This is a genomic window from Vibrio sp. Vb0937 (assembly GCF_033338855.1).
This window is the reverse complement of the sequence record NZ_JAWOTK010000002.1, coordinates 692,059-749,729: the sequence shown is the minus strand read 5'-3', so window position 1 is coordinate 749,729 and position 57,671 is coordinate 692,059. Positions and strand designations below refer to the sequence as shown.

The window sequence follows — 57,671 nt, the reverse complement described above, 5'->3', positions numbered from 1 at the left end:
CCCGATCACGAATCGTTGTATCAGGCATTCATACGACACCCGCAATCATTAACTACGCGTACGCGACGGTAAAAGAGCTCGATTTGAGATTCTCTTACTACTACCAACCGCACGAGTTTGAGCAATGCCTACAAGCGATTGCCGAACACAAGTTGCCTTGGCAGAAAATGCTTACCGCCAAAGTGGGAATCGACGGTGTCGAAGACGCATTTACACAGTTAATGACGCCAAATGACCACATCAAAGTCGTTATTGAACCTTGGCGCTGCGGCGCGTTAGAAGTGATTTAACTCTTAGCCAGATTAAGCTAGCTAAAACCAATTTTAGTTTGGTGACAGCCCCAACCGTAGCAGCTAGGTTGGGGCTTTTTTTGTTAGGCCTGTTCTGCGCATTCCTGTTGCAGAGCAGGGTAATCGGTGTAGCCTCGTTCGTTTCCGCCAAACAACGTTGAGCCATCGAGTTCTGCCAACGGATGGTGATGTTGCAATCGAGAGACCAAGTCTGGGTTTGCTACGAATGGTCGTCCGAATGCGACAAGATCCGCGTAGCCTTTCTCTAACACTTCGTTTGCTCGTTGAGGATCGTAGCGACCTGCGACAATGATAGCGTTGCGAAAGCGCTTTCTAAGTTCGATTCGAAACGTCTCGGGAATCGTTGGTGCATCGGCCCAATCGGCCTCGGACAAGTGCAAGTAGGCAATGTCGCGCTCCTGTAGCTGTTTTGATGCTTCCAAGATCGTTGGCACGATATCTGGGCAGTCCATATCTTTAAACGTAATGAATGGTGCCAATCTCACCCCAACTCGATGCGCACCAACAGCGGCGATAACTGCATCCACCACTTCGATAAGAAAACGGATACGATTTTCTCGTGAACCGCCGTAGTTGTCTGTCCGATGGTTTGAATTGGTTCTTAAGAACTGATCGATCAGATACCCATTCCCGCCGTGGATTTCTACACCATCAAAACCCGATTCAATGGCGCGTTTGGCTGCGTTCGCGAAATCACCGACAACTCGGTTGATGTCCGCTTGTGTCATGGCGCGTGGCTCAACACAATCGACCATATTGCCGTTGCCTTGTTCATCTGCAATCCAAACTTGCGTCTCTACCGGAGCGAGCGCAGATGGCGCGATAGGCTGTTCACCATTTTGGAATGTTGGGTGAGACACTCTGCCCACATGCCATAGCTGACAAAACATCGCTGCGCCTTGTGACTTGACCGCTTGGGTCACACCCTGCCAGCCCGCCACTTGCGCATCGGTGTAAACGCCAGGGGTGAACGAGTAGCCTTGAGAATCGTCCGAAATTTGTGTGGCTTCGGAAATGATCAGCCCGGCAGAAGCGCGCTGTTGATAATACGTTGCCATCATCTCATTCGGGATGTTGCCCGGCTGAGTGGTGCGTGCGCGAGTCATTGGTGCCATGACAATACGGTTTTGTAGTGACAACGCTTTCAGTTGAGCTGGTTCAAACAGCTTATTTGTTCTTTGTTTCATGATGCGCTCCTTAGATAAGTACTGGCACGTTGGTCGCTTTACGAGCGGTTGCCATCCAGTGAAGTACGGCTGGATCCCATTGCACTTCGGGCGCACTGAAAAAGCCGCGTAGAATAGAAAACATAATGGCTTGATCAACCAGTGACGTTTGCTTTTCTGAACTTAGGTTGAGCAAGGGTTTAGTTTGTTCTATCAAGGCGGCGACTTCTTTCGCAATCGCAGGTGTATCGTTAATCAAAGCTTCAAAATTTAACGCTTCGGTTTCTTTTTTTGCACGCCATGCTTGTTTAGCGGTTTCTGTTGCAAATTCCGGTAACGTCATGTTTGACCAACGCGGATACCCGACTTTTTGTAGCGGTAAAAACGCTTGTTTTTGCCAGTCTAAAACCGGTGTTGAGGGTTGGCTTTTTTCGCTGGAAGATGCCAATTCAAGGAAGTAGTTGATGATGTCTAAGCTTTCCGCCATGGCTTCACCATCGTCTTTGATCAAAAGAGGAACTTGTTTTGCGCCGATAAGGTTTGTGGTGGTGCTCTCGTCGTCATAAGCAATGTTGATGACATCGAGCTGAATATTCAGCATGCCTGCAACAAAACGGACGCGGGCGCTAAAGGGGCAATGTTCATAAATGTACAGTTTCATTTTTTGTTTCCTATCTCTTGGCTGGGCAGGGCGTGTTGTTGTGCGTTGTACAGCGTTACGGCGTTTAACTTTGCCCTGTCACATAACGTTCTGGGTCTAAACAATGTCGATAGGGCCAGTATATGGATTCGACTTAATTTGATAATTGGGTAATATCTGAATTGATTATTCAGTTTTTCTAAACAATAAGGGCGCGAAGATGGATAAGTTTTCGGATATGACGTTGTTTGTCAGCATCGTTAAACATCAAGGTCTGGCAGCGGCGGGAAGGGAGCTAGGTTTATCTCCAGCGACGGTAACGGCAAGGCTGCAAGCGATAGAAGAACGCTATGGTGTAAAGCTGCTCAACCGAAGCACACGCCACGTATCACTCACGGACGCAGGGGCAATGTACCATCAAGCTTGTCTGAACATCATTGATAGCGTGAAAGAGACGGAAAACTTACTGCAAACGGGTATTTCGGAAGTGCGCGGAACGTTGAAAATTTCAGCTCCACGAGATATTGGCAAACAAATTATTTCGCCGATGGTGTCGGCTTTTTCTGAGCAATATCCGGATGTGACGCCTTATCTTTATCTTAATGACAATTTATCGAACTTGGCTGAATCGGGGCTCGATTTAGTGATTCGTTACGGTGAGTTAGCGGACAGTAATCTCATCTCGCGCAAGCTGGCGTCGAGTCAACGTGTGCTGTGTGTGTCACCTGATTATTTGTCGAAGCAAGGTGTCCCAAAATGCCCACAAGATCTCGCGGATCATCGCTGCTTAGCGATGGTGCGCAGCAATGAAGAATTAAAAACGTGGCACTTTAAAGATGAAGAGTCTCACCAAACGATCACGGTCACGCCAAAGCGATTTTCTGATGATGGTGAAGTAATTCGACAATGGGCGTTGGACGGTGCGGGGATTGCGTTGAAATCGATTTTAGATATTCAGCAAGACCTCAAACAACAACGTTTAGTAACGGTTTTGGATGGGTATATGAAAAACTTCAGCGCCTTCTCGCAAGGCGCTGAAGCGGATCTGCATGTCATTTATCAAAGCCGTCAATATCAACCGAAAAGAGTTCGCCTGTTTTTGGACTTTCTAGTTGAGCAATTTAGCGCGCTGAGTGATGCCAGCAATCAGATCTAGATGCGATTCAGAGGTTTCTCGGCGGTGGCGATAAATCCCGACGGTGCCAGGGTTTGGTTCGTTTTCCATAGTTAAGCATCGTAAGCCAAAGGATTCCAAATACGGTTGCAGATGGCGGGTATAAGACATCACCGCGACGCTTTCTTTCAGTACATCAATACTGGCGAGCAGAGAATCCACTTCGTAAGTCGGTCTGTCATCCAGTTGCTGCCTTTCGCGTTCATTTTGTTTTGGGATTGGGTTATCGATGACGTGAGCGAATTTCTTTGCGTCATAAGTGACCGAAAGAGCGGGGTATTCGTGCAGCATTTCTTCGGTGACGGTTTTCCCTAGAAGTGGGTGGTTTGGGGAAACAAAATAGGCATCAACCGTTTGAAATAGCGGAATAAACGTAACATCGCATTTAGACGACAAGCCGACAATCTCGTGGCCGATGAAGAATTCAATCTGTTCGTTGATTAATGAATCCATTAAGCCTAAGTGGTTGCCAAATTCGACGTGCGTAGATGCCGATGGCTGCTTGGTCAGATGGTCATTGAGTGCTTGTTTGACGAACAGCGGCCACCACGCATCGCCAGTACCCATTTTAATTTTTCCGACTTGGTACTGTTTCCGTTCATCAATGCTTTGCATCATTTGGTTGTATTCATGCTGCATCGCGTTGCTATGGCGATAGAGGATGCGTCCGTATTCGGTCAACACCATGCCATTAGGATGACGTTCAAACAGCGTCACGCCGAGATTCTCTTCCAGCTTCTTTAAATTGCTTGTTACCGTTGGCTGGCTTAACCCTGCCATTCTTGCCGCAGCGCTGATGCTTTGGCAGCGTGCAACCAGTAAAAATTGCTGCAGAGATTTGTCCATTTTCTTTCCCCTCTAAGAACGAGGGGTATTTTGCACAATTTCATTTATAAATCACAAATCTGTAATCTCATTTGATTGAAATTATGCGCATTTCATAGATCTACATCACTGTTGGGGTTTGACGTATAGACGTTATCTATAGCTCGCTCCTGACTTCCTATTTTCCCCTCAAAAGGGTGTTCTTTAGACTGTCGCCAAAACAACAATCTAAGGGATGAACATGAAACCGAGTTTTATTGCGCTTGCTGTCGCGTCTTGTATTGGTCTTGCTGGATGTGGGTCAGATTCCTCTGATGCGCCTGTGCCGGTCGACAAACCAATTATTTCAGCCGACTTATATTTACGTGGTTTAAATGGGGATTGGGGCACGGCAGAGCATGCCAAGCTAAACCATTTGGGTAATAACGAGTACGAAACCGTACTGCGCGTCGCCCGAGGTAGCAATCAGTTCAAGATTGCTGATCCGGGTTGGCAGATCCAATACACCTATTTTGAGGAGCCCGCGGCGTTCGATAAAGCTCAAGAGTACCTGCCAAAACCAGACACGAATGAAGCGTGTATGAACGATGATTGCAACTCTGAGATCACGTTTGAAGACAAAGGGTATTACAAGTTTTCTGTGAGCTTTGCCGATGAAAGTCGCGCGACAATGACTGTGACGAAAGCAACGCAAGAAGAAGCGGAAAAATACTACTCTGATGCGATTCTCGACCCTGCAATGGTGCATGAAGGGCATCAGAATAAAGAAGTGAAACTGTTCGCCAATTACGATGACTCGAGTGATACCGTGATTTTCTCGGTGAAAGATCCTAAAGCTGAGCTGCGTGAATTTGGTATTTCAACGACGACAGAATTGCGTGATGCGCTCGACCAAGGCTTAGTGATTAATGAACAAACAGGACCGCGAGTGGTGTCGGGTGATGTCGCGTTTGACGCGTTGTTTGCATTGACGATGAAAGAGCTAGACCAGCTTGCCGTTTCTGAAATCAAAGACGGCAATTACAACTACAACAACCCAATCAAAGCGGAAGTTTTTGAGACGGGCGCGAAGTGGCATTACGTATGGACGCGTGATTTGGCGTACGCAGCAGACCTTTCGCTTGCATTGATGAATCCAACTCGGGTGCAAAATGGTTTGAATTTCAAATTGTCCGCTTTCCGCGATACGACCGATCAGCAATACGATGGCGAGCAGATTGTGCAAGACACGGGCACTGGCGGTAGCTGGCCAATCAGTACCGACCGTACGACTTGGGCGCTTGGTGCAGAACGCTTACTTTCGGCATTGGATGGAGAAGAGTACAACCAGTTTGCTGAGCGCGCATATAACGCTATCAGTAATACACTTGAAGCCGATCGCCTGGCGGCTTTTGATGCGAAATCCGGTTTATACACTGGTGAGCAATCATTCCTCGATTGGCGTGAGCAAACGTATTCAACGTGGACGCCAAACGATGTCAATACGATTGGTAGCAGCAAAGCGTTATCGACAAACGTGGTTCACTACCGCGCGATTCAGCTCGCGGCTAAGTTGGCAGAGAAGTACGATTCAACCAACGCGGTCAAATACACCGATTGGGCTGCACAGCTAAAAACCGCTATCAACGAGCAGTTTTGGAATGCCGAACGCGGTATGTACGTAAGTTATTTGTTTGATAATGGCAAAGACATCGCGATCGACAAATATGACATGTTGGGCGAAGCACTTGCGATCATCAGTGGTGTGGCAAGTGATGCGCAGGCGAAACAAATCATGGCCAATTACCCACACAGTGAGTTTGGCGTGCCGGTTTACTTCCCTCAGCAACCGGACGTGCCTGTGTACCATAACCGCGCAATTTGGCCATTTGTTACCGCGTACAGCTTGCGCGCCGCGCATCAAACACAAAACGTGGCAGCAGTGAACAATGCCATTCAATCGTTGGTTCGTGGTACGGCAACTAATTTATCCAACATGGAAAACTTAGAGTGGCTTTCTGGTAAGTCATTCATCATCCATAGTGATCATGGCGAAGATCCGAGCTTGGATGGCCCAGTGATTAACTCTCAGCGTCAGCTTTGGTCTGTGGGTGGCTACTTGAACATGGTGGTAGAGACCCTATTCGGCATCCATACCGAAACAGGTAAGTTGGAAGTGAAGCCATTTATCACAAGTTGGGTGCGCAATAATTTGTTGGCTCAGTCTGAACAAATCACGTTGGAAAACTTTGCCTTCAAAGGAAAGAACTACTCGGTAACGATTGACTTGCCTGAAGTAAGCAAAGATGAAACAGGTTACTACCCAGTTGAAAATGTCACGATGGACGAAGAGGGGCATTTCCACGTGACACTGGGCGCGCTTGTGAATGTAGATAGTAGCATTACTTTAGTTTCTGGGGTGAAACCGTATGTGAGTGAAGATAGCCGCGTATATTCTCCGCAAGAGCCAACATTGGTGGTAAAAAGCGTTGATAATTCGGTTTCGATTGACGTGACGAGCAAGTACAACGTGAACTTGTATCGCAATGGCGAGCTGATTCAAAAGAACGTGATTGCTCAATCTTATTCCGATACGCCAACAGGTTTTGCTTGTTATTTGGCTGAAAGCATTAACGATAAAGACTTCCGTTCTAACCCAAGCCAACCAGTTTGTGTCGGTGAAGAGATCCGCATCAAACTTGATGGCGAATATCAGCCACTCAAAGACAATATCTCAGTGGTTACGGTGAGCAAAGAGAGTGGCGTTGTAAAAGGTTCAGAGTCGTTTACAGCCCCTGTAACGGGCACTTACCAGTTTGATGCTTGGTACAACAATAACCTAGGGCAACTTAATACTGGCATCACGAACACCGTGAAACTGTTAGAGGTATTGGATGATGCAGGTAAAGTGGTTGATCAAGGTTACTTGCAGATGGGCCATATTGGTGAAAACCAAGGTATGCGTTACTCAACGCCAATAGAAGTGACGTTGGAGCAGGGAAAAACCTATCAGATCGCGTTGAAGGACCACTTCAATATGAGTTACCTCAAATCGAATGAAACCTACATTTACGCTGGTGGTATTGAGGGTGAAAAAAACGAAGCGCAAATCGCAGATATTCGAATCACACCTTTAATGTAGGCTGTTTTAACAAAGCAGTGTTCTAGAAAACTGTGTTCTAAGAAAGACAAAGCCGCTGAGATTATCAGCGGCTTTGTTGTATTTGCTATCGGTGGCCGTTTACAGATTAGTTTGCAGCCTGCGGACGAGGTTTACGGCGCTGACCTGACGGTTTGTTTCCTGCAGGCTTAGCATTGTTTGGCTTGCGGTTACCAGACGGTTTACCAGCGTTGCCACTCTTATTACCGTTTGGTTTATTTCCACTCGGTTTATTGCTATTTGGTTTGTTGCCGTTAGGTTTACGGTCATCTGGTTTACTGTTTGCACGACCTTGGCCTTCACGGTTGCCTTTAGGCTTGCCCGCACCGCCCTGGTTGGTGCTGTTTTTGTTGCCGTTGTTACCACCGTTGAAGCGACGTTTAGGTTTGTTTGCACCATTGCCTGCTTTCTTTTCGGTTGCCGGAGCGTTTTCGCCCGCAGCATTTGGCGCTTTTGGTTTTTTCGGCTTCTTAGGTTTTTTCGGTTTGATTGGGCGCGTATCCAGTTTAGATTCTGGCACCACATTGGTTGGCGCAAAACCTTCCAACTCTTTACGTGGTAGTACTTCTTGAATCAAACGTTCAATCGCAAACAACTCAGATGCTTCTAGCGCACACACCAGTGAAATCGCTTTACCTACTTCGCCCGCGCGGCCAGTACGACCAATACGGTGAACGTAGTCTTCTGCCACTTTCGGTAGCTCAAAGTTCACCACTTGCGGTAATTGCGGAATATCGATACCGCGCGCAGCAATGTCCGTCGCGACCAACACACGAATTTCACCCGATTTAAAATCCGCCAGTGCTTTGGTACGCGCGCCTTGGCTCTTGTTGCCGTGGATGGCAGCAGCCGGTAGATTTTGTTCGATCAGGAACTTCGCCAGACGGTTTGCGCCGTGTTTCGTTTTCGTAAACACCAGCACTTGCTTCCAATCGCCGTCTTTGATCAATTTAACCAACATCGGTGCTTTCTTCTTCACGTCTGCTGGGTAGATGCTTTGCTTAACCGTTCTCGCCGTCGAGTTTGCCGGGTTAACGGAAATCTCAACCGGGTTGTTCACCAAGCCTTTCGCAAGGTCGCGGATTTCATCCGAGAAAGTTGCAGAGAAAAGTAGGTTCTGACGCTGTTTTGGTAGCAGAGCTAGGATCTTACGAATGTCACGGATAAAGCCCATATCTAGCATGCGGTCTGCTTCGTCCAGTACTAGCACTTCCAGTTGGTCGAACTTCACTGCATTTTGGTTGTACAAATCCATCAGGCGGCCTGGTGTCGCGACCAACACATCCGCACCTTTGCGAAGACGCTGCATTTGCGGGTTGATCTTCACACCACCAAAAACAACCGCACTGCTTAGTGGAAGATGACGGCCGTACATAAACACGTTTTCTTGCACCTGAGCTGCAAGCTCACGTGTTGGCGTCAGGATAAGTGCACGAACTTGGTTAGCACGAACGCGAGGGCCGTTCGATAAACGCTCAAGAATCGGTAGCGTAAAGCCTGCAGTTTTACCTGTACCAGTCTGCGCTGCTGCCATTACGTCTTTCCCTTCCAAAATAGCAGGAATTGCTTTTGCCTGAATTGGCGAAGGGGTGTCGTAGCCTTTCTCTTGAATAGCTTTAAGGATTGGAGCAGATAGACCTAACGAGGTAAAACCCATATGTATGATTCTCAATTGTAGAGTTAGATAACAACGCGCCGAAAACAAATCGGTACGAAAAGTGCGACATTCTGAGGCTTTTACGCGCAGGCTTCAACTAATTCCGTCATGGATAAATATTTGAACTGGATCTCATTTCTTTTTGGCAGGCAAAACTGATAACTGGTTTGATCGATCGATTGAATGGTTTTACGTTGGCGATGCCCATTCTTACATCGTTATCACGGCATGCAGTTTGAGTTTATCGAATGCTTTTCGGAGCAAGGGGGGCGCTTGATCCTTTCATTACTCCGCTTTTGCATGCATTAAAAACGCGCTAGTTAATTGCTGAAAGAGTGAATCTACCGACGGACGGTCGGATATATGATGGAAGAGCGGTGTGTGGACATCACCACGAATATCATCGCTGTGACCGCAAAGCTGATTACACATTCGTACTGGTTCGACAATCTTCTCGACGTCGGCATCAATCAGAATGCATGCTTGTGACAATACCACTTGTCCGCCGCCTTTTTTAAGTAAAACACGCTGCGCGGTTCCCACGACTTTTTGCCCGCCAATGTTGAGGTTGTACTCGCCATCGCAGTAGGAATAAGGCGTAGCATGAACATCCACTTTCACGCCGAGCTGTTTAAAGAAAACCGTTAATATCGCACATAAATCGAGATACGCTTTTTTGATGTTGTAAGGCTCGCCTTCTGGCCAGTGGTAAATGTGGGATAGATTGATAATACCTGGCACCTGAGGGACTGGGGCACCACCGGTTTTACGAGAAAAGAGCTTCCAGCCAGACGTATTTAACGCATGTTCTAACTCATTAGACACTGGCCATTTCTTACCCACGGGAAGCACGAGCGTTGGACTTTTTACTTGCCAAAGCAATAGCACTTGCGAGAGTTGGTTGGACTGAACTTGTTTAATGAGCTCATCTTCTTTGTCAAATGCATCAGCGACTTCCGTAGCTGTGTAGCGAATTAGCTTATTTTTAGCAACCAAACTCTATCCCTCGCGGCTATTTAATCATTACTGTTGTATCTCAGATACAGCTTTATTGCTAGGTTTGAGTGATTAGGTTTTTGCTCGCTAGTTGCATGATCACCTTTTGAGTCTTTTCCGTTGTCCATTAAGTTTGCTTGAACACGCGATAAAAAGTTTTTGCTAGTCATCACATCAGCCATTCATAAAATCTGCCATCTATGAAAATTTTTGGCGATATAAGTATGAAAAAGCGAGTGATGACTCTCGCGTTAGCGGCATCATTAACGGGATGTGTGACGTTCCCAACTCAAGAATCTGAGCAAGTACAGGTGCTTTGGGACAATGTGAATGCGATTGAAAACTGTGAACTAATGGGTACCGTGATCGGCTCAGAAGGACACTTTTACGACTATTGGCTTCACGCCGATAAAGACATGGTTTGGGGTACGTTAAACCAAATGCGCCTCAAGGCGGCAGATTTAGGCGCAGATACCTTGTACTTATATCAACCGTTGAGCTTTTCTACGTCAGTGACGATGTTTGCAAATGCTTACAAGTGCAAACAGTAGCTATTGGCTTGATCATAATTGTAAGACAGGCGCTGCTCGCCTGTCTTTGATGCGTTCTACAAATACTGACTACTTTACGTTAATTAACGTTTGCTGTCGCCACCGCTGATGTATCAGAAAACGACAATGTAAAGTCTCGCTCGGTATTAAGCACTTTGGCTGGAAACTCTAAGCTCAACTGCGTATGTGGCGCGACTTCTGAAGCAATGCTAGTAACGAATTTTCGGGTTTCTCCAGGAGAGATCGATATGTCACTTCCACCTTGTGATGAGAGCTCAGCGATACCCATTGTTTCAAGTGTGTTACCTGCAGTATCCGCCAGGTGTAGTAAAGATTCTGACTTGTAGATTAATTCTCCACTTTCTGTGCGATATGCATTAAACGTGTTGAAATTTGGTTGTAATGATCCTTGTGAACCAATGTTAGTAACGGAAAATGTCACATTAGCGCCATCAAAGTTCTCGACTCTTACGAGTACGTTACCGTCTTGGTAACGAGCGGCTGCTGCCGCGGTTGCTTGTTGTTTCTGCCGCTGTTTCTCTTTTTCAATGTCGCTTAACTGTTTCTGCTCATTAGCGATTCGATTCTTTGCCATGGAGTACGACTGATCGACCATTGCTATTAAAGCGGGGATTGAATACAAAGTGAGGCCTTCCAAATGGTCAAAGTCGATTTTGGCATGTTGAGTACGTTTATGATTAGAAAATTGGCAGTAACCATCAATCAAACTGATGAAAGCCACTTCAAAAGTGCCCTGTAATCGGCTTACTTCCTGTGCTGCTTTCTCTAGATTTGAGCGGACTTTCCGAATCTCTTCCAAACTCTTTTGTGAAAGACGACCGTTTGGCGATACGTCGTTAGAAACCGAAACCAGTTCTTCGGTCACAAATGGATTGTTTTCGGCTGGAATCACCGTAGTTATACGGTTGGATTTGGTGATGTCTTCGCCCAATAAAACCATCATTTTTTGCGATGCGGCGGTTGTGTTGCCCGCTAATACGTCACTACAGTTTGGCGACGTATTGGCATACACGGCGAATGCGGTAAAAAGTGAAAGTGTAACGGACCAGCCGATGGTGACGAGTCCTGTCGTGGTTCGAGTATTCATCCTGATAACCCCTCTGTCATTTGGTGCGATTCACTGACGTAATTGCCAATCAAAAGATTGGCTCGCGACATTCAGAATGGTTCTGGTCAACCCTTCGTAGTGGGTATGCCCACAGATGCTTTTTTAGTCGTTTATCAACCGCTAAGCCACGATTGATAAAGTGTCTGAAATTGAGAGCATTAACGCTGCGAAGTTGATGTCTTTGACTGAAAGATAGACGTAACTTTTCCAACCATCAAATACGTGATTGAGTTCTCATTTTTATATGAGTGAGAGGTTCAAGAGAAAACAGGCACTTACTGTAGAGAGTTGATTTGAAGGAAAAATATAAATTTTTTTGGGGAACTTTTTTGATGCTGCCTTTGAGACTTTTTTGAATCTCAAAGGCAGGTTCTTACACTCGTGTTCAATTACAACGTGTTGAGGACATCCGCGAGTCGAGAGACAGCTGTCGTCAGTTCTTCTGGTGTAGCATTGGTAAAGTTAAGACGCAGAGCGGCTTTTACCTTTGAACCTTCTGGATAAAAGACCGGGCTCGGCACTACAGCAACCCAGTTTGCGAGAAGGTTTTTCGCCAGTTCGAAGGTGTCGCATTCTGGAATCTCGACCCAAACGAACATACCACCATCGACGGGTTTGAGTACGCAACTTTCTGGCAGCTGTTTTTGCAGTTCAGCAAACATGACATCGTAACGTGATTTGTAAAGCGCACAGATGGTTGAAATGTGCGTTTCGAAGTTGTCATGTTGCAGTAGACCATGCAGCAAAGCTTGCATAGGAATACTAGAGTGCAGATCGGCACCTTGTTTAATTTTGATGAGTGGCTCAAGGTGGCTGTTTTTGCCCGTAACTACACCAATACGCAAGCCTGGTGAAGCTATTTTGGAGAAAGAGCGCAATACGATGGAGTGCTGTGGGCAGAAGTCCGAAACCAGTGGAAGCGCTTCACCAGAAAAACGCAGCTCGCGGTATGGTGCGTCTTCAATGAATGCCACGTCGTATTGTATACAAAGCTCGGCAACTTTTTGGCGAGTCTCTAGCGCCCAGCACACGCCCGTTGGGTTGTGAAAATCGGGCACGGCATAGAACATTTTCGGTTGCTGTGTAGCAAAGCATTGTTCAAGTTCTTCAAGGTTTGGACCACACTCGGTTTGTGAAACAGTCACGATGTTGGCTTGCACTAGACCGAATACTTGCATAGCACCAAGGTAGCTCGGTGCTTCCATTACCACTTTATCGCCCGGATTCACGTACGCACGCGCAATCAAATCTAGCCCTTGCTGAGAGCCCGTTGTGATCATCGCCAAATGAGATTCTGGCAGCTGGTAATAATCGGTCAAAAAATTAAGTAGCGGTGCGTAGCCTGCTGTTGCGCCATATTGAAACACCTCTGGCATATTCGCGAGGTTTTCTAGCGTCGGTTTCATTAAGTCGATCGGGAAGGTTTTTTCGTCCGGTAAGCCACCTGCAAGAGAAATGACGTTCTTATCGCTTGCTGCTGCGAGGATCTCTCGGATGTAGGATGACTTAGTTTGTTGTAATGACTGTGCGATTTCCATGTGCTGTGCTTCTCGTAATTGTCTTTTTTTATGTCAGAAATAGTATAGGTAAATTGCCAAGCTTGGTGTGTCCATTTATGCTGTTAAATATGTCCATTTATGCTATTTAAGCGAAAGTTTACTCCGTGAGCCATCAACAAGTTTCCAGAATCAATGACGTGCTGTTTTACATTCACCAGGACATTAGCAGAGATTTATCGGCTAAAGAGCTAGCAGATGTAGCAGCCTATTCTGAACAGCACTTCCATCGTATTTTTAAAGATGTGGTAGGGGAGTCTGTCCATCAATATATCCGTCGCACAAGAATGGAATACGCCGCCAATCAACTGATGTTTGATACCAGCTCATCGGTGTTAGACATTGCTAACAAGTGCGGCTTTAGCTCGGTATCTTCTTTTAGCCGAGCGTTTAAAGCAACGTTCGCTATGTCTCCTGGCGCGTGGCGAAAACATGATTTACAAGTCGCAGAAAAGCCGTATCTAAAAGATCCGGAAGTGGCTGCGGGTTATCATCGGGTTGCTAAACGCGAGTTGCCAGAACCTAAAATTATGGAGGTTCCACAACGCTTTGCGGCTTATGTGCGGCATGAGGGTTATAGCCGTTCCATTCGCAATGCGTGGCTGATTTTGAAGGCGTGGGCAAGCTCTGAGAATCGGGACTTTTCGGTTCAATACGGTTTGCATCACTCCAACCCCGCTTGGGTCGAGCTCGATAAGTGTCGCTATGTGGCTTGTATGGCGATTGATAAGCCGCTTAAAGTACGCGGTGTCGTGAATCAAATGACGATTCCGGGTGGTTTGCATGCTGTTTTTCGCTTAATAGGGGTATATGGAGAGCTTCTTCCTCAATTGAGTATGGTGTTAGAGAAGTGGTTGCCGAATTCAGGCTTTAAGCAGCGTTCTACTCCCGCTTATGTTCACTATCATAAAAACCATTTCCTTAGCCATGATGAGGCGTTTGAGCTGGACTTCTATCTGCCCATCAGTTTTTTCTAACTGGAGTATTTATTTACTATCCGTAAGGAAGAGAATGCTAAGCTCTATATGGTGATTTTTTACAAATAATTGAAAATTAAATGAACATCGATCATGTAAAGCTATTTGTCCGTTTGGCTTCGACACACAACATCAGCATGGCTGGTCAGGAGCTTGGACTTTCTCCTGCTGTCGCTAGTGCGCACATCAACAAACTTGAGGACAGCTTAGGAGTTCGTTTAGTTCATCGCACCACACGCAAAGTTTCCTTAACTGAAGAAGGGCAGGCTTTTTTACCTCACGCGGAGGAGGTCCTTGCAACAGTGGAGGCAGCAAGGGGAGCTGTTGGATCAGGGCAGAGTGCGCCAACGGGAGTATTACGTATAACCGCCTCTGCAACTTTTGGTCGCTTACATATTGTGCCCGCATTAAAAGGTTTTATGGCGCGTTACCCAGGGTTAACCGTGGACTGCCGATTTTCTGATTCCATTATTGATCTGGTTGAGGGAGGTTTTGATGTCGCCATTCGTGTCGCTGAGTTGAAAGATTCTTCATTGGTCGCAAGAAAGCTTGCGCCAGATCGTCGTATTATCGTTGCATCACCAGATTATATTGAACAATTTGGGAGACCTAACAAGCCCCAAGACTTGACGAATCATGAATGTATTAACTTAGTTGGAATGAGTAATTGGTCATTCAATACAAAAGATGGAATGTTCAATGTAAGAACTTCTGGTCGTTTTAAAACCGATAATGGTGATGCGATGAGAGACGCGACGGTAAACGGGTTAGGTATTTCTATCAACTCGGTTTGGAGTGTTTATCAAGAATTACAAAGTGGTCAGCTAGTGGAAGTACTCGAAGATCACCCTTTAGCGATGGATGCTGGGATTTGGGCTGTGTACCCAAGCTCTCGTTTAATTGCGCCTAAGGTGCGTGCCTTTATTGATTACTTTGCTGAATACTATGGCACGCCACCTTATTGGGAAGAGGTTTAAAAGTCACAAAGACCATGATCCGTGCTCAGTTGGAATAGCAAAAAAAGCAGACCCATGCAGGGTCTGCAGTGTTAGAGAGATTAAAAGTCTGCGTTTGTATCGGTACCAACAAAGACGCTAATTCCGCTGGTAGATTGATAAATGCTAAAGGTTTCACCTGCAACAATACCATCTACAGAATCGTCATTTGCGGTACAGGTATAGCCGACGGAGTACGTACCGGGCTCTACAAAGCCAAATTCATATTCGTAATTTGCTTCATCAATGTCTTCCACTACGTTCGCCGCTGCGATTGGCATTATTTGGCCTTCTGCGCCTGCAAATGGCCCCATGTTCTCTTCGGCGATATTTCCTTCATATAGGTAGACCGCGTGTGCATACCCATTTGCGCTTGGGGTATCCGTTTCGCAGTTTTGGTAGGTTAATGTTGCGATATCTCCCTGAATCTCCCCCGTTGTAACCGTGTTAATTAAAGTGACTGAGGTGCGCTGAATACTGTAGCCCTCGTTTTGCCCAGTTCCGTCTTTTAAGCCACGACGCAGGTCAAACTCCACCACAAATTCGTTGTTGTCAGGGTTGACTGCGAAGGTATCATTAAAGAACAGTACCCCAGAATTCGGATCTTTTCCGACCCCCTGCGGACAAGCCCCATTACCTTTTACGGTCAGTGGTATTTGATTGCCGGTCGCTTCATCAACAACATAGGATGGATAATCCGGATGATCGCCATCATTCGCAAACACGCAGAGTTTGTAATTGCCAGTGGGTATCAGCTCGTCGTCCACTAACTCTTGAGCGTCACTGCCCTGGAAGTCGAGTAAGTTAACGCTTAATGGTATTGGATCTTCATTATCGAGCAGAGGATTACCATTTTCGTCAACGAAATTTCCGTCTTCGTCGGTTTTATACACATCGAAAACTTGTGGTGTACCACCATCCAAAGGGAGAAATGCCACTTTGTTGTATGCGATAACCACTTCTGATACGTCATCAATAGGGGCATCTGATACAGACAAGGTAACCGGAGTCATTGTGCTGACAGAGTCACTGTCTGAATTACAGCCAATCAACGCAACTGTTATTGACGCACTGATCAAGCCAATTTTCATGCTGTTCATTTAGATGTACCTTTTTATGAGAAGTGTATTAAATGTAGTCGATTATTGATAAAACACAGAATAATAACGAGCGGAGTCGCGCGGTTAAAAGAGTGATAAACCATGACTAAGAAGTTCAGTAAAAGTGTGCTCAAATCGACGATATTGTGCTATTTGAAGTGCTATGGTTAGAAATGTGTCGCTCAAAAAATGAGCGGATAAATACATCAACAACTCTAGCCAAGAGGTCTCTATGTTAGGTGAAAATCACTCATTAACTCATGAATTCCCAGAACATTTGGATACCATTACTCAGCTTACCGAAAACGATGCATCATTTGCTGAAACCGTTAAAAACTACAATGCTTTAGATAAGGAAATCCGCGTACTAGAACTTCAAGGAAGCCCGATTGATGATCACGAAATGAACGTATTAAAACATAACCGGGCTGAGCTCAAAGACTGGCTCCACTCGCGAATAATGGGTTCTTAGTGACGAAATGATCATCGGCTCGTAAATAGCGGGCCGATTTTAGTTCCAATGGACGATGCCAAGTGTGCAAACATTAGGAGTGCTGAGCAGGAGCTTGGAGCGGCAGGTGACCAGTTTTTACCCAAATGATCGTTTCTTGCTCTACAAAAGGAAAATGCTCGCTCATATGTGGGCTTCGGATCCAAGAGTAGGGAGGATAGGTTCCTAGCTCGTCTTTAAATTCCCCCGATAACACAAAAATTTCTTCACCACCAAAGTGACGGTGTGGTTGAAACTTCTCGCCTTTCGGCCATTTAACCAATGCGACATGTTCATGCTCAAAATCATGCAGAGGCATGACTTGCAACCCACCGACACCACTCTGCCAGCTCGCTTGGTTTGTATTAATGCGAACTGTTTCAAGATCCTCAGATTCGAACTGATTTAGTTTAACTAAAATCACACAGCCTTCTTTGCTAAATGGTGCGTGTTGACTTCCTGGAGGGTTACGAAGGTAAGTGCCGGCAGGGTAGTCACCGTATTCGTCAGAGAATACCCCCTCGAGCACCAATATTTCTTCTCCTTGAGGGTGAGGATGAGTCGAAAACTGCGAATTTGGCTCGTACTTAACGACGCTGGTGGTATGCCCTGATTCTTTGGCTTCTCGTTCCAAAGGTTTGCGCCACACACCTTTGGAAGGGTTGGCGATCCATTCCTGTTGAGCAGTATCTATCACGATTCTTTTTGAAAAATCCATATTCAACATATTGAAATTCCGTTACTTATTTAATTACTAATTCTCATTAGTATACGTATAAAAAACATCAATTGATTCATTTGTTGATAGCCCAATTCATGGATTGAGTACGAACATGAAATCGGAGCCTAATTTAAATTTCTGCTTGTGTAATGAGAATTGTTATATTATAACATCGCAAAATTAAATGTTATAACATAACAAAAAGGAAAAAGTAGTGAATAAGAAATTGGTGTCTCTCGTGATCGGTAGCATTTTTGCATCCCCTGTTTTTGCCGACACACTATCGAACCCACAGATTGGTGTTGTTGTTGATGGCTACTACCAAGATGGCCAACGTCATAATTCTGAGCGCGAAGAAGGCTTTGGTCTAGGCCATACGGAATTAAACTTCTCATCAAATATCGACGACAAGTTTTACGGCGCATTGACCGCGGTTCTTGAAAGTCATGGTGATGATACAGAATTAGAGCTTGAAGAGGCATTCATCGAAACTTTGGCATTGCCATATGGTGTAAATGTGCGCGCTGGCCGATTCCTATCTGACTTTGGTTATCTGAATAACCAACACATGCACACCGATAGCTTTGTCGAGCGTCCAATTGCTTATCGTACTTTCCTTGGCTCGCACTACTACGATGATGGTGTACGTGCAAACATCGTGTTGCCAACCGACCTTTACGTAAAACTTGGTGTAGAAGCGCTTAGTGGTAGCAAAATGTCTTCTGTCGAAGATGGTTCTGAAGTTGGCGTGTACACCACGACGCTGAAGCTTGGGAATGACTTCTCCGAATCTTCAAGTTGGCAGTTTGGTTTAAGTTACCTGCGCAACGAAAACGGCAAGGTTAAAGAGTTCGAAGATCACGACCACGGTCATGAAGAAGAGCATGATCACGAGCACCATCATGGCGCAGCAGTGACAGGTGCGAACCTTTACGGTGCTGATTTTGTTTGGAAATGGGCACCAGACGGTAATTACAAATACAGCAACTTCACGCTATCGGCTGAATACATGCTGTTAGACGGTGTGGTAGACAGCAAATATAAAAACGATGCAGAGTCACCAGACAACCTAAGCGCATACTATGTTTCGGGCGTTTATCGCTTCAACCCAAGCTGGTCAGCTGGTCTACGTTACGGCGAAGCAGAAAGCTACGATGGTCATGCACACGGCGACCACATGCATTTTACTGAGCTGAATGATAAAGAAATGGATGCGATGATCGCATGGGATTCTTCTCATTTCGGTACTATCCGTGCGCAATACACTCGCATTGATAACCAAGACAGTGAGACAGACAACGTGTTCACTCTGCAATACGTGATGACATTTGGAGCGCACGGTGCTCATGCGTTCTAAGCTGACATTGAATAAATGCAGTTTGGTGATGATGGCGGCAGGAGCTGCCATCATCTCTTCGCCTGCTTTGGCTCTAAACATTTTTGTTTGTGAGCCAGAATGGAAAGCCTTTCTTGAAAGCCACGCGCCAGATGCCAGTATTTATTCAGCGACAACGGTCAAGCAAGACCCACATTACGTACAAGCTCGCCCTTCTTTGATTGCGAAGATGCGCCAAGCGGACATGGCAATGTGTTCGGGCGCAGAACTAGAGGTGGGGTGGTTACCTATGCTGCAAGTTCGTAGCAGCAATGCGGCGGTGCAAAATGGTGCGCCGAGCATGATCTACGCGACGGACTTCGTGCGCATGTTAGATACTCATGCTCACGTTGACCGTAGCATGGGAGATATACACGCTCACGGTAACCCACATGTTCAATTTGCGGCAAATGACATGATTCCATTATCTCGTAAAGTCACGGAGAGCCTAAAAGCGATTGATCCCGACAACGCACAAAGTTACCAAGTGAATGGTATGAAGTTTCGTGCTCATTGGCGTAAAAAGCTTAAAGAATGGAATGAGAAAGGGGCTGCTTTAAAGGGTAAGCAAGTTGTCGGTTATCACGCGACGTATCGTTATTTGTACGATTGGCTCGGAATGAAGCAGATTGCCGATCTCGAACCTAAACCGGGCATTTCACCGACCACATCTCACCTGCAATCGCTTACCAAGTTAGATGCTGACAGTTTTGATGCGATTGTTTACTCCTCTCATCAGGATCAGCGTCCAGCGAACTGGTTGCAAGATCATACTGACAAACCTGTGATTCAACTGCCATTGACCGTTTCTGAGGGTGAAAGCTTGGATGAGATGTACGATCAGGTCATTGATGATTTACTGGATGTGTTAGTGCCGCCCGTTCCTGTGAAGATCTAAGCCATGGCGGATTATGCATGGCTTTTACCTGCGGTTTTGTGTGGTTTAATTGCGTTAGTTGGCAACATCGTTCTGGGGCAACAAGTTCTTAATCGTCAGATCATCTTTATAGATTTGGCGGTGGCGCAAGTCGCGGCATTGGGGGCAGCACTAAGCCACTACTGGTTGAGCCAATACGCGCTGTTCTCAGGCTCATTCTTTGGCGAAATGATTGGCCCTTGGGTGATGTCTTTGATGCTTTGCGGTTTGATCGCCTTAATGGAGAAACGATACCAGCAGCATTTAGAGCCCATGATCGGCAGCTTGTTTGTCGTGTCTGCATCGCTGGCGATCCTGCTGGTGAGCAAAGACCCACACGGCGGAGACTTTATTCAAGGCATTCTTAATGGGCAACTGTTATGGGCGACTTGGGCAGACGTTTGGCCTTTGGCACTCATTACCGCTGCGATGTTGCTATTAGTTTGGTTAAAACCTGCGTTTATGCGCGGTAGTGGTTTTTATCTGATCTTTGCTATTCTGATGCCCATTACGGTCAAGTTAACCGGCATTTATTTAGAATTTGCTTTGTTGGTGATTCCAGCTTTATGTGCGGCAGCATTGAAGGGAACTCGATTCTTTGTCGCCAGTATCAGCATTGGTATTGTTGGGATCTTATCGGGTATTGCCGCATCGGCTCGCTATGACTTACCGAGTGGTGCGAGTATTGTGATCACCCTGTTTATTGCTGGCATGTTGTTTAATCTCTTGCTTCAGCCTTTTCTGGTGAAAATAACAAAACCAGCTTTTGTAAGAGATTAAGAGACAAGTAATATTGGTCTGATGAAGTAGTATTTGATTAATCAGACCAATACTTTTCTATCCAAGTCCTCCAATCGTGTAACTTTGCGCCTTCCAACACACTTTCTTACGTTGATCTTGCCATAGTCATCAAGTTGCCTTGATTAGTTCACATCCGACTCCCAGACTGTTTCTATAGTTTTTATAAGATATAAAAGACCCTGCGTATGAGAAGCGCAGCTGTAACGCGATTAGGCATAAAAACAAAAACGCTAGGGATACAAGCGAATTTGTAATCTCAACATTTAAGGAAGACCAAGATGAAACCGGAAAAAGTAGCAGTAGTCACTGGTGCGGCTCGTGGTATTGGCCAAGCGATTTGTGAACAATTACTGGAGGATGGATTCCACGTAATCGGGCTAGATGTATCGCCCGTGGAATGGAGCCAGTCGGCGCAGCTAAGCAGTTATCAAGTCAACTTGTGTGATGCCAAAGCCGTCAGTGAAGTAGTAGAAAGTGTTGTAGAGCAGCACGGAAGAATCGATGCTCTGGTTAACAACGCGGGCATCACTCGAGATGCACTGTTGCCAGACATGTTAGAGCAAGATTGGGACAGCGTGATCGACGTGAACCTAAAAGCGGTGTTCTTACTCACCCAGCGCGTTGCTCCTGTCATGCTAGAGCAGGGTGCAGGTAGTATTGTCAGCATTTCTTCTATAGTGGGAACGGATGGTAATATCGGCCAGAGCAACTACGGCGCAAGTAAAGGCGGCGTCATCTCAATGAGCAAAGGCTGGGCGAAAGAACTTTCAAGAAAGGGTGCACAGATACGCGTCAACTGTGTCGCGCCAGGCTTTATCGCCACCGACATGACCAAGAACCTGCCAGAGAAAGTCATTCAAATGATGGAAGGCAAAACCCCATTAGGGCGCATGGGCTCAGTTCAAGATATTGCCAATGGCGTCTCTTTCCTAACCTCAGATAAGAGCGCCTACATCACAGGCCAAGTGCTCAAGATTGACGGTGGGTTGGTATTATAGCTCGCTAATCAAAACGTCAAATAACAAACGCCCTTTACTTATATGAAGGGCGTTTTTGTTTGAGGAATGTTATTCGGGCTTTTGACACTTTCACTTTATTCGTTTCGCACTGCCGGACTTGTATGATTAAGTATAGAGTGAGTACACATAATTCACTTTTACATCGTTCTCTGTTATTAACCTAGATATGTAGCTAATCAAAAATATTAACTTCGAAATAGAATAGCTGTTGAGGCATTAAAGTATGATTTTGTTGCCCATGGTATTAATTTAAATGATAATGCCAAGAAATAATTAACTTTGAATACTCACTATGTACTTAAAAACTGTACTGTTTAGCGCGTCAACTCTTCTTATTTTGGGTTGTAACTCCGAATCAACTAACCCATCTACTGAAGAAAGCGGATGGATAGTTGTAAGCTCTCACTCCGAGCCAAGAAAGCATCAGGTAATTTACGAAAAACATAGCAGGAAAGGTCTAAGTCTTGCCACTAACGTTCCGGATCTTGACCTGCCTTTAACTTACCAACTGGCGAACCAAATTATTGAGGTCAAAGAAGAGCTTACATTTGGTGAAAATATTGACGGGAACCGCCTAACTTGGAAAGCTATTGGCAATGCTAAACTTAGAGAAAATCAAGTCCACTACGGAGTTAATAAAGATTACTCAGCTTCTAATGAAGGTATTGCTATCGGTTATGTTAACTTTGAGTCGAGGTTTGAGGCTGAAGGACAGCTTGGAATCGAAAAGTTAGTAATTGCGATGTATGACGATGTCAAGAGTGTCGAATTTTACTCTGGATGGGATAGTTCTAAAATATCTTGTTACCAAAATACGTTTGATGAAGACTTAGCTTGTTACGGTGAAATTTTAATTAACGACGATATAGTTCATGTTTTTGATAAATATCTGTCGTATGAATATGTAAACATGGTTTACGACACCGTTATGTCCAAAGGTCGAGAAGATATAATTGAGGCAGATTTTCAACATCAAATTAAATACTTACTAGTCGAAGAGAATAACGTTGAGCTGCATTAGCTTGATTACTTTTTGGTAATGAGTGGCTTTTCGAAGCCGAAGTGACCATGAACAAGATTATTAGATTTTACAAAACTCATTTATGTTCAAAAAATGAGTTTTGTAGATATTAAAATGCATGGAGCCAAATTCTCTCACTGATTCTATGAAGTTTTTGTGCGCTCTAACCATAAGACAATCTATAAAAGACGTTGAGCCAACGTCTTTGCCACAATGCCACCTGTTAATAAGGCTTTCAATGCCTCTTTCTCATTACTATTCAAATGTGCGCTGGCTAATGATTTTTCTGTAAGTAACACAATTGAACGTGATAGAAGTAACAAAATTACCTCTTAGCGGTAACGTTCCCGAAAAGTTTATATATTATCGCTCTCATTGATACAAGTAGTAGAGACGCTCTGAGTCCGAGCGCTCTGAAATTCAGGCTTTAGATGGACATTTAAAGTCACCATAAGTTTGCGACTTTTATTGGGAACGTTTGCAGTATGCCTAAGTATAAATTTACGTGAGACTATGGAAATGAAACTACACACTTTGACGATGGCAGTAGCGCTTGGACTGGTTACTGCACCTGTATTCGCAGCAACAGATGTTGACGCTCTTGAAAAGCGAATTAATGAATTAGAACAGAGACTTGAACAGACGGAAAAAGCATCCACAGAAGCAAATGAGAAAGCCTCAAGCTTTGAGTTTCATGGCTACGCTCGTTCCGGGCTACTGATTAATGACGATCTGAATGGTGCAGTGGGTACTGGTCCTTACATGACGGCAGCTGGTGCTATTGGCGCGCCAATTGGACGATTAGGGGTTGAGGATGATCATTATGTGGAAGCAAACCTTATTCACAAACGCTTTGCAGATGATGGTTCCAGCGCATTGTTCCGAATCATGTTGGCAGATAGTACGGAAACCAATAACGAATGGACAGCGAGTGAGAGTCAATTAAACGTTCGTCAGGTATATGCTGAGCTAAACAAGTTGAGCATGTTCTCTGAATCAAGTGCGTTTGCTGACGCGACGTTTTGGGCTGGTAAACGATTTGACCGTGATAACTTTGACATTCACTTCTTTGACTCGGATATCGTTTTCTTATCTGGCACTGGTGCTGGCGTGTATGACGTCCAAATGAGCGATTCGTGGAAAGCAAACTTCTCGATCTATGGTCGTGATTTTGGTGAGATTGATAGCTCGTCAACGGATGTTGAAAACTATATCGCGACAATGAACAACCGCTTCGGTAATTGGCAGTTGATGCTGAGCAGCATGACGTCTTCTGATAACAATGATCGCGTAGAAGGAGCAGCGGACAAAGGTTTACATGCGATGTTTGCTTACCATGGCGATAACTTCTTTGGCATGAGTGAAGGCTTCTCTAAAACCGGTATTTTGATGGGTGATGGACTGGGTGCGGAACTTAAAGGCATTGGTTCAAACGGTGATTTGCTAGAAGACGCAAAAGCCGTACGTTTGTTCAGTTATGGTGTAACACGCATCGGCGACAACTGGCGTGTAGCACCTGCGTTGCTAGCAGAACATAGCCAAGATCGCTTTGCTAAAAATGATGAATTTACTTGGGCATCGTTCAACATCCGCTTAGCGCAAGAGTTTACACAAAATTTTGAGATGGTTTATGAAGGCTCATACCAATACATGGACCTAGACAATGCGATTGATAAAGCAAGTGGCAGTTTTTACAAAGCGACAATTGCACCAACGCTTAAGATGTCTACCGCAGCAGGTTTCTTTGACCGTCCGGAGCTGCGTTTTGCAGTTAGCTACGTTGATTGGAGCGAAGACTTGAATGGCTACTCGATTAGCCAGGAAGCGGGCGCTGCAACGATGGGTGATGGTGGTGAAGTTCTGTTTGCACTGCAAATGGAAACTTGGTTCTAAAGGGATCTAACCGACAAAGAGTAATAAGAAAAGCGCCAACTGATTTCAGTTGGCGCTTTTTCATTAACAGGACTGACGCTCAATAGTTTTGAAGGTTAGTACCATCTTACTCATTTCAAAACTTCTGTTGGCAATTCTATCTAGTAACAGTTTCGCACCATTTTCCCCTGCTTTATCAAATGCATAGTTAAATGTTGATAAGGTTGGGGTGCACACTGATGCGAGCTCATCATCACCAACGCCTAGCACTAAAACGTCTTTACCCGGTGTTAACCCGAGCTCTTGAATCGCTCTCATCGCACCGATAGCAATACGGTCTGTCGCACAGAACAAGCCATCTAGCTTAGGGTTCTTTGTTAAGTGTTGTTTTGCCAATGAATAGCCAGAATCGATGGTAAAGTCACCACGAGCATGGAAGTCGATCTCAAAACCATGGTGTTGCAGCGCTTGAACAAATCCTTCAGAGCGTTGCTTATCTACCGCGATATCGTCACCTTGCACACCAATAAAACCCATAGTTTGGCAACCTTTTGCAACCAGTCTATTTCCCGCTTCAAACCCTACTCGTGCGTCATCATGAATGATGCTTGGAATGTTAAACATGGAACCATCTTGACCGACGAGCACAACTGGAACGGCTGAGTTTTGAATTGCTTTTACCAGCTTGGAATCGAGGTGGGTGGCGTAAAGAATGATCCCTTCAACCCGTTTTTGGTTAAAGATCTGAATGTATTCCAGTTCTTTTTCGTGGGCTTGGTGAGTGCTAGCAAGTAAGACATGTTTCCCGGCTTTTTCAAGGACATCGGTTAATCCATCGACACCTTGGGATGTGGCATGAGAGGAAACCCGAGGAACAATGACACCAACCAGATTGGTCTTTTGAGATTTTAGATCTTTAGCGACTTGGTTTGGCACATAGCCACACTCCGCTACTGCTTGGCGGACCTTCAGTTTTGTCGCTTCTTTTACGCCATATTCATCGTTTATAACCCGTGACACTGTTGATTTTGATACGCCAGCCAGACGGGCGACATCATGCAGACTCGCCATTGTTCCTATCCATTCTGTTTTTCGTTTTTGGGATTGTTTGCAAAGAGAAGATGAAAAGCTCTTTGATAAGTAGCGATTCTAACCTCCTATACTGCTCTTAGGGAGAGAATTTGACGATCATTCTCACATTCTCTCTGCTTTATCTTTGATCATTTGGTTTTATTGAGCAAAAATCTGTTTTGCAAACGTTCCCGAAAATTTCGCAAGCTCAGATAATAATCCAATGGGGTATGAAATGAATTATCCGGCAGTAGCAAAAGAGTTGTTAACTCTATTAGGTGGTAAAAGCAACATCACCGCACTTGCGCATTGTGCGACACGCTTACGCCTTGCCGTTGCAGATGAGCAAAAAATAGATGAACAAGCGATTGATAGTCTTGAAGGAGTAAAAGGGCAGTTCAAAGTTGCGGGTCAGTACCAAATCATTTTTGGATCTGGCATCGTAAACCAAGTTTATGCAGAAATGGCGAAGTTGACGGGGATGAATGAAATGTCCACCAACGACGTTGCGTCTGCTGGCGCAGAGAAACAAAACATTGTTCAGCGCGCGGTGAAAGGGCTGTCTGATATTTTCGTTCCAATCATTCCAGCAATCGTCGCTGGTGGTTTGTTGATGGGTATCTATAACCTATTGACTGCTCAAGGCTTGTTCATTGATGGCAAATCTTTGATTGATGCCAACCCAGGACTGACAGACTTGGCGAACATGATCAACACGTTTGCGAACGCGCCGTTTGTTTACCTGCCTATTCTGCTGGCATTTTCAGCCAGTAAGAAGTTTGGCGGTAACCCATATTTAGGGGCGGCGCTAGGTATGTTGATGGTTCACCCTGACTTATTGAATGGTTGGGGGTTCGGCGGCGCATCTGTGTCTGGCAATATTCCGGTTTGGAATATTCTTGGTTTTGAAATCCAAAAAGTGGGTTACCAAGGTTCAGTGTTACCAGTTTTGGTATCGGCATTCATTCTTGCGAAGGTTGAGCTAGGCTTACGTAAAGTCATACCTTCTGTTTTAGACAACCTTTTAACGCCATTACTGGCGATTTTCATAGCGGGTTTGCTGACGTTTACTGTCGTCGGTCCATTCACGCGAGATATCGGTTTCCTATTGGGTGATGGTCTGAACTGGCTTTACAACACAGCTGGCTTTGTTGGTGGTGCGGTATTTGGTCTTATTTATGCTCCATTTGTTATTACCGGTATGCACCACAGCTTCATTGCGATTGAAACGCAACTTCTTGCGGATATTGCGACGACGGGCGGCACCTTTATCTTTCCTATTGCGGCGATGTCTAACGTTTCTCAAGGAGCGGCAGCGTTGGCGGTTGGCGTGATGAGCAAAGATAAGAAGATGAAAGGTATTGCGATTCCATCTGGTGTTACGGGTTTGCTGGGTATTACAGAGCCAGCCATGTTTGGTGTTAATTTAAAACTACGTTACCCATTTATTGCGGCAGTTTGCGCTGCGGCGTTATCAAGTGCGTTCATCACAATGTTTAATGTGAAAGCTCAGGCATTGGGCGCAGCTGGTCTTCCAGGCATCATTTCCATTACGCCAGAGAAGATTGGGTACTACATCGCGGGTATGGTGATCGCGTTCTTGACCGCATTTGTTCTCACCATTGTTCTTGGTATGCGTGACCGCGCTAAAGTCGGTAGAAAAGCAGCGGCTTAATCTGAACTCCTTAGGGGTGGAGTCCCCCAAAATCCACTTCTTTTCCTAAATGTTTGGGGTGCTAGCCAAGCACTAATGGCTTGGCTAGCCTTTTTCAATTTTTACTTGGTAGTGAAGGTGTTCAACACGTTGGACTATCAGGGCTTTAATTTCAAGGTAAGCAAGATGAATCAAGTGTGGGTAACTGGTGATGCTGTTGTCGATCTAATACCGGAATCTGAGGCTTCTTTACTCAAATGTCCCGGTGGTGCACCAGCGAATGTCGCCGTAGCTATTGCTCGTCTATCTGGTAAGAGTGCGTTTTTTGGACGTGTAGGTGATGACCCATTTGGTCGCTTCATGCAATCAACGCTCGATCAAGAGGGCGTGAGCACGGAGTTTCTCGTTAAAGATCCTGAGCAAAGAACATCAACAGTGGTGGTGGATTTAGACGAGCAAGGTGAGCGCAGCTTTACGTTTATGGTAAAACCGAGCGCTGATCAGTTTATGTCTGTTGAAGACATCCCAAACTTTAAGCAAGGTGACTGGCTACACGTTTGCTCAATTTCACTGGCAAATGAGCCAAGTAGAAGCAGCACGTTTGAGGCGATCAAAAGAGCAAAAGCCGCTGGTGGTTTCATTAGCTTTGACCCTAACTTGCGCGATGAAGTGTGGCAAGATCAATCAGAGATCCAAGCTGTAGTGATGAAGGCTGTAGCGATGGCTGATGTGGTTAAGTTCTCTGAAGAGGAGCTTTTGTTCTTAACTGACTCAACATCGATGGCGCAAGGTTTACAACAAATAGCCTCTTTGAATATTGCTTTGGTCTTGGTGACACAAGGTGCTAAAGGCGTTTGGCGCGTCTTTGAAAATCAGAGTGAGCTGATCACTGGTCAAGTCGTTAGTCCGATTGATACCACAGGTGCGGGTGATGCTTTTGTCGGAGGGCTACTGGCATGTCTGTCTCAGCATGACGATTGGAAAAATCATCCTGTTGTTAGCTCTGCGATTCAATGGGCAAATGCCTGTGGTGCATTAGCGACGACGCAAAAAGGCGCAATGACCGCGCTTCCGACCCAGACAGAATTGCTGCAATTTATTGGGCAATGATCTTCAGATCCAATTTCAGTTGAGAAAAATTATGAGCTTAAACAACCGTTGGACTGTAGAGCAAAGATATCGCCGACTTGAGCAAATCCCTCAGTGTGATATCGAAGAAATGACACTTTCACGTCAGCAAGATAAAGGCTTTCCTAATTTTCATATCGCCCCTAGATTTGGGCTGTTAAATGACCCAAATGGGTTGTGTTATTTCAATGGTGAGCACCACATCTTTTACCAGTGGACGCCTGTGGGACCAGTCCATGGAATGAAGTATTGGTACCACCTTTCTACTAAAGACTTCATCCATTTTACTGATCATGGTGTGGGTTTTCATCCCGACCAAGACTACGATTCACATGGTGTCTATTCGGGCGGTGCTTTGGTGGAAAACAACAAGGCTTTGCTGTTTTTTACTGGTAATAAGCGTGACCAAAACTGGAATCGAATTCCAACACAGTGCTTTGCCACCATGGATTCAGATGGCAACATTGAAAAGCATGGTGTGGTCATTGAGAACGAACATTACACGGAGCACTTTCGTGATCCAAAAGTTTGGAAGAAAGGCGACGACTATTTGATGGTGGTGGGTGCTCAAACCAAAACCGAGCATGGTTCAATGGCGCTCTATCAAAGCAAAGATTTGAAAACGTGGCAGCATAAAGGTCCTATCAAGACCAAGTTTTCTGACCTTGGGTACATGTGGGAGTGTCCTGATTTCTTTGAGATTAATGGTCAATCGGTGATGCTGTTTTCTCCACAGGGCGTGAGCAGTAATAATCCTTATGATTTCAAAAACATCTATTCTGTTGCGTATATCGTGGGTGATCAGTTGAACCTAGAGTCGATGATTTTAGAAAACCACCAAGATATTTTGCAGCCAGATTATGGGTTTGATTTCTACGCCCCACAAACCTATTTAGATGAGAATGGGCGTCGCATTCTTATTGCATGGATAGGGTTGCCAGAAATCGACACACCATCGGTCACACACCAGTGGGCAGGAATGTTGTCTCTTCCTAGAGAACTAACGTTGAAAGATGGTTTTCTTGTTCAAGCTCCGCTCCCTGAGCTGAAGAGTTTAAGAAAAGAAGAGGTGGTCTTTGCACAATCCCATACACTGGAAAGCACAAGTTGTTTGATCCAATTAGACCTTGAGGGCGATGGCTTTGAACTTGAGCTGAGTAACCTCAAAGGTGACAACATCGTCTTTAGTGCGACAAAGCACGAGTTTATGCTGGACCGTCGTCACATGTCTCATTTGTACGCAGAAGAATTTGGTAGCATTCGAAAAGCACCAAGATTGGACGCTAAGCAGACGATTGATATATATATCGACAATTCTGTCATCGAGATTTTCATTAATGGTGGCAAACACACGATGACCAGTCGTTTCTTTATTGATGACCTGAATACGGTAACGTTGAGAGGGTTGGAGCAAGCAAGGCTTTTCCCTTTGAAAGGTATTTCTGGTTTGTTTGAATCAGCTAAGTAACGGTTTCGAATACATTAAAACGCCCTTCATTGATTTAGTGAAGGGCGTTTTTCTTTCTAACTATCTAACTTAACTGCCTATCACGCACGTAAGTTGTTTGAACTAAGGTATCCAGAACAACTTCATTCTTGGTGACTTTGAAGTTTAGCGGTTGTTCTAAATCCCCAAATAGAGGTGCGCCGCCGAGTGTAGCTTACTCATCGTTGGCATCTCGAACCTAGTTCACATTACCGTGACGTTTTTACTTATAGCGTGAAAGAAAATCCCATAACCAAAGGTTCTAACTAAAAGAGATTACAGGACTTTTATTTAGCGAATTCGACCTAATATCTTGAGTATGCCTAATCGCAGTTGGCGAAGAGGTGATGTTAATAATGCTTGCTGGCGCGTAAGACCCGTCAGTTTGAAGATGCATTCAAACACAATAAGGGAAAACAATGGCTAACGAATACATTCCACCAAAAGTTTGGACAAACGATAATGAAAACGGCGGTCAGTGGGCGAGCATCAACCGTCCGGATTCTGGCGCACGTCATGAGCAAGAGCTTCCAGTTGGTGAGCACCCATTCCAACTTTACTCAATGGGTACCCCAAATGGTCAGAAAGTGACGATCATGTTTGAAGAGCTTTTGGCGGCTGGCGTAACGGCAGCAGAATACGATGCATACCTGATTAAGATTGGCGATGGCGACCAGTTTGGCTCTGGCTTTGTGGCTGTTAACCCAAACTCTAAAATTCCGGCATTGGTTGACCGTTCGGGTTCTGAGCCAGTGAACGTGTTTGAATCTGGCAACATCTTGTTTTATCTAGCAGAGAAGTTTGATCATTTCTTACCAAAAGAAGGCGCTAAGCGTGCTGAGGTAATGAACTGGTTATTCTGGCTGCAAGGTTCTGCGCCATATCTAGGCGGTGGTTTTGGTCACTTCTACGCGTACGCACCAGAGAAGTTCGAGTACCCAATCAACCGCTTTACAATGGAAGCAAAACGTCAGTTAGATGTATTAGACAAGCGTCTTGCGAACAATGAATTCCTAGGTGGCGATGAGTACAGCATCGCTGATATCGCAACATGGCCATGGTACGGCAACCTTGTGTTGGGTCGTGCTTACGATGCGGCTGAATTCTTAGACGTAGAAAGCTACAAAAACGTTGTGCGTTGGGCAAAAGTAATTGATGAGCGTGAAGCGGTAAAACGTGGTCGAATTGTGAACCGTTCATGGGGTGAAGAGTGGGAGCAGTTACCTGAGCGCCACAGCGCAGAAGATATTGATAAAGTATTGAAACTTAAACCATAAGCAATCTTGGCCTAGCTACGTCAAATGAGTTTAGTTTTATCTATGCTTATACAGTGACCTTAATCAAATCTATAGCGCACCATATACGGTGCGCTATTTTTATTCTCATTTAGTCTCGAAATGCTAATTTATATCACCTCTTGAAGAGCATTTAGTTCGTAGATGAATCTTTAATGTATTTATATATTATGATGCAAAACAAAGCTCATATTTCCATGTTAAATATGGACTGGTCATACTGCTTTCTAATAATTAAATTATTTAAAAATTATAAACTGATTTTATATCCATTATAAATAAAATTAATGATAATTAATATTTGACATAACCACTAAATTTATGTGGAATATGCGGGTTGATTTGTTTTGAAGAAATAAAATCAATTTCTAGTACTTTTATTTAAGACAAGCTTAGCTTTTAGCGATGTTTAATTATTAATGCTTATATCATGAAAGAGGATATGTATGATGTCGTCGTTTGAGTCGTACTGGGTTGGGATACGTCAAAGAATAGCCGCACAAACCGAAGGTAACCGCAGTTTAAAGTCTCTAGTCATTAAAAAGCAGCGTGTGAACTTAAATAACAGTGGGTTATCCTTTCGCGCTAAGTCCGGATGTCTTATCCCTCACTGTTATACCAAGTTCTCTGATGAGATAAACCTAAAAACATCGAAAAAATCGTCTCTTAGTTTTAAAAAAGGAAAGCTGTATTTTTCTCCAGTTTAATAATAAATGAAATTTGCATAAATTATAATATTAGGTTTTTAAATTTATCGATAATTAATTACGATTTTATGATGCGTTTTCAATATGTTTTCTTGGTAAATAATTAGCTGGGCTTATTGTTGATTGTTTTTGTTGTTTCCTATTTAGATATGGATAAAAGCTCAACTACTTTTCCTATACCAACTTACTCCCTGAATTGACTTGCGCGCTTTTTCTCCCCTCTCAAAAAACATAGCGTTACGGAATTATTTTCGCTCCTGTTTCATTCTTCAAGACGAAAGCTCTACCTACCTCTCATTATTTTCGACAAACATTGAGTAAAAGTAACCAATCGTAACAAGGTGGCTGTAACTGAGCGCCGTTTCAATATACTCGTTTTTTAACTAGGTAATCCCGCGCTTTGAATTCATTCGGGTACCGTTTGTAAGCCTTAAATGCTACTAAGATAAGATGTCATGATGAGAAAAAGTACTATATTACACACAGTGTTAATTACAGGGTTCGCTGCTGTATCCTCGTTGGCTTATGCTGCGCCTTCAGTTGTGCCAAATGCGCCGGAACTCAGTTCTCGTGGTTATGTTTTGATGGACTTCCATACGGGGAAAGTACTGGTTGAACGTGATGCCCACAAACGTTTAAACCCCGCGAGTTTAACGAAGTTGATGACTGCTTATGTAGCTGGTCAAGAAATTAATACAGGCAATATTACGTTGAATGATGAGGTTGTCATCAGCCGAAATGCTTGGGCAAAAAATTTCCCAGATTCTTCAAAAATGTTTATTGAAGTCAATACTTCCGTTTCTTTGTCTGACTTATACCGTGGTCTGATTGTTCAATCTGGTAACGATGCCAGTGTTGCTATTGCTGAGCATGTTGCGGGAAGTGAATCAGGGTTTGTGAGTTTGATGAATAGTTGGGCCGCCAAGCTTGAATTGTCTAACACGGCATTCACCAACCCTCACGGCCTAGACAGTGACGGTTTATATTCGACACCTTATGATATTGCCAAGTTGGGCCAAGCGATTATTCGTGACTTACCTGATATCTATCCGCTGTATAGCGAAACCTCGTTTACTTACAATGGCATCACTCAATACAACCGTAATGGCTTGCTTCGTGATCGTAGTATGAATGTCGATGGCATGAAAACTGGATATACAAGCGGTGCGGGTTATAGTCTAGCGACTTCTGCAACACAAGGTGATATGCGTCTGATTGCTGTGGTGATGGGAGCGAAGAGCGAGAATGTTCGTGAATCAGAAAGCAAGCAGCTGTTAAGTTATGGCTTCCGCTTTTACGATACGGTAATGCCGACTGAGGCGGGTGCGGAACTTGCGAAAGCTCGAGTTTGGATGGGCGAAAAAGACGAGCTTACTGTTGGCGTAGCTAACGATGTTTATCTCACTTTGCCAAAAGGAGATGTAAAAAAGCTGCAAGCGGAAGTTGAATACAACGGTGATTTAGTTGCGCCAATTTCTGAGCAACAAGTGGTTGGTAAAGTGCTTTACAAAGTCGAAGGTAAGGTCGTAAATGAAGCCGAGCTCGTTGCATTGGAGTCCGTGGAGGAAGGCAGTTTATTCAAGCGAATTTTAGACTGGTTTAAGCAATTGGTCGCTAGCTGGTTCTAAACAGTAGCGAACTTCTGTCTATATCACTCTATCTTGTTAATGTTCTATTAAATCAATTTACTAAGGCGACCAACGTGGTCGCCTTACGTTTTTGGAATACTCGTTGCGTTAAAACGCAGGCCTTCTTGTAAGGGGGTGTTTTTACCTGACCAAGAGCGTTTTGTGTTTTTGGGTGCGAGAGAAAAGAAACTAGAACAAGAATGGAGTGACACGTGCACAAGATTTTATCTTTGACATTGATTTTATCGCTCATGGGCTGCGCTATGCCTTACCAGCAGGAGGTCGATAGCGGCCAATGTGTTGGAGTCATGACCTCTCAGGATGCATATGGTTATTTAAACCCAAACCATTACACAATGCAGGTACTCGCGCTAAAGCAAGAAAAAGATGTGAAAGATTATATTCGCTATATCGATCCTAAGCATCCGGTTTGGGTTAACTGGAAAAACAGCCGAGGCACGCGTTGGTATACGGTAACTGTTGGTGATTTTAAAACGAAACAGGATGCCTACAATGCGCTTTCTTCATTACCAAGCCGTGTAAAGCAGTCATCCCCGTTTGTGCTGACTTTTGCGGAAATGCAGCGTAAGCAACAAACGAGTGTTGTGAGAATGCGTTAGCCAACAAAAAACGGAAGCGATGGCTTCCGTTTTTGTATTTAGGAGTAAGCTTAAAGCGCCGCTAAAATCGTTTCTGCTTTGCTTGCTTCAAACTCTTTTGGCTCTTCAACGTTTAGCTTAGTCACTGTGCCGTTTTCAATGATCATTGCGTAACGTTGTGAGCGAATACCACCAAAGCCGCCTGTATCCATTTCAAGACCTAATGCTTTAGTAAAGCTAGCGTCGCCATCACCCAACATCAGAATCTCAGAAGCGTTTTGAGCTTCGCCCCACGCTTGCATCACAAATGCATCGTTTACAGAAACGCAAGCAATTAAATCAACACCTTTTGCCTTTAGCTCATCAGCTAATACCACATAGCCTGGTAGATGAGCTTCTGAACAGGTAGGGGTGAATGCGCCAGGTACAGCAAAGAGTACGACTTTCTTGTTCGCAAACAGTTCTGTAACGTCGTGGTTAACCATACCATCGGCAGTCAACTCACTAAGAGTTGCAACTGGTAGAGCTTGGCCTTGTTGAATCATGATTCTATTCCTTTTTGTGTGCTAGTTTAGCTTTCTCAGTCTAGCGTTTATAAATGCGGTTAACCACAGAGTCTTTGTAGGGTTTTAATACCTACGCGTTTGACCTAAGGCGTGGCACTATGCCTTTATTGCAACGCTTCGTGCTGGTTTACGTATTGGCTAACAAGGTGACGATATTTCGCCTTTAACTCGTTATCGATAAAGCTGGCATCAATCGCGTTCATTGTAAATTGGGCAAGTTCACTCTTACTCATTGGATGTGCGTTGTTGACGGCCAAAAAGTTGTCCGTCATGTAGCCACCAAAGTACACAGGATCGTCTGAGTTAATCGTTACGGCGACACCTTTTCGTAGCAAATCCACAATATTGTGATCTTTCATATCGTCGAATACACATAGCTTAAGATTCGATAACGGACACACTGTCAGTGGCATTTGGCTTTCGATTAAGGATTCAACTAATGCTTCATCATCAACACAGCGAACACCGTGATCCACGCGGCTCACGTAAAGCATTTCAATGGCATCGCTAATATTTTGTGCGGGGCCTTCTTCTCCTGCGTGAGCAACGGTAAGTAAGCCTTCTTCTACTGCTTGTTTAAATACGCGCTTGAATTTAGCTGGCGGATGACCTTGTTCTGAAGAATCTAGTCCAACACCAATGATCTTATCACGGTGTTTCAGAATAGCCTGTAGGGTCTCTATGGCGCTCTCTTCTGAAAGGTGACGGAGAAAACACGCAATAATTTGCGAGGTAATGCCAAGTTTTTCGTGACCATCTTTTAGCGCACGAGCGATTCCATTGATAACAGTGTCAAAGTCTATGCCGCGTTCTGTGTGTGTTTGAGGGTCAAAAAAGATTTCGGTATGAATAACGTTGTCTTCTTTACAGTGCAGTAAGTATTCCCAAGTGAGATCGTAAAAATCTTGCTCCGTACGCAGAACTCCCGCTCCTTGGTAATAGAGGTCGAGAAATGATTGTAAGTCTGTGAACTGATATGCGCTGCGTAGTTCACTCGGAGAAGAGTAAGGGATCTCGATGCCGTTTCGTTTTGCTAATTTGAATAAGAGTTCCGGCTCAAGTGAACCTTCGATATGTAAGTGCAGCTCTACTTTTGGAAGACCTTGAATAAATGCGTTCATATTCCACCTTATGTGTATTGTGGATGCAGTTACTCTAAGAATAGGTATAGATAGAAATAAATCGAACGCTATCACAAAGAGTAAGACCCACGATGATCTCAACTCTTCGTAATCAGCACTTTGCGGGAACTGGTAGAGACCCCCAAACCATATCATTGGGGTTATACGAAGCAAACGAGAGGGATTATACGCAAAAATATCGCTTTGGCTATACGCAAATAACCTAACTGTCATTAGTCACGGGGTTTCCTGTGAGCGAAACGACTATTTGCAAGTCACTTGAGTATAGAGGAGCCAGTTGTTTTTGCGTGTGTGAGAGGCACGTGTAATTAGAAGAGTAGTCTAAAAGAGTGGAGATTCGTTTGAGCAAAGGTAGGTGGCGGTACCTTGCACAACGATAAAGGCAGAGAAAGCACTAGAGAGCATTTATAGATGGAATAACTTATCAAATTCTCTTTGTTCCATAATGTCTTCTATGCGGCGTCGAGTTTTCTGCTTTACCGCCGCCGCGTTTTGTTCAGACTCTTTTTTGTCTTTTTCTGACTGCTTCTTACTTTTTCTAGCCATTGGATACCTTCCAAATTAGTTGCATTATCCATTAATGCATGAAAACTGAATCAGTTAACAGTAAAACTTCCTAACTTTGAACCTGAATCACAGAGAATAGTTCCAGATTGCGTTTTCTCACAATATTCAAAATCGATCATAAAGCTATGAGAAAGAAGTTTCGGTAATACGTGTCTTCGTAAAATATCACCATTTAATTGATGTATTTTAGCGTTCCAAGAGCTTTGAGGTTGTTCTAAATTAAATTCAATTTCTAACATTTATTCTCCTGTTTTTTAGTGATTTTCTCTTTGTTAAGTAATTGATACCAATGTCTTTGACGGCCAGTTCTTTTTGAGGACATGATTTTTCCTATAAATAATAAATTAAGCAGTACTATTCAGTTTATTTTAGATAGCACAAAGCAATGCCTAAAATTAGGCTGAATGATTGATGAAAGAATATTTTAGAAGGAGAGAGGTTTGGTGCAGCATGGGCATGCTACACCAAGAAAAGCAGTCTTATAGAGGAGTTACTTCAGTCGCTTGAGGACCTTTTTTACCTTGCTCTACATTGAAGCTTACTTTCTGACCTTCAGTCAGTGTTTTGAAACCGTCAGAAACGATAGCGTTAAAGTGTACGAATACATCTTGGCCGCCGTTGTCTTGAGATAGAAAACCGAAGCCTTTAGTTTCGTTAAACCATTTTACTGAACCAGTTACTTTAGACATAAAAATACCTTTGAATTAAACATTAAAATTATGATTTGTTTTGTGGATCTTTTCTAAGCTATTGAATGTTCAATCAAGAGGAAGTTGTACGCAGGTGTCTGAATTGGGGATTCAAGATTTTACTGAGAGGAAACTTAAACTAAATGTTGCATTAACAGCTCTCTTCTAAGAGCCAAGGCACACTATACACCTTGTTTAGAAAATAGCTACATTTATTTTAGATAAATTAAATGTGCTCATTATTAACTCGATAAATTGTATTGTTCGAAAAAGTTGAATAAGTAGAACGAATAGTATGGCTCATAATTTTAGCTCATCAACCTAAAATAGAACCTTATCGATAGCCTTAGATTGAACATGCGATTTGCAAGCGGTCACATAGATAAACTAGGAGAACTAGTATGAGTACATTCAGAGACATTCGTCAGCTTATTCCTGCGCAAGCTACTGCTGATGGTGATGGAGTGAAAATTCGCCGAGTAGCGGGTTTCAATAATGCTAGCTTTTCTCCATTTTTGATGATGGATGAACTCAAATCAGAAGACCGTGCTGACTATATCGGCGGTTTCCCTCCGCATCCGCACCGCGGTATCGAGACGCTTACTTATATGTTGAAAGGTCATTTCCAGCATCGTGATCATATGGATAATGTTGGTGAGCTTCGTTCCGGTGGTGCACAGTGGATGGCGGCAGGAAGAGGCGTCATCCATAGCGAAATGCCTATTATGAAGGAAGGCGAATTGCATGGTTTCCAAATTTGGATTAACCAGCCCGCGAAAAATAAGCTGCAGCCAGCTCAATATCATGACTTTCAACCTGAAACGATCACTGAGTTTGATACTCCGAATACGGGGGTTGTACGTTTGATTGCGGGTCATATGACTATAAACAACGAACGAATTCAGGGGCCGCTAACAGAGACAGGTGTTGCTGCCACGGTAGCCGATTGGAGAGCGATGGGTGGTCAAGCTTTGAATTTGAACACGGAGCAAGACAACAACATGATGCTCTATGTCTATAAAGGTCGTATTCAATTAAAAGGTCGTGAGATCAATCAAGGCGAAATGGCCATTTTATCGAAAGGTGAATGGGCTGAATTGCAGGCCGAAAAAGAGAGTGGTGCACTGATCTTTATTGGTGAGCCAATTAATGAACCCGTGGTGCATTATGGCCCTTTTGTCATGAATAGCATGGAAGAGATAGAACAAGCTATCCAAGACTACAACTCTGGGTTATTTGAAACTTACTAGTTTTGACTGCCTACTCGCTTTTTCAGTTAGCGAGCAAATTAAAACAGTTTTGAGCCTGAATATTGGGCTCGACCAGAAGCAAATACGATAATCCACTGCCATCGAATTTGCGTTAGCCACGTTTAATCCACGTGGCTTTTTTCTACTTCTGACTCCAGCGTATGATGGCTTCCTTTCCTGCTTCAATTCCTAACTCATAAGCATGACGCAGTGGTGCTGGCGATCGACTCAGCCGTTTCAACTTGAATGTTTCAGGAGGACACACTTGAATGATTTCGATACCAGGTGGAGGGTTGTTGATCAGCGCTAAGGTCTGATTGTAGCGAACTTCACGTGTCAACATCGGTTCAATTAATCCGGGCGTTTCTTTCAACATCCTCTTAGTTAGGGCGCTGAATCTTCCTCTTGGCTTTTGATAGCTTGCGGGCTGACTGCGTAAAACCATAATCTTTTTGGCTCCTCGATTTATTGCTTCTGCAACAGGAAGTGCGTCTGAGACGCCACCATCAACGTATTGAATTCCGTTCAGTGATACGCCATTTCGGTAAAGTACAGGCAGTGCGCTGCTGGCTTTCATTGTTTCTGCCAAGTCGTCGACATCAGGAAGGTGGTACTCCGCTTGCCCATTGTCTTGACGCGTCACGCCTAAAAAGAAAGGTCGTGAATCAGCTTTGAGCGCAGATTTATCGATGCCAAGTTCTTCGAGGGTGACATTCCACATCCAGTCTAAGTTCATCATATCACCACCACGTAGAAGTTGAGATGGAGAGATAAATTCTTTTCTTAAGCTGTAATCGAGGTAGATTTTTAAGTTACGTCCGGGCATTTTAGCTAAGTAGGCAGCCAAGTTGCTAGCACCCGCAGACACTCCCCAAAAGCTATCAAATGGAGAGAACTCGCTAGCAAGAAAATGATCGAGTATGCCGCATGAAAATACGCCTCGCATGGCTCCACCTTCGACAATCAATGCTCGAGAGCCTACTTTTTCCATCACTTCGCTCCACTCTTTATCAATCGGATAATAGCGTGCAGCTTAACGCATAATGGTTTTATACCCAAGTGGGCCAAAGGTCTAGGTTGCGTTCCTTTGAATAAAAAGGGCATCAATGGATGCCCTTGTCACTTTTAGCCTATGGAATTGCGGGTAATTGAGTCACTAATTTAGTGAAGGAGACCGAGCCAATTAGCCCCCTGACATAGAGCCATACCTTTAGTCCCATACTGATCGTTGTTGGAATAGTTTGATGATCACTTGTTAAATAGACATACAAACACTATCCAGAGCGTTGTAAGCAAAAGTAATGGGGTGAATACTTTCTGGATAGAAGCGCCATCAGTTAAATTGTAAATTTTGATGGATTCATTATAGAACGCTCGTTTGAATTCTTTGAAGCTAATGTCGCTCTTCGCATGCGACTGTTCATAGTGCTGGTGCGCAGCGTCCGATAGCTGGTATTCCAAGTCTTGGAGCTCGTACTCCTTGTTAAAAAACGCATCCCAAGCCGAAAGGCGGGCTATCGTTTTAGGAGATGGATCCCCATTTAGTTTCTCTAGACGCTTAGCATAAGCTGCTTGATATTTATCCACGGTATATTCCTGTCTGAATAGACGTTGAGTTAGAACATATGTAAAAAGAAAAATAAGTAATAAAAGGTTTTTTACGTTCTATACCTGTGATAAATGCTAAAAAGTTCAATGCTCTAGCACTCCGATGTCGCAAATGATATTGATGGAATTGCTCTGCGACAAATAAAATAATTACTCTAGATAACAACGAATTTTTGTTGTTTTTTAAAAAAACTGATCATGAGATTGAGTGGGGAGTTTTACCGAGAAGAATTTCGCTACTGTAACTGTCTATATTTACTCAAAAAGAGAAAATCTTAGAAGCTTTCTTTGATTGATGTGAGATATTTTAGGTCGAAAAGCATTAATTTTGGCTATGATTATAGTTCGTCTTTTTGTTGTTGAACTCTACTTCGAGGGGGAAAGAATCCATATTTCGAGCATAGGATAGCTCGCTTTTTCGTTACGTCGTTCTTGGAGTTTGAGTCAGTGACGACGCTATGAGTCTAGCATCTTGAACTCGATTGGGCGTATTAATTAATTATAAAAGTAAAGCAGTGCTGAGCTAGGATAAACTTCAACGTAAAGGTGACGGTATGAATATACAATCAGCCATTATTGAATATGCGATAGCGATTATAGGCTTACTTTTGACGGGCGTTACCCTCTGAGCATGACTGCCCAGAGGATAGAAAGCGCATTAGCTTTTTGCTAACGATTGATGTTGTATCGAGCCATTGCAGCTTCTTCTGACGATACAACCGTTTTACCAATTGGTGCGAGTGAAATAACCGCTAGCTTGAGGTGTTGGAGCGCAAACGGAATGCCGATTATGGTGACAAAGCATGCTGCGGCAGAAAGTACGTGACCGATAGCTAACCAAAGGCCTGCAAATACAAACCAAAGGACGTTACCAATAACGCCGAGCGGACTCGTGCCAATGTCCATTTCATTGGTCAATTCATCGCGTGAGATGGCCTCTTTACCGAATGGGAAAAAGGAAAAATTACCCATAACGATACACGCACGCCCCCAAGGTATTCCGATGATGCTAATAAAGGCCAAAATACCAAAAAACCACCATAGCAACCCCATAAATACGCCACCAAATACAAACCAAATGATGTTACCAAGTGTTCTCATTCTATTTCCTTTATTCTTGAATGTGATGATTCAGATACCTGAGGGCACCGTAAAACAAATCTAAACCGTCTGTTTTGTCGATGTGTGCTTTCGTGCCCTCATTGACCTGATTGATAGAATAACCGCTGTAGTCTTAACAGAGAATGAATGCCTTCCCTAAGGCAAGTCTTTTTAGTATAGAGCGTAATACTCAATCAAGCATATAGCCAAGAATCGCATTATCTAGAGACAACTTTCTCGATATATTGACAAATTTGCTCTGCCAATCGATGGCTGGCAATGTTGCGTTTTACTACTTCATTAGCAATATTTCCAGACTCAACGACGCCAAACCAGTCGAGCAACATCGAATGGAAACCTTTACTCGTCAGCATTGGCGTCCAGTCTTTCAAATTGATTTTTTGCTCTTGGTTAGCTTGCCATAGTTTGCCTTCAACGAAGGAGTCGAACTCAACTGCCTTGTTTGCATAACAAGCTTGAACGCGCTCTGTAGTGATACCGAAGTGGCGATTCATCGAGGCGTGGAGCAAAGTATCTCCATGTTGCCACTGAATATCTAAACGCGCCAACTGACCACCTTCAAGTTGATGAGTTACATAAGCATCTTTTAGATCTGCTTTGGCTGTGACGTTAACGCTGTCTAATGGGTGAATAAAATCATCAAATATAAAGGTACGAACATCCCCCGGTAGTTGGTGACGGTTCTTTTCCCAGCGTAGCGACTTTAAGTCAGATATGTTGCCTTGCTGCACTTGTGGCATATGTTGGTTATAAAGTGGAATGTGACGACGGTTAAAGCCCACATAGAGTGGCTGTCTCTCTTTTTCGGCAATATCGTACAGCTTTTCGACGTCATCAGCACTGTTCGCTAATGGTTTGTCGACAAAGGTTGGGATTCCATGTTGCAGAAAAAATGCCGCTATTTGAAGGTGTACGCTTGTTGCCGCATGAATCATGACGGCATCGACGCCAAAGTGCAGAAGTTGTTGGTAGTCCTGGCAGATCTCTGAGATTCGATACTGCTTAGCCAGGCTCTCAAGTGTGTTTGGGTTGCGGGTACAAAATACAAGTTCGATATTTGGAAGCTGAGTGATAACAGGAAGGTATGCTTTCTGAGCGATATCCCCTAGACCAATAATACCAATTTTCATCCTAGTCCTTATCTCGATGTATGGATCGCGGACTGTCAGTATAACGCTTGGCGCGGCGATGAGTTTAAATACCTTGTTAGAAAAAGCCTGATTCACACTTTGAGCCAGGCTTTATTGAATGATTTAGGAAACGGCTCGGCAGGCTTTGAATATATCTAACTTGCTATCGTAGGCTTGAGTTTGTACATCCATAATGCCTAATAAAGAGTGGAACACGTTATCATGTGAGTATTGACCTGCATTCTGTGCTTGTATATACAAACAGTCGGTATTGATCTGCTTCGCTTGTTTAAAGCCCGAAGACAGCCACATAATCAAAGGAACGCGTTTTTGGAAATCTGGTGCAAGGCCATAAGGCATACCATGTAAGAACAATCCGTTTTCGCCTAGTGACTCACCGTGATCCGATATGTAAATTAGCGCGGTATTATACTCAGACTCTAACGCTTTAAGTTTTTTGATGGTTTCTGCCAATACAAGATCGGTGTAGCGTATTGTATTGTCATATGTGTTCACTATTTGTTCGATGCTACAGTTTTCGATATCTGCACGTGGACAGTCTGGTTTAAAGAAGGCGTTGTCTCTTGGGTAACGCTGAAAGTAGGTCGGACCGTGGCTTCCTATAAGGTGCATGGCGACCACTCGGTTACCGTGCATATCCGCGACTTCCTGATCAAAATGATCTAATAGCGCCATGTCGTAACAAGTTTGGCCATTACACATAGGGCTTACTTGCTTTCGATCCACTTCAATTTTCTTGATCTTGTGGGCTACTTCTTTATCCCCACCGTCATTTTCTTTCCAAATGAGGTCAACCCCGGCGCGCTGCATTATATCGAGAGCATTGTCCTGGTTATCCGCTTTGGCGCGTTCAAACTCGTTTCGCGTGAGCTGTGAAAACATACAAGGCACAGATACAGCAGTCGCGGTGCCACAAGATGCGACGTCTTGAAATGAGATAACATCCAATTTACTAGTATAAGGGTTTGTCTCTCGTGTATAGCCATTGAGTTGGTAGTTCTGCGTTCGAGCAGTTTCTCCTACGACAAAAACCAGTAGTGTTGGTTTGCGCTGTGCTTGCTGTACGGCGCTATCTGACTGCTTTGCATCTGTGCCGATTTCTCGATATGGCTCTGGCGTGGTGAAATATTTCTCCTTCACATACCCGGTCGCGCTGTAAACGAACTGGGTGGGTATGATGACTTTTTTTAGGTGGCTATTGTTGCGCCCTACAGATGCGTAGTCTTGATAGTACACGCTGGCAATGACGGCGATGACAGCTAGCGACGACAGCATCGATACTAATTTGGTAACAGAGAAGTACAGTAATTGGTGGCGTTGAGATTGCAGCTTTACCTTAAAGACAATAATAGCAGGGATAACTCCCATAATCAGCGTCCAAACTACAGAGTGAGCACTCAGGTAAGAACTCGCCTCGCTCGAATCGGTTTCAACAATATTGGCAATCATTCCAGAATCGAAAAGTGTGCCATAGTTATAGCTTGCGTAGCTCACCATACTTGAAACAATGATTAAAATTATAAAGAACGGCTTGCCGATCCAAGGCCAACTAAATAAATTAAAAAGGAAATTGAGCGCGGCAAGAAAGAAAATTGGTATTGTGATAATAAATCCAATCTTGACATTATCTAAGTGTGTAAAGATGCCGATCAGTTCTTTATAAATAGGGATATTTACGACGAGAGCGAAATACAGCGCCAACAGGAAAGTAAAGGTAACGTAAGAGATACCTCTCTGTTGTAAATCATGTGTCTTCATAATGAGTGTCTTGAATAAAAATTAGAGCAAGAACGAAGCCCAAATAAAAAGGGCAAGAGTTAACGCAACAAATACTGCTGCTGAGCCAATATCTTTGGCTCTACCACTGAGTTCGTGCCAGTCATCGCTAACACGGTCGACAACCGCTTCTACGGCGGAATTAATGAGTTCGACGATCAATACCAAGAACAGGCTACTGATCATCAGCACTCTTTCGTATGTGGTGACAGGAAGGAAAAAAGCACAGACGGAAAGCACCAAGGCGAGAATCAATTCTTGTCTAAAAGCGGCTTCGTGTGTCCATGCGGCTTTCAATCCTTGAAATGAATAGCCGGTCGCATCCATGACACGGCGTATACCTGTTTTACCTGGCTTCAAAATATGACCTTACTATTTAAGCATTGGGATGGAACACATATCCCAGAGAGGTAACGAGATTAATCGTTACAGCGTGAAACATTTGTGAATAGAATCCATCGCGCGATAATTTAAGAAAAGTGCTTATTTAATCAAGATCGTAGATGGTATAGCCTTTGTGCTGGAGGCATTTACGCAATACGAGAGATTGAGTTTTGGTTGAATCATTTGTTCCACTCAAAGCACCAGCTCCAGCTCCTACAGCACCGCCGGCAGCAGCACCGACAGCCGCTCCACCTAATCCGTCTTCTAGCGCACCAGCAGCTGCGCCGATCAATGCGCCTGTAACTGCCCCATTAGTGGCTTCAGATTTCGCTGCCTCTGATTTGTCGACATTTTCTGCATAGCCTTGGCAGTAAAGAAAGTCTTGTTCATATGTACTAGGGTCGACATTGGTCATGTCGACGACAGGTTTTTGGTTGTAGGCGCAAGCTGTAAGCGTAGAAGTAAGCGCCATAATCAGGATAAAAGATTTATACATGAGTACTATCCATTTAGTGTGTGAATCTTATGGATTAAATGTACACTGTTTTATTGTTGGGCTCTGTCGCTTGAGTGTATTGAAGTGTCGTCTTCTGTAAACGGGGTAGGAAGGTTAAGTTAACTGTCTGATTTTTTGAGGCTAAGTGTGAAGCAAGCTCCTCCAAGTGGGCTATGGCAAATCGAAACTTCTCCACGTTGAAGCTCCATTATCTGTCTGACAATCGCCAAGCCGAGCCCAAACCCGCTCGTCTTTTTGTTGCGAGATTCATCCGCACTGTAAAATGGTTCGAATAGATGAGGCCAATGCTTTTCTTCAATACCTATGCCATCATCATGAACATTGATGAAGCAGCGGTGCTGATCGTGTTTTATCTCTACTAAAATCTGCTTATCCGCGTACCGCATTGCATTGCGCAGCAAGTTATCTAAGGCTCGCTTTAACAATTTTGGGTCAGCAAACGCGAGAACGTTTTCTGAGTTTACTTCTTGAAGCGAGATAGCGAGCGTAGTCTCTTTTTGCCATCTCTGTCGTAATTCTTTGACTAAGTTGAATAGGACGACTTCTTCTTGAGTTTGTAATGCTGTGTCAGGACGCTCCATCTTTGCGTAGTAAAGCAATTCTTCAACCATTTCTTCCATCTCGTCAATGTCTTCGACGATACTGTAAACATACTTTTTCTGTTGTTCAGTTAAGGTTGAATCCGATAACAAATCTGCTTGCCATTGTAAGCGGAAGATTGGGGTACGCAATTCATGTGCAACGGCGTTAGTTAGCATTTTATTGCTAGTGATCAAGCGAGATACTTTATCGGCCATCGTGTTAAAGCTTTTGTTTAACGTCCCAACAGACTTAGCGCTTGAGGTACTAGCTCGAGCCTTGAAGTTACCTGAGGCAAACTCAACGGTCACTCTCTCTAGCTCTCGAATCCGACGGCTTAAGAACCAGATCAACAATATGCAATACAGAGCAAATCCAGCTAAAAAGAACAACCAAACGATATTGTCATCAAAGTTGGCTGCTTTAACCACAGGACTATTCGGATTATCGCTCATTTTAAAGATAGGCGTGCTCGCATCTAGGCGGAACCAGATATCCCTTTCTTCATCGTAAGCGACGTTAACGGAGGTATCACTTTCAAACGCCTTTTTGATGTCTGTTGGAAGCTCTTCAAGCGTATGAGGCACCAACAAACGATGGCTTGATGTGGCAAATTGTTCCAACTGTTGTTGAGTATATTCTAATCCGTGTTCTTTATAGATAGGGTAGATCAGATCGTGAAAAGCTTGACCCTCATGCTCTTGTAATAGGTAGTCATAATCTGTGTTGATCTCATAAACTAAGAACTCGTATCCCCACAAGCTAGCCATAAACAGAATGATAAGGCCAACAAAGCTTTCCAGATAAATCCGTCTCATTATTCATTCCATGCATCAGGCATAAATAGGTAGCCTTTGCCGCGAACGGTAATGATTTTTTGTGGTGAGCAAGAAGCATCGCCTAGCTTCTTTCTCAGTGTCACTATGCGATTATCAATGGTGCGGTCTGTTCCATCGTATTCAATACCACGTAGTGTTTTGGTCAGCCACTCACGTGATAGTGTTTTTTCAGCATGCGTAGCAAGAACCCACAACAAATCGAACTCGCCGTCTGTCAGCGCAATTTCTTCTTGGTTCATTACGCACGATTTACGCAATCGGTTTAAACACAGAACACCAATTTGTAGGCCGTTTTCGGACTCGGTAGGCGCCGCCTCTTTTCTTCTTAATAGCATGCGAATACGAGCCAGCAATACGCGAGGTTTGATGGGTTTAGTAACAAAGTCATCTGCGCCTATTTCTAATGCGGCGACATGATCGAAGTCATCATCACTTGCTGTCAGCATCAACACTTTGCCTTTGTAGCATTCTCGGATTTGACGACATACACTCAGACCATCTTGCCCGGGTAGCATCAAATCTAACAGCACCACGTCTGGTTGTGTGTCAATAATCGCATTGGGTGCGTCCGTCCCATTGTCGATACATTTGACCTGAAAACCTTGTTCAACAAAATACTCACCCAACATAGTTTGTAATTTGGGATCGTCTTCCACAATGATTAGAGATGGTTTGATTTGTTGTGCGTTCATTTAAGTGATGTATACAATATTTAATATCAATGGAACTTAAACAAATTTACGAATTATTTCAAATAAAGCTTTCTCAGAATAAGGTTATCGGATGAGTTAATTGGATAAAATTGCCAATTAATAATTTAAATCTAATCACCTATCACATTTAGAGAGATGCAAAAAGGCGCAACGTTTGCGCCTAGGTATGGAATCTTAAAGCGAAATTACCGCTTATTCGGTGGTACACACGACGCTGTTGTCGCTGCCAAATGCATTTGGAACGTAAGCATCAGCTTGTGGGTCATTTTCCCACTTCGCGTCATCGAGCAAGTAACGGAACTGAACATTCTGCGCTTTAGGTAAGCGGGTTTTAAATTTAAACTGACGACTTTTCTTCACTAATTTCATCGGTTCTGGCTGCCAGTTGTTGAAGTCTCCAGCAATTTGGACAGAGTCCCACTGATCTTTATCTAGCTCGAACGTGACTTCGACTTCATCTTTTGTCTTAAAGAATCTCTTTTTAAGCATTGATCTTTCCTTGTTCGTACAAAAACCGTTCTAACTATTACTCGTGTTTCATAATGATTTCAAGTTTTATCGAATTGTTGCTGGTATCTGATGAGGGGAGTATCCGAACGGTGAATAGTTCGTTGTGCTGGTTTCGTGTACTGAGGGATCGTTAGAGAGAAAATTCACTAGCCTAAAATGGTCAAAGAACAGAGTTTGTTAGCGAGCCGAGAGTCCGTATCTTGAAGTCAAACCGTTATCATGTATTATCTTAAGTCACCATTTTCCTTGATGTAGCTATGTTGAAGTTTAACCGTACATTGTTGACTGCGATAGTTTGCTTAGTTGCTATGCTTTTGAGTAGTGTCGCTCCTGTGGCGCAGGCTTCCGCTCCGATGAAAACAATTGAAGTACGCGATCTTATTGTTCAACAGGCTGCTCTGCACAAACAACTTGGCGTCAATGACGACTGCGTAGAATCACATCACGATGAGTCAGCCATCAATAAGGCACAACAATCTCACACGAGTTGTAGCTCTTCCTGCATGGTCAAAATTCCCGCCAACTTATCTCAAAACGACTTACTGCTTCTTCCTTATAGCCTTGCCTTGATTGATAGGCCTCTAGTCGAAAAAGTAGTGACAGTGATCACCAAGCTTTATCGTCCTCCGATTGTTTAATTCCTCATCTCAAATTACTTGGGGTTTCCCCCCTTTTTACCAAATGAAATGATTTGGCATTTGAATGCCACAAGGAAATAAACAATGAAAAAACTACTTGCCTTATGTAGTGCACTTTTACTGACTTTTACCGCTCATGCAGCGCAATTTGAAGAAGGGAAGCACTACAAAGTTCTGGATGTTAAGAAAGCATCGAAACCTGTTGTGACGGAATTCTTTTCTTTTTATTGCCCACATTGCTACAAGTTTGAGTCGCTTATTGAGCGTTTAAAACCTGCTCTGCCAAAAGAGGCAAAGTTTGAAAAGGTACATGTGGGGTTCATGGGCGGAGATATGGCGATTCCGATGGCCAAGTCCTACGCGACGATGGTGTCGCTCGGGGTTGAAGATACAATGATTCCTGCCATGTTTGCCCAAATTCATCAAAAGCGACAAGCGCCAAAAGACGAAGCTGAGCTGAAACAACTCTTCGTTGATAATGGCGTAGAAGGTAAGAAGTTTGATGCGGCTTACAACAGTTTCGCCGTAAACTCAATGCAGAAAGGTTTTGATAAGCAATTCTCTGCCAGCACGTTAAGAGGGGTTCCGGGTGTGGTTGTGAACAATAAATACATTGTTTTGGCCAACGAAATTCGTACTTACGACGAGTACAATCAATTAGTTAATTACTTATTGACGCTGTAACTGTAAATAGCATTGATGCTTAAAAATGGCGACGGTAGAGTCGCCATTTTTTATGCTTATCACACTCGTATTATCTAAGAACGCTTGTACATGCTTGAGTCGGAACACTAGTCATAAATATGGCATGCGGATAAAACAAGCTAGCAGCAGTGATTGCAACATTACATGGCTGAGCAATCGTAGTTTTAATCACATTGGTAAGCACAGCACCTGTATTATTTACTGTTTGAGCGGCGGCTTGTTGTGCCTGGTAAGACACGCAACCTGTCGTTGCATTGATCATCGCAGTGCTAAACAAAAGTTTGCGAAAAAACATATTCATATCCTTTGTGAATGCTTTGAATTACTTATATGTGGATTGATTCATAAATGAAACAAAACAGTGTTCAAAATATGTGTGCATTCACGAAATGAACATTGTTTTATAAAAAGACGTTTTTTTGTGATCTTAGTACTGGACAGACCAGGTTATGAAACTAAAGCCAATCCGTGCATTACGATTACGCCGAAGGTCAGTTTGCTCCTCATTCCTTGATATCCCTTGGGCTCGGCGTCTTGTTCGACTTTCCTCACGAGCTTTTCTGCATACCAAACAGCAAGATACCCAATTGCTAAGAGTAGGGTTGCGACTGCGTAATGTTTGTGGCCCTGCAGTAATGCGCCCCAAGCCAGTAAGACAAAAAGGTTGCTGAGAATTAATACATTTCGGCTAAGGCGATGGTAGTAATGCTCAATGCCATTACCCCAAAGGATGCCGGATAAAAAACTTAATATAACGGCGCTATATGCGATGAAAAATTGCTGACCACTTAAATTGAAGAGTGAGATGTCAGTGAAAATCAGCCCTAAACTAAACACAAATGGAACCAGGCCTAAGTAACCGAGTTGTAGCATGGTTGAGCGTGTTGTCATGGTCGTCACCTTATAATTGTTGCTCTATCATATTGGTAAGCGTAGTACTTGTCGGTGATGTGGAGCTTGGAAAAGTAGCAATAACTTTACCTTCAGAGCTAATTAGAAACTTGTAGAAGTTCCATTTTGGTTTTATGCCTGCTTGGTTAGTAATCTGCTTGAAGACTGGGTTCGCATCTACACCTAATACTGAAGAGCGAGCCATCATTGGAAAGGTTACCCCGTAATCGAGATAACAGACTTTCGCTGTGTTTGTTTCGCTTCCTCTATCTTGTCGAAAGTCATTGCTCGGGAAACCGATAACGGTGAAGTTTTGGTCTTTGTAAGTTTGATAGAGGGTTTCTAACTGTTCAAACTGAGGAGTGAAGCCGCACTGGCTTGCTGTATTGACGATTAGTAGTGTCTTTCCCTTAAAGCTTTCGCATAGATCGACTTCTTCCGTTGAGTTTAACAACCTTTGCTTACCTTGAAGAATATCAGGGCACTCAGATGCAAGAGCAAGCGAATTCATGGAGAGAAAGCTAACGAGAGCGGCGAAGTTCAGTAATCCTTTCATGGTGTTGTTCCCCTTGTTTTCAATAAGTATAACTACTTAAGTGCAAAGAGGATCGATCAAAAAAGCCGCACAAATGCGCGGCTTTTTCAAGAGCTGAGATCTGACTATGCCAGTTTCAACTCGAACTGGTTCAGGTACATTACCATGTCTTCAATCGTCAGTACCGGCATGTTGTGCAGGCGACCGAATGCTACGATCTCCGGTGCCTTTGCCATCGTGCCATCTGGATTGGTCACCTCACACAGTACGCCAGCGGGTTGAAGCCCTGCCATTTGCATCAGATCAATCGTACCTTCTGTGTGACCACGGCGAGTCATTACACCACCTGGACGTGCGCGCAGAGGGAATACGTGACCCGGGCGAGCAAGATCTTCCGGTTTTGCGTGCGGGTTTGCCGCCGTTTTAATGGTCGTTACGCGGTCTGCTGCTGAAACACCCGTTGTTACACCAACTTTCGCTTCAATAGAAACCGTAAATGCGGTTTGGTTTGCGCTGTTGTTGTTTACCACCATTGGAGGCAGTTCCAGTTTGTCTGCTTGAGCATCTGTTAAGCACAAACAAACGATGCCGCTACATTCGCGGATCATCAATGCCATTTGCTCGTTAGTGAGGTGCTCGACTGAATAAATGATATCGCCTTCGTTTTCGCGATCTTCATCATCAAGAAGCAGTACGCCACGGCCTTCTTTTAAAGCGATAAGTGCGTTTTCAACGCGAGTAATTGGGTCGCCGAATTCGGCAAGTAGTGATGACTGATTCATGGTTAACTCCTAAATTTCACCAGAATCAGGGCGGTATGAGAGATCGCCGTAAAATACGATCAAAAAGAAGTGCACCAGCATTCTTAACGATCTGACTCGCTATGCTGGTGTATTCTTATTCTCTTTCATCCGGACTATAACCGTCGGCTCTGGCATCTCACCAGATCTGCTGACCTCGACGAATCGAGCGCTCGCGGGCTCACTTGAAAAAGTATACCGCCGGTGGGGAATTTCGCCCCGCCCTGAGAACAATTAAAAATGTACCACTTCATCCAAGTTGTGAAGAAGTGGAGCTAGGATAGTACTGCGAACTGAATAGCTTGGAAAGTCGATTCCATCTGTATGATGGAAAAGTGTGCTATCGACGGAAATAATCTGTGCGAATAAAGTGATCAATTTGCTGCGGCACGAAGGTGTTGTAAATCAGGCTCGTATGCGTTTGCTTCACTTCGATATGATCTTGCATACCGTCCAGTCTTGTCTCTTCTACGGTAACGGTACCGTCCGACATGGTGTTGTCATTACGGATCAACAATGGGCGAGCGCCAATCGGCATCGTTCCTGCGATACTGCCGAGTTTTTGAGGGAAATCCCAAGCGTCATCATGTTTGTTTAATCCGTGGTGTGGCGAATTGCCTAAAATTGCACCCAATCCGAGATCTTGAATCCGACCTACTATGGACGCGCCTTTAAGAGGCGAACCGATAGCGACAACATGAGAGATTAAGTTAGTGCTCGGTTTTCTGTTGGCGAGATAGCGCTTAATCATCAAGCCTCCCAAGCTGTGTCCCACGAGCACGTTTGTGGTCAGTGGATTAAGCGAATGATCAATAGAATCAAACAGTGAAGACTCATCGATAGCAACAGTGTTATAGCTGAGTACTTGCGTTTCGTATCCGAGTTTTCTCAGCTTTTGGCTAAGAGGCTGCATGACCAGCCCATGCATATAAAGACCATGTAAGATGATGATTTTCATAATACCTCCTAGATTTATGACGTCGTAGATATCCTACTCTAATTGACAAGAAACTACTTGTGCTTTGTGGTGCATATTTACGTTTTGCTGCAAAGTTTGACTGCTGTAGCAAGCGACTCAGCCCAGTAAATCCTGTACTTGTTGTTGCAATTGATGACGATTTAAAGACGCAGGACTTAACACTTCACCGATAACAACATCCACTTTTGACCAAAAACGAGTCGGTCGTTTTGTGAGAGCATGTCCGCCTTTGTGGCTGAAAAAAGAACCCCAAAGCCCTTTTAACGCCATAGGGATGACAGGAACAGGGTTACGTTCAAGGATTTTCTCTACACCAGGGCGAAACTCACCCAATTGACCGTTAGACGTTAAACGACCCTCAGGGAAGATACAGACAACCTCACCGTCGTTAAGTGCTTGTTCAATCTGTTCAAATGCTCGTCGGTAAGTGTCGGCACACTTACGTGGAGAACAGATCGGGATAACACCTGCATGACGGAATACATATTTAAGAACAGGTAGCTCGCTGATGGACTTGTCCATCACAAAACGAACCGGGCGAGTAGAGGTTCCCATCAAAATCAATGCATCGACATAGCTAACATGGTTAGCCACGATTAACGCAGCACCTTGTTCAGGAATATGTTGGCGCCCCTTTACGGACACACGATACATACAATGGCTGAGTAAATAACTGATAAAGCGTTGTGTGAATTCCGGTACTTGACGATAGACATAGATCGCCACGAAGAAGTTACCTATTGCCATCATGGCAAACAGTTCCACAATAGAAAGCTCTAGTACGCTGAGTACAACGATCGAAACCAAAGCAGACACCACCATAAACAACGCATTCATGATGTTGTTAGCAGCAATGGCACGTGCACACTCCCCTTTGTTTGAACGCGATTGGATGAACGCATAAAGAGGAACAATAAAGACACCGCCGCTTACACCAACAAGGAACAGGTCAATCATGACGCGCAGATGTTTTGATTCAGCAACGAAGCTTTGCACATCATAAAAGTGCACCGGAAGTGATGGATAACTTGGGACTGCCCATAGCAAGTCGACGCCAAAGACTGTCAGACCAAGGATACCGAATGGCAAAATACCAAGCTCAACGTGGTTGAAAGAAAGTTTTTCACACAACCAAGAGCCTGTCGCGATACCAATGGAAAACAATGCCAACAGTAAAGAAACGACAGTGCTATCTGCGAACAAATGTTCGCGTGCGAAGTTAGGGAATTGAGTTAGGTAAGTCGCACCCATGAACCAGAACCAACTGATGGCAAGAATAGACATCCAGATGCCTCTCTGCTTTTTTGCCACTTTTAACGTGTTCTTTAAACCAGAAATCGGTTCAAATTTCGCTTTGTCATTTGATTGGCTAGGCATCGCTGGAATATTCACGCTGCTCATGAACCCAAGCAAAGACAAGGCAATCACGGTACAAGAGGCAATCACGGTACAAGAAGCAATCAAGGTACCATTAGGAATGGCTAGCAGCAGGCCTGCGCTAAGCGTACCTATAAGAATCGAAAGAAACGTGCCCATTTCAACCCAAGCATTTCCTTTAACAAGCTCATTTGGTTTGAGCGCTTGTGGTATCAAGGCGTATTTCACGGGACCAAAATAGGCCGATTGAGTGCCTGTCATAAACAGCAGAACCAGCATCAGCATGGCACTTTGGGTGGCAATAGCGGTTGCTGCGCAAGACATGATAGCTAGTTCGATGAGCTTTAGACGTCGGATTAATTTGGCTTTGTCCATGCTGTCAGCGACGGCACCAGCATGCGCTGAGAATAGAAAGAAAGGTAGGATGAATAAGCCTGCCGCCAAATTAACGAATAGATTGACGGATATTGGTAGGTTATCAATTTGGCTGTATGTCACCATCAATAACAGAACGTTTTTGTAGATGTTGTCATTGAGTGCGCCAAGGCATTGCGTCACAAAGTAAGGAAAAAAGCGTTTTGAGAAAAACATACGGGCCCCGATTAAACAAAGTCGAATGAGATGGGAGCACTTTATGCTCAATGAACGATTAAACCAGCTTTCTCTTTCAAGTGACGTTGTATGCCACCAAAAGTAACGAAATTCGTTACTTTTATTTCCATTTGTTTATTGAGTTACTAATTGCGAGACTTCTGCGTAGGTTTTCTTTCCCATGGTTCAAACAGAGGGAACGTCCAACGACGCATCGCAATAATCACAGAGGTGCCGTGCTTTTCGTCCATATCGAGAGAGCTATCACTTTGGCAAGCCTGATAAAACTCATCGATGACCTTTTGCAGTTTCTGTTGTAGCTTCTTGTTGGTTGGTACACTCATCAATCCTGTTGCCATGGAGAACTTTTCATCTTCACCAGAAAAGTAGCTTTGGAAAAAGGCGTCTTGAACTTGCTGTTGGAAGAACCGTTGAATAGGGCCGCCCATCTGCCACTTAAATGTCGGAGATATACGCAAACGAATTTTGTTATTTGGCTGCAAGTCGATGATGTTCAGCCGATCCAAATGAGCAAGCTTTTGCACCAGTTCCAACTCATTGAAGGTATATTGCTGAACGATTTGTTCAAACTGATAGCCATTTACAACACAGATCGCCACGAGCAGCAGGGCTTTATCGTCAACCAGCTGCTTTTCTTGCTCTAACGTTAGCGACTCTAGACCTTTATTGTGCGCAGCCGCGAGCTTAAATAGTTCCGCCATTTCTAAACCAATCAATTGGCAAATTCGTTCTAAGCGCTCAAGGCTAATGTGCTGACCTTCAGCGAGTAAACGTTTGACGCTTCCTTCACTTAAATTAAGGTGTTGTGCAACATCCGCATAATGCAGCCCAGCTAACTTTAGTTGGCGTTTAAGCTCTTTAATTAACGTATAGCTTTCTGACATTTACGCTGTTACCTCGTCGTGTAACTGCTCTAGGTACGTTTGCATAAAGGTTTTGCGTTTTTGCGCTTCGCGTCTCGCTGACTCCGTGTTCATGGTTTCAGCGATTTTGAATAACTTGGTTTGAAAGTGATCCAGAGTGAATTGTTTATCGTTAAGTTCACGTTCTTCGGCAAATATATCGCTGTCGTTGTAAAGTTGCGCGTTAAATTGAGTGCTGACTTGAATGCATCGCGTCACGCCAATTGCGCCTAAAGCGTCCAGACGGTCGGCATCTTGGACGATTTTGGCTTCCAACGTATTTGGCCTGATGTTTGCGCTAAAGCTGTGTGCCTCTATCGCATGAGCAATGGCATCATGATATTGCTGCGGATAATCGATACTCTCTAAAAATGCGACCGCTTTTTTGGCTGCGATGATTGAGCTCTCTTTGCGATTTGGGTGATCTTTCGGGTAAGTAAAGCAATCATGCAAATAGGCAGCCGGTAATACAATCGCGATGTCTGCATTTTCTTCTTTGCAGAGCTGTTTCGCTGTTTTGACCACGCGTTTAACGTGTTTAAGATCATGAGCTGCATCTACTTGCATCTCTTGCTGCATAAATTCCAAAAATTGCGGTTCTATCTGGCTTAATGACGTCATGGTTCATATCTACAACTAAAATGAAGTCAGAAGTATGCCCAACGCTTAGAATAATTTCCAAGTGCGATGGTGTAATTGAGATTCAGCCACCAGAACCTTGTGCAACGTTTGGTACTGAGCCGTTTTATATGGCCTTTCAATGTGTTCAGTGGTTTATGAGACAAGAATAGACAGAGCGAGCAGTGATGTTTACCAGTAGAAAAAAGGCCTGACGATGTCGTCAGGCCTTTTTCGTTTCGCCGATCTTTTTAGCGTTTGAACGTTACTTGCTCTGCTTGTTCAAGATGAATATGAGTTGTCGCAGGCTGTGTTTCTGCAATCACTTTACCGTGACGAACAGAGTAACGAACCGGCACTTGGCGACGTACTGCGTCAAAACCATTTTCTGCGGGAAGAATCAGTAAACTACCTGGTTTGCCTTCTTCAATGCCGTGCTTGTCTTGAATGTTCAGTGTGCGTGCTGAATTGTTGCTGATCAGATCCAGTGAGTTGTTGATTTGGTCGTAACCCATCACCTGACACACGTGCAGACCCATATGCAGTACTTGCAGCATGTTTGCAGTGCCTAGTGGGTACCAAGGGTCAAATACATCATCGTGTCCAAAGCAGACGTTGATGTTGGCATTCAGCATCTCTTTCACTCGTGTTACGCCGCGACGTTTTGGGTAATCATCAAAACGTCCTTGTAAGTGAATGTTCACCAATGGATTTGCCACGAAGTTGATACCGGACATGCGTAATAAACGGAACAGGCGAGATGCGTATGCACCGTTGTAGGAACCCATCGCTGTGGTGTGACTGGCCGTGACTTTATTCCCCATATCAAACTTGTGCGCTAATGCTGCCAGTGTTTCAACGAACCGAGATTGTTCGTCATCGATTTCATCACAATGCACGTCGATCAGGCGGTCGTATTTTTTCGCTAACTCGAATACGTAGTGCAGCGATTCAATGCCATATTCGCGTGTGAATTCAAAGTGTGGAATCGCGCCAATCACGTCCGCACCTAATTTGACGGCTTCTTCTAGCAGCTCTTTGCCATTTGGGTAAGAGAGAATTCCTTCCTGCGGGAAGGCGACGATTTGGATATCTACCCATTCTTTCATCTCTTCACGCACTTCTACCATCGCTTTTAGGGCAATTAGGGTAGGGTCTGAAACATCGACGTGGGTACGAACGTGTTGTACGCCGTTTGCTATCTGCCATTTTAAGGTTTGTTTTGCGCGCGCTTTCACGTCTTCAATCGACAGCATTTCTTTGCGCTCAGCCCAACGTTCAATACCCTCAAACAATGTGCCAGAGATGTTCCAGCTTGGCTCACCTGCGGTTTGAGTTGTATCTAAGTGAATGTGTGGCTCGCAGAAAGGCGCAACCGCCATACCGCCTTCAGCATCGATGATGTCACCGTTATGACTAAGCTCCACATCGTTGCTTTCAATGCGCTTGAATTGACCATCTTCAATCAAAATTTGCTGCAGACCTTCTTGTCCTTTTAGCGTTACGTTTTTGATCAGTAGTGTTGTCATGATGGTTCCTTACGCTGGCTGTGTAGCCAGTGCTTTTTTGTTGAGAACAGGATTAAGAATCAGGAAGCTAATTGCGCCGCCAAGTACAGCGTTAATCGGCACTACGCCAGGCAGGAAGTGTCCCGCACCAACGCCAATCACGACAGCGATAATGCCAGCCCAGTTAACGTTTTGGAATTGGGCGGCTTCAAAGTTTGCGTAGCGTTTACGGTTCGTGAAGAAGTCAGCGATGATCACACCGCCAATCGGTGGAATTGCCAAAGATAAGAAGGTCAGCCAGCCAACAAAGTTATTGTAGAGCCAGAGAGCGCAAAGTGTGCCAACAAGACCGTTCGCCATTGAGATGTATTTACTTGGTAAGCCTGTGATGTTGGAAAATCCAAGACCCGATGCGTAGAGCGCGTTGTCGTTGGTCGTCCAGATGTTCAAGCCAAGAACGATGATAGCTGGAATAAGAAGACCTTGCGCGATCATCACTTCAGAGATGTCTGATTGACCCGTCACCGACGCACCTGCCGCGCCAAAGATAAACATTAACGAGTTACCGATGAAAAATGCCACCATGGTGATCATCACGGCGCTGCGCGGCTTTTTACCAAAGCGTACGAAATCCGCCGTTAATGTACCAGCACTGACAAAAGAGCCGACAACCATCGCGAGAGCTATTGAAAAA

The 57,671-nt window shown here is 44.2% G+C and carries 57 protein-coding genes, 1 pseudogene and 2 riboswitches (2 of these 60 only partly in view); of the genes and pseudogenes, 22 read left to right on the top strand and 36 right to left on the bottom strand.

Annotated features, from left to right (window positions below; all coding sequences use genetic code 11):
* Positions 1–290: the 3' portion of a zinc-binding dehydrogenase gene (locus tag R7P67_RS06715; RefSeq protein WP_262681481.1), read on the top strand. It extends 769 nt beyond the left edge of the window; only the last 290 of its 1,059 coding nucleotides appear in the window; its start codon lies off the left edge, out of view; the stop codon is at positions 288–290.
* A gap of 83 nt (positions 291–373) precedes the next feature.
* On the opposite strand, the gene R7P67_RS06710 is transcribed toward R7P67_RS06715, so the two are convergent.
* On the bottom strand, positions 374–1,498 hold the full coding sequence (locus R7P67_RS06710; RefSeq protein WP_005392746.1) for an alkene reductase: 1,125 nt from the start codon (positions 1,496–1,498) through the stop codon (positions 374–376).
* A gap of 10 nt (positions 1,499–1,508) precedes the next feature.
* Positions 1,509–2,138: a glutaredoxin 2 gene (gene grxB, locus R7P67_RS06705; protein ID WP_021452472.1), complete on the bottom strand. Its 630-nt coding sequence runs from the start codon at positions 2,136–2,138 to the stop codon at positions 1,509–1,511.
* Positions 2,139–2,337: 199 nt separating this feature from the next.
* On the opposite strand from grxB, the gene R7P67_RS06700 reads away from it, so the two are divergent.
* A complete protein-coding gene (locus R7P67_RS06700; RefSeq protein ID WP_262681483.1) occupies positions 2,338–3,273 on the top strand; it encodes a LysR family transcriptional regulator in 936 nt (311 codons plus the stop codon).
* Here R7P67_RS06700 and R7P67_RS06695 read toward each other — a convergent pair.
* Positions 3,226–4,137 (bottom strand): LysR family transcriptional regulator, encoded by a 912-nt coding sequence (locus R7P67_RS06695; RefSeq protein ID WP_017819828.1) that lies wholly within the window; start codon positions 4,135–4,137, stop codon positions 3,226–3,228. The two genes, R7P67_RS06700 and R7P67_RS06695, sit on opposite strands and share 48 nt — an antisense overlap.
* Positions 4,138–4,357: 220 nt before the next feature.
* Between R7P67_RS06695 and R7P67_RS06690 the strand changes: the two genes are divergently transcribed.
* On the top strand, positions 4,358–7,237 hold the full coding sequence (locus tag R7P67_RS06690; protein ID WP_262681485.1) for an amylo-alpha-1,6-glucosidase: 2,880 nt from the start codon (positions 4,358–4,360) through the stop codon (positions 7,235–7,237).
* A 106-nt stretch (positions 7,238–7,343) separates the two neighbouring features.
* Here R7P67_RS06690 and R7P67_RS06685 read toward each other — a convergent pair whose 3' ends face one another.
* Positions 7,344–8,912: a DEAD/DEAH box helicase gene (locus R7P67_RS06685; RefSeq protein WP_318085919.1), complete on the bottom strand. Its 1,569-nt coding sequence runs from the start codon at positions 8,910–8,912 to the stop codon at positions 7,344–7,346.
* A 285-nt stretch (positions 8,913–9,197) separates the two neighbouring features.
* Complete coding sequence (locus R7P67_RS06680) at positions 9,198–9,908, bottom strand: biotin/lipoate A/B protein ligase family protein (protein ID WP_213867583.1); 711 nt, start codon at positions 9,906–9,908, stop codon at positions 9,198–9,200.
* A 224-nt stretch (positions 9,909–10,132) separates the two neighbouring features.
* Here R7P67_RS06680 and R7P67_RS06675 point away from each other — a divergent pair, with 224 nt between their 5' ends.
* Positions 10,133–10,459 (top strand): DUF4156 domain-containing protein, encoded by a 327-nt coding sequence (locus R7P67_RS06675; protein WP_031778841.1) that lies wholly within the window; start codon positions 10,133–10,135, stop codon positions 10,457–10,459.
* A gap of 79 nt (positions 10,460–10,538) precedes the next feature.
* Here the strand turns inward: R7P67_RS06675 and R7P67_RS06670 are convergent, their stop codons facing one another.
* Both R7P67_RS06670 and R7P67_RS06665 read right to left on the bottom strand, forming a co-directional pair.
* Positions 10,539–11,567, bottom strand: coding sequence for a hypothetical protein (locus R7P67_RS06670; RefSeq protein ID WP_053304579.1), 1,029 nt, complete (start codon positions 11,565–11,567; stop codon positions 10,539–10,541).
* Positions 11,568–11,977: 410 nt separating this feature from the next.
* A complete protein-coding gene (locus R7P67_RS06665; RefSeq protein ID WP_262595871.1) occupies positions 11,978–13,126 on the bottom strand; it encodes a PLP-dependent aminotransferase family protein in 1,149 nt (382 codons plus the stop codon).
* A gap of 125 nt (positions 13,127–13,251) precedes the next feature.
* On the opposite strand from R7P67_RS06665, the gene R7P67_RS06660 reads away from it, so the two are divergent.
* Positions 13,252–14,121, top strand: a complete 870-nt coding sequence (locus R7P67_RS06660; RefSeq protein ID WP_213972659.1) for a GyrI-like domain-containing protein — start codon at positions 13,252–13,254, stop codon at positions 14,119–14,121.
* Positions 14,122–14,201: 80 nt separating this feature from the next.
* Positions 14,202–15,098: a LysR family transcriptional regulator gene (locus R7P67_RS06655; RefSeq protein ID WP_213972660.1), complete on the top strand. Its 897-nt coding sequence runs from the start codon at positions 14,202–14,204 to the stop codon at positions 15,096–15,098.
* An 80-nt stretch (positions 15,099–15,178) separates the two neighbouring features.
* On the opposite strand, the gene R7P67_RS06650 is transcribed toward R7P67_RS06655, so the two are convergent.
* On the bottom strand, positions 15,179–16,216 hold the full coding sequence (locus R7P67_RS06650) for a DUF4382 domain-containing protein (RefSeq protein ID WP_318085918.1): 1,038 nt from the start codon (positions 16,214–16,216) through the stop codon (positions 15,179–15,181).
* Between the two features lie 232 nt (positions 16,217–16,448).
* On the opposite strand from R7P67_RS06650, the gene R7P67_RS06645 reads away from it, so the two are divergent.
* Positions 16,449–16,688 carry a YdcH family protein gene (locus R7P67_RS06645; RefSeq protein WP_005373737.1) on the top strand — a complete coding sequence of 80 codons (240 nt, stop codon included), beginning with the start codon at positions 16,449–16,451 and terminating at the stop codon, positions 16,686–16,688.
* A 73-nt stretch (positions 16,689–16,761) separates the two neighbouring features.
* Here the strand turns inward: R7P67_RS06645 and R7P67_RS06640 are convergent, their stop codons facing one another.
* The gene (locus tag R7P67_RS06640; RefSeq protein ID WP_318085917.1) at positions 16,762–17,433 is read right to left on the bottom strand and encodes a cupin domain-containing protein; all 672 of its coding nucleotides are present in this window, start codon (positions 17,431–17,433) and stop codon (positions 16,762–16,764) included.
* Between the two features lie 208 nt (positions 17,434–17,641).
* Here R7P67_RS06640 and R7P67_RS06635 point away from each other — a divergent pair, with 208 nt between their 5' ends.
* The 6 genes from R7P67_RS06635 (at position 17,642) to R7P67_RS06610 (ending at position 24,452) form a co-directional block, all read left to right on the top strand.
* The gene (locus R7P67_RS06635; RefSeq protein WP_182015828.1) at positions 17,642–18,784 is read left to right on the top strand and encodes a hypothetical protein; all 1,143 of its coding nucleotides are present in this window, start codon (positions 17,642–17,644) and stop codon (positions 18,782–18,784) included.
* Positions 18,774–19,700 carry a metal ABC transporter solute-binding protein, Zn/Mn family gene (locus R7P67_RS06630; RefSeq protein WP_318085916.1) on the top strand — a complete coding sequence of 309 codons (927 nt, stop codon included), beginning with the start codon at positions 18,774–18,776 and terminating at the stop codon, positions 19,698–19,700. Before R7P67_RS06635 ends, R7P67_RS06630 begins: the two co-directional genes overlap by 11 nt.
* 3 nt (positions 19,701–19,703) lie before the next feature.
* Entirely contained in the window at positions 19,704–20,498 is a 795-nt protein-coding gene (locus tag R7P67_RS06625) for a metal ABC transporter permease (protein ID WP_005373725.1), read from the top strand.
* Positions 20,499–20,797: 299 nt separating this feature from the next.
* Entirely contained in the window at positions 20,798–21,517 is a 720-nt protein-coding gene (fabG, locus tag R7P67_RS06620) for a 3-oxoacyl-ACP reductase FabG (RefSeq protein ID WP_005386996.1), read from the top strand.
* Positions 21,518–21,830: 313 nt separating this feature from the next.
* On the top strand, positions 21,831–22,559 hold the full coding sequence (locus R7P67_RS06615) for a hypothetical protein (RefSeq protein ID WP_167416165.1): 729 nt from the start codon (positions 21,831–21,833) through the stop codon (positions 22,557–22,559).
* A gap of 519 nt (positions 22,560–23,078) precedes the next feature.
* Positions 23,079–24,452 carry a carbohydrate porin gene (locus R7P67_RS06610; protein WP_318085924.1) on the top strand — a complete coding sequence of 458 codons (1,374 nt, stop codon included), beginning with the start codon at positions 23,079–23,081 and terminating at the stop codon, positions 24,450–24,452.
* A 63-nt stretch (positions 24,453–24,515) separates the two neighbouring features.
* Here the strand turns inward: R7P67_RS06610 and R7P67_RS06605 are convergent, their stop codons facing one another.
* Complete coding sequence (locus R7P67_RS06605) at positions 24,516–25,502, bottom strand: LacI family DNA-binding transcriptional regulator (RefSeq protein WP_170890199.1); 987 nt, start codon at positions 25,500–25,502, stop codon at positions 24,516–24,518.
* A gap of 235 nt (positions 25,503–25,737) precedes the next feature.
* Between R7P67_RS06605 and R7P67_RS06600 the strand changes: the two genes are divergently transcribed.
* The 3 genes from R7P67_RS06600 to R7P67_RS06590 all read left to right on the top strand — a co-directional run bounded on the left by R7P67_RS06600 (position 25,738) and on the right by R7P67_RS06590 (position 29,752).
* The gene (locus tag R7P67_RS06600; protein ID WP_170893110.1) at positions 25,738–27,177 is read left to right on the top strand and encodes a sucrose-specific PTS transporter subunit IIBC; all 1,440 of its coding nucleotides are present in this window, start codon (positions 25,738–25,740) and stop codon (positions 27,175–27,177) included.
* A gap of 165 nt (positions 27,178–27,342) precedes the next feature.
* A complete protein-coding gene (locus R7P67_RS06595; RefSeq protein WP_262652681.1) occupies positions 27,343–28,266 on the top strand; it encodes an aminoimidazole riboside kinase in 924 nt (307 codons plus the stop codon).
* 31 nt (positions 28,267–28,297) lie between these two features.
* Positions 28,298–29,752, top strand: a complete 1,455-nt coding sequence (locus R7P67_RS06590) for a sucrose-6-phosphate hydrolase (RefSeq protein WP_262652682.1) — start codon at positions 28,298–28,300, stop codon at positions 29,750–29,752.
* Between the two features lie 64 nt (positions 29,753–29,816).
* Here the strand turns inward: R7P67_RS06590 and R7P67_RS06585 are convergent.
* Positions 29,817–29,936, bottom strand: a pseudogene (locus R7P67_RS06585) (dihydrofolate reductase); the annotation flags it as partial.
* Positions 29,937–30,189: 253 nt separating this feature from the next.
* On the opposite strand from R7P67_RS06585, the gene yghU reads away from it, so the two are divergent.
* From yghU to R7P67_RS06570, 3 genes are all read left to right on the top strand, one after another.
* Complete coding sequence (gene yghU, locus R7P67_RS06580) at positions 30,190–31,047, top strand: glutathione-dependent disulfide-bond oxidoreductase (protein ID WP_005373705.1); 858 nt, start codon at positions 30,190–30,192, stop codon at positions 31,045–31,047.
* Positions 31,048–32,230: 1,183 nt separating this feature from the next.
* Positions 32,231–33,400, top strand: a complete 1,170-nt coding sequence (locus R7P67_RS06575) for a D-alanyl-D-alanine carboxypeptidase family protein (protein ID WP_137283143.1) — start codon at positions 32,231–32,233, stop codon at positions 33,398–33,400.
* Positions 33,401–33,612: 212 nt separating this feature from the next.
* Positions 33,613–34,020, top strand: a complete 408-nt coding sequence (locus R7P67_RS06570) for an SPOR domain-containing protein (protein WP_005373701.1) — start codon at positions 33,613–33,615, stop codon at positions 34,018–34,020.
* 50 nt (positions 34,021–34,070) lie between these two features.
* Here R7P67_RS06570 and R7P67_RS06565 read toward each other — a convergent pair whose 3' ends face one another.
* The 5 genes from R7P67_RS06565 to R7P67_RS06545 all read right to left on the bottom strand — a co-directional run bounded on the left by R7P67_RS06565 (position 34,071) and on the right by R7P67_RS06545 (position 36,963).
* A complete protein-coding gene (locus R7P67_RS06565) occupies positions 34,071–34,544 on the bottom strand; it encodes a peroxiredoxin (RefSeq protein ID WP_005373699.1) in 474 nt (157 codons plus the stop codon).
* 125 nt (positions 34,545–34,669) lie between these two features.
* Positions 34,670–35,686, bottom strand: coding sequence for an adenosine deaminase (locus R7P67_RS06560; RefSeq protein WP_017819853.1), 1,017 nt, complete (start codon positions 35,684–35,686; stop codon positions 34,670–34,672).
* Positions 35,687–35,775: 89 nt separating this feature from the next.
* A riboswitch (purine riboswitch) is annotated at positions 35,776–35,875 on the bottom strand.
* Positions 35,876–36,112: 237 nt separating this feature from the next.
* The gene (locus tag R7P67_RS06555; RefSeq protein ID WP_262652683.1) at positions 36,113–36,253 is read right to left on the bottom strand and encodes a PA3496 family putative envelope integrity protein; all 141 of its coding nucleotides are present in this window, start codon (positions 36,251–36,253) and stop codon (positions 36,113–36,115) included.
* A 50-nt stretch (positions 36,254–36,303) separates the two neighbouring features.
* Complete coding sequence (locus R7P67_RS06550) at positions 36,304–36,513, bottom strand: hypothetical protein (RefSeq protein WP_262652684.1); 210 nt, start codon at positions 36,511–36,513, stop codon at positions 36,304–36,306.
* A 240-nt stretch (positions 36,514–36,753) separates the two neighbouring features.
* On the bottom strand, positions 36,754–36,963 hold the full coding sequence (locus tag R7P67_RS06545) for a cold-shock protein (protein ID WP_005373691.1): 210 nt from the start codon (positions 36,961–36,963) through the stop codon (positions 36,754–36,756).
* A gap of 401 nt (positions 36,964–37,364) precedes the next feature.
* Between R7P67_RS06545 and R7P67_RS06540 the strand changes: the two genes are divergently transcribed.
* Entirely contained in the window at positions 37,365–38,213 is an 849-nt protein-coding gene (locus tag R7P67_RS06540; RefSeq protein WP_138940070.1) for a pirin family protein, read from the top strand.
* Between the two features lie 142 nt (positions 38,214–38,355).
* On the opposite strand, the gene R7P67_RS06535 is transcribed toward R7P67_RS06540, so the two are convergent.
* The 10 genes from R7P67_RS06535 to R7P67_RS06490 all read right to left on the bottom strand — a co-directional run bounded on the left by R7P67_RS06535 (position 38,356) and on the right by R7P67_RS06490 (position 47,391).
* A complete protein-coding gene (locus R7P67_RS06535; RefSeq protein WP_137282784.1) occupies positions 38,356–39,204 on the bottom strand; it encodes a patatin family protein in 849 nt (282 codons plus the stop codon).
* Positions 39,205–39,461: 257 nt separating this feature from the next.
* A complete protein-coding gene (locus R7P67_RS06530; protein WP_017635147.1) occupies positions 39,462–39,800 on the bottom strand; it encodes a hypothetical protein in 339 nt (112 codons plus the stop codon).
* A gap of 690 nt (positions 39,801–40,490) precedes the next feature.
* Complete coding sequence (locus R7P67_RS06525; RefSeq protein ID WP_005373685.1) at positions 40,491–40,922, bottom strand: YccF domain-containing protein; 432 nt, start codon at positions 40,920–40,922, stop codon at positions 40,491–40,493.
* A gap of 218 nt (positions 40,923–41,140) precedes the next feature.
* On the bottom strand, positions 41,141–42,073 hold the full coding sequence (locus R7P67_RS06520) for a Gfo/Idh/MocA family protein (protein ID WP_262652685.1): 933 nt from the start codon (positions 42,071–42,073) through the stop codon (positions 41,141–41,143).
* A gap of 123 nt (positions 42,074–42,196) precedes the next feature.
* Complete coding sequence (locus R7P67_RS06515; RefSeq protein WP_262652686.1) at positions 42,197–43,852, bottom strand: phosphoethanolamine transferase; 1,656 nt, start codon at positions 43,850–43,852, stop codon at positions 42,197–42,199.
* Between the two features lie 21 nt (positions 43,853–43,873).
* A complete protein-coding gene (locus R7P67_RS06510; protein WP_017635149.1) occupies positions 43,874–44,230 on the bottom strand; it encodes a diacylglycerol kinase in 357 nt (118 codons plus the stop codon).
* A 127-nt stretch (positions 44,231–44,357) separates the two neighbouring features.
* Positions 44,358–44,750, bottom strand: coding sequence for a glycine zipper family protein (locus tag R7P67_RS06505; protein ID WP_182039580.1), 393 nt, complete (start codon positions 44,748–44,750; stop codon positions 44,358–44,360).
* Between the two features lie 119 nt (positions 44,751–44,869).
* A complete protein-coding gene (locus R7P67_RS06500; RefSeq protein ID WP_005373675.1) occupies positions 44,870–46,168 on the bottom strand; it encodes an ATP-binding protein in 1,299 nt (432 codons plus the stop codon).
* Complete coding sequence (locus R7P67_RS06495) at positions 46,168–46,881, bottom strand: response regulator (protein ID WP_005373673.1); 714 nt, start codon at positions 46,879–46,881, stop codon at positions 46,168–46,170. The genes R7P67_RS06500 and R7P67_RS06495 overlap by 1 nt, the downstream gene beginning before the upstream one ends.
* Before the next feature lie 213 nt (positions 46,882–47,094).
* A complete protein-coding gene (locus R7P67_RS06490; RefSeq protein WP_005373671.1) occupies positions 47,095–47,391 on the bottom strand; it encodes an isoamylase early set domain-containing protein in 297 nt (98 codons plus the stop codon).
* A gap of 278 nt (positions 47,392–47,669) precedes the next feature.
* On the opposite strand from R7P67_RS06490, the gene R7P67_RS06485 reads away from it, so the two are divergent.
* Both R7P67_RS06485 and R7P67_RS06480 read left to right on the top strand, forming a co-directional pair.
* Entirely contained in the window at positions 47,670–48,050 is a 381-nt protein-coding gene (locus R7P67_RS06485) for a hypothetical protein (protein WP_005373669.1), read from the top strand.
* A gap of 84 nt (positions 48,051–48,134) precedes the next feature.
* Entirely contained in the window at positions 48,135–48,734 is a 600-nt protein-coding gene (locus tag R7P67_RS06480; protein WP_005373667.1) for a thiol:disulfide interchange protein DsbA/DsbL, read from the top strand.
* 70 nt (positions 48,735–48,804) lie between these two features.
* Here R7P67_RS06480 and R7P67_RS06475 read toward each other — a convergent pair whose 3' ends face one another.
* From R7P67_RS06475 to codB, 10 genes are all read right to left on the bottom strand, one after another.
* Positions 48,805–49,050, bottom strand: a complete 246-nt coding sequence (locus R7P67_RS06475; RefSeq protein WP_005373664.1) for a hypothetical protein — start codon at positions 49,048–49,050, stop codon at positions 48,805–48,807.
* Positions 49,051–49,202: 152 nt separating this feature from the next.
* Positions 49,203–49,646, bottom strand: coding sequence for a DUF3429 domain-containing protein (locus R7P67_RS06470; RefSeq protein WP_017819861.1), 444 nt, complete (start codon positions 49,644–49,646; stop codon positions 49,203–49,205).
* 10 nt (positions 49,647–49,656) lie between these two features.
* Complete coding sequence (locus R7P67_RS06465; protein WP_262652688.1) at positions 49,657–50,202, bottom strand: glutathione peroxidase; 546 nt, start codon at positions 50,200–50,202, stop codon at positions 49,657–49,659.
* Between the two features lie 104 nt (positions 50,203–50,306).
* Positions 50,307–50,963, bottom strand: coding sequence for a 3,4-dihydroxy-2-butanone-4-phosphate synthase (ribB, locus tag R7P67_RS06460; protein WP_005373655.1), 657 nt, complete (start codon positions 50,961–50,963; stop codon positions 50,307–50,309).
* Positions 50,964–51,076: 113 nt separating this feature from the next.
* A riboswitch (FMN riboswitch) is annotated at positions 51,077–51,217 on the bottom strand.
* A 104-nt stretch (positions 51,218–51,321) separates the two neighbouring features.
* The gene (locus R7P67_RS06455) at positions 51,322–51,939 is read right to left on the bottom strand and encodes a hypothetical protein (protein ID WP_005373653.1); all 618 of its coding nucleotides are present in this window, start codon (positions 51,937–51,939) and stop codon (positions 51,322–51,324) included.
* A 117-nt stretch (positions 51,940–52,056) separates the two neighbouring features.
* Positions 52,057–53,928: an MFS transporter gene (locus R7P67_RS06450; RefSeq protein WP_262652690.1), complete on the bottom strand. Its 1,872-nt coding sequence runs from the start codon at positions 53,926–53,928 to the stop codon at positions 52,057–52,059.
* Positions 53,929–54,074: 146 nt separating this feature from the next.
* The gene (locus R7P67_RS06445) at positions 54,075–54,833 is read right to left on the bottom strand and encodes a helix-turn-helix domain-containing protein (RefSeq protein WP_262652691.1); all 759 of its coding nucleotides are present in this window, start codon (positions 54,831–54,833) and stop codon (positions 54,075–54,077) included.
* Entirely contained in the window at positions 54,834–55,472 is a 639-nt protein-coding gene (locus tag R7P67_RS06440) for an HD domain-containing protein (protein ID WP_017819864.1), read from the bottom strand.
* A 248-nt stretch (positions 55,473–55,720) separates the two neighbouring features.
* Positions 55,721–56,998, bottom strand: a complete 1,278-nt coding sequence (locus R7P67_RS06435; RefSeq protein ID WP_085569158.1) for a cytosine deaminase — start codon at positions 56,996–56,998, stop codon at positions 55,721–55,723.
* Between the two features lie 9 nt (positions 56,999–57,007).
* A protein-coding gene (codB, locus tag R7P67_RS06430) for a cytosine permease (RefSeq protein WP_064354865.1) crosses the window boundary here: on the bottom strand, positions 57,008–57,671 show its 3' portion. The gene runs 575 nt beyond the window's last position; 664 of the gene's 1,239 nt are visible here — the last part of the coding sequence; its start codon lies off the right edge, out of view; it ends in the stop codon at positions 57,008–57,010.

Coding starts and splice junctions, on each gene's coding strand:
- R7P67_RS06450 (WP_262652690.1), bottom strand. CDS start 53,928: ATGTTTTTCTCAAAACGCTTTTTTCCTTACTTTGTGACGCAATGCCTT.
- grxB (WP_021452472.1), bottom strand. CDS start 2,138: ATGAAACTGTACATTTATGAACATTGCCCCTTTAGCGCCCGCGTCCGT.
- R7P67_RS06455 (WP_005373653.1), bottom strand. CDS start 51,939: ATGAAAATCATCATCTTACATGGTCTTTATATGCATGGGCTGGTCATG.
- R7P67_RS06515 (WP_262652686.1), bottom strand. CDS start 43,852: ATGAAGACACATGATTTACAACAGAGAGGTATCTCTTACGTTACCTTT.
- R7P67_RS06640 (WP_318085917.1), bottom strand. CDS start 17,433: ATGTTGAATATGGATTTTTCAAAAAGAATCGTGATAGATACTGCTCAA.
- R7P67_RS06520 (WP_262652685.1), bottom strand. CDS start 42,073: ATGAAAATTGGTATTATTGGTCTAGGGGATATCGCTCAGAAAGCATAC.
- R7P67_RS06645 (WP_005373737.1), top strand. CDS start 16,449: ATGTTAGGTGAAAATCACTCATTAACTCATGAATTCCCAGAACATTTG.
- R7P67_RS06555 (WP_262652683.1), bottom strand. CDS start 36,253: ATGGCTAGAAAAAGTAAGAAGCAGTCAGAAAAAGACAAAAAAGAGTCT.
- R7P67_RS06665 (WP_262595871.1), bottom strand. CDS start 13,126: ATGGAAATCGCACAGTCATTACAACAAACTAAGTCATCCTACATCCGA.
- R7P67_RS06560 (WP_017819853.1), bottom strand. CDS start 35,686: ATGAACGCATTTATTCAAGGTCTTCCAAAAGTAGAGCTGCACTTACAT.
- fabG (WP_005386996.1), top strand. CDS start 20,798: ATGAAACCGGAAAAAGTAGCAGTAGTCACTGGTGCGGCTCGTGGTATT.
- R7P67_RS06685 (WP_318085919.1), bottom strand. CDS start 8,912: ATGGGTTTTACCTCGTTAGGTCTATCTGCTCCAATCCTTAAAGCTATT.
- R7P67_RS06650 (WP_318085918.1), bottom strand. CDS start 16,216: ATGAACAGCATGAAAATTGGCTTGATCAGTGCGTCAATAACAGTTGCG.
- R7P67_RS06475 (WP_005373664.1), bottom strand. CDS start 49,050: ATGTTTTTTCGCAAACTTTTGTTTAGCACTGCGATGATCAATGCAACG.
- R7P67_RS06495 (WP_005373673.1), bottom strand. CDS start 46,881: ATGAACGCACAACAAATCAAACCATCTCTAATCATTGTGGAAGACGAT.
- R7P67_RS06545 (WP_005373691.1), bottom strand. CDS start 36,963: ATGTCTAAAGTAACTGGTTCAGTAAAATGGTTTAACGAAACTAAAGGC.
- R7P67_RS06700 (WP_262681483.1), top strand. CDS start 2,338: ATGGATAAGTTTTCGGATATGACGTTGTTTGTCAGCATCGTTAAACAT.
- R7P67_RS06535 (WP_137282784.1), bottom strand. CDS start 39,204: ATGGAAAAAGTAGGCTCTCGAGCATTGATTGTCGAAGGTGGAGCCATG.
- R7P67_RS06550 (WP_262652684.1), bottom strand. CDS start 36,513: ATGTTAGAAATTGAATTTAATTTAGAACAACCTCAAAGCTCTTGGAAC.
- R7P67_RS06500 (WP_005373675.1), bottom strand. CDS start 46,168: ATGAGACGGATTTATCTGGAAAGCTTTGTTGGCCTTATCATTCTGTTT.
- R7P67_RS06505 (WP_182039580.1), bottom strand. CDS start 44,750: ATGTATAAATCTTTTATCCTGATTATGGCGCTTACTTCTACGCTTACA.
- R7P67_RS06565 (WP_005373699.1), bottom strand. CDS start 34,544: ATGATTCAACAAGGCCAAGCTCTACCAGTTGCAACTCTTAGTGAGTTG.
- R7P67_RS06710 (WP_005392746.1), bottom strand. CDS start 1,498: ATGAAACAAAGAACAAATAAGCTGTTTGAACCAGCTCAACTGAAAGCG.
- R7P67_RS06695 (WP_017819828.1), bottom strand. CDS start 4,137: ATGGACAAATCTCTGCAGCAATTTTTACTGGTTGCACGCTGCCAAAGC.
- R7P67_RS06470 (WP_017819861.1), bottom strand. CDS start 49,646: ATGACAACACGCTCAACCATGCTACAACTCGGTTACTTAGGCCTGGTT.
- R7P67_RS06675 (WP_031778841.1), top strand. CDS start 10,133: ATGAAAAAGCGAGTGATGACTCTCGCGTTAGCGGCATCATTAACGGGA.
- R7P67_RS06615 (WP_167416165.1), top strand. CDS start 21,831: ATGTACTTAAAAACTGTACTGTTTAGCGCGTCAACTCTTCTTATTTTG.
- R7P67_RS06540 (WP_138940070.1), top strand. CDS start 37,365: ATGAGTACATTCAGAGACATTCGTCAGCTTATTCCTGCGCAAGCTACT.
- R7P67_RS06445 (WP_262652691.1), bottom strand. CDS start 54,833: ATGTCAGAAAGCTATACGTTAATTAAAGAGCTTAAACGCCAACTAAAG.
- ribB (WP_005373655.1), bottom strand. CDS start 50,963: ATGAATCAGTCATCACTACTTGCCGAATTCGGCGACCCAATTACTCGC.
- R7P67_RS06595 (WP_262652681.1), top strand. CDS start 27,343: ATGAATCAAGTGTGGGTAACTGGTGATGCTGTTGTCGATCTAATACCG.
- R7P67_RS06625 (WP_005373725.1), top strand. CDS start 19,704: ATGGCGGATTATGCATGGCTTTTACCTGCGGTTTTGTGTGGTTTAATT.
- R7P67_RS06490 (WP_005373671.1), bottom strand. CDS start 47,391: ATGCTTAAAAAGAGATTCTTTAAGACAAAAGATGAAGTCGAAGTCACG.
- R7P67_RS06630 (WP_318085916.1), top strand. CDS start 18,774: ATGCGTTCTAAGCTGACATTGAATAAATGCAGTTTGGTGATGATGGCG.
- R7P67_RS06480 (WP_005373667.1), top strand. CDS start 48,135: ATGAAAAAACTACTTGCCTTATGTAGTGCACTTTTACTGACTTTTACC.
- R7P67_RS06670 (WP_053304579.1), bottom strand. CDS start 11,567: ATGAATACTCGAACCACGACAGGACTCGTCACCATCGGCTGGTCCGTT.
- yghU (WP_005373705.1), top strand. CDS start 30,190: ATGGCTAACGAATACATTCCACCAAAAGTTTGGACAAACGATAATGAA.
- R7P67_RS06465 (WP_262652688.1), bottom strand. CDS start 50,202: ATGAAAGGATTACTGAACTTCGCCGCTCTCGTTAGCTTTCTCTCCATG.
- R7P67_RS06525 (WP_005373685.1), bottom strand. CDS start 40,922: ATGAGAACACTTGGTAACATCATTTGGTTTGTATTTGGTGGCGTATTT.
- R7P67_RS06605 (WP_170890199.1), bottom strand. CDS start 25,502: ATGGCGAGTCTGCATGATGTCGCCCGTCTGGCTGGCGTATCAAAATCA.
- R7P67_RS06435 (WP_085569158.1), bottom strand. CDS start 56,998: ATGACAACACTACTGATCAAAAACGTAACGCTAAAAGGACAAGAAGGT.
- R7P67_RS06440 (WP_017819864.1), bottom strand. CDS start 55,472: ATGACGTCATTAAGCCAGATAGAACCGCAATTTTTGGAATTTATGCAG.
- R7P67_RS06485 (WP_005373669.1), top strand. CDS start 47,670: ATGTTGAAGTTTAACCGTACATTGTTGACTGCGATAGTTTGCTTAGTT.
- R7P67_RS06600 (WP_170893110.1), top strand. CDS start 25,738: ATGAATTATCCGGCAGTAGCAAAAGAGTTGTTAACTCTATTAGGTGGT.
- R7P67_RS06590 (WP_262652682.1), top strand. CDS start 28,298: ATGAGCTTAAACAACCGTTGGACTGTAGAGCAAAGATATCGCCGACTT.
- R7P67_RS06690 (WP_262681485.1), top strand. CDS start 4,358: ATGAAACCGAGTTTTATTGCGCTTGCTGTCGCGTCTTGTATTGGTCTT.
- R7P67_RS06575 (WP_137283143.1), top strand. CDS start 32,231: ATGAGAAAAAGTACTATATTACACACAGTGTTAATTACAGGGTTCGCT.
- R7P67_RS06610 (WP_318085924.1), top strand. CDS start 23,079: ATGAAACTACACACTTTGACGATGGCAGTAGCGCTTGGACTGGTTACT.
- R7P67_RS06655 (WP_213972660.1), top strand. CDS start 14,202: ATGAACATCGATCATGTAAAGCTATTTGTCCGTTTGGCTTCGACACAC.